The organism is Photorhabdus noenieputensis (assembly GCF_018448935.1).
In the GTDB taxonomy this organism is placed as follows: Bacteria; Pseudomonadota; Gammaproteobacteria; order Enterobacterales; family Enterobacteriaceae; genus Photorhabdus; species Photorhabdus noenieputensis.
Genome location: NZ_RCWC01000002.1, coordinates 167,411 through 225,081 on the forward strand (window position 1 = coordinate 167,411; position 57,671 = coordinate 225,081).

The following is a 57,671-nucleotide window of genomic DNA, read 5'->3' on the forward strand; positions in this document are numbered from 1 at the left end:
TTCGCTGTTGTACCGCCGCTATAACCTGCGGAGGTGGTGTAAATGTCGGGTTGTTGCCAGAATAGGCGTTCTACGCCCCAGAAGCACCCCATACCAAAATAGGCAACTTCCATATTTTCTGGGACAGGTTCTATCGCATGATCGGTAATAGCATGGTTAGGTGAAACTTTAAGTGGCTCAGTTCTGCCTGGTAATGCGCTTTGAGGATCAATAGATAGGTTTTGATTAGCTGAAGTTGGCACAATTTACTCCCGTAATTATTAAGTTTTCAGACATTAATAGATTGTATATATTATAAACTTTACTCAAGTTAAATTGATTATAGTCAAATTATTCCGATCAGGTTAGGAGTTCGCGTGTCGAGATACCCCGTTTTATGCTTTCTTTGTATGTCTATCGCTTCTCCCATTGCTTATAGCGCTAATCTTCGTCTGAAAATAGAGGGACTAACAGGCAGTTTAGAGAAAAATGCCCGAATTCATCTCTCCACTATCAGTACTGATGAAGTTGCACCGGATGGCCGTTTCCGATCTCGTGTAGATAAAGCGATTCGTGAAGGCTTGCGCCCGCTTGGTTATTATGAACCCATTATCGAATTTACCTATCAGGAAAATAAACCGCCAGCTCGCTCGGTATTAACGGCAAAAGTTACCGCAGGTGAACCTGTTCGAATCGCCGGTGTTAATGTTGTTTTGGAAGGTGGGGCGAAGACAGATGGAGATTATGCCAAACTGGTAACAAGCAAAAGCCCAAAGAAAGGAACGGTTCTTAATCATGATGAATATGAAAGTCTTAAAGGTTCTCTGACCGGGCTTGCTATTAGGAAAGGTTATTTTGACGCTGTTATGAAAAAGAGCCAATTGGGTGTTTCTAAAACGCGACATGAGGCATTCTGGGATTTTATTTTTAATAGCGGTGAGCGTTATCACTTTGGCCAGATGCGTTATCGTGGTTCACAGATCCGCGAAGATTATTTGGATCATTTGGTTCCGTTCAAAGAAGGGGATTTTTATACCTCTGAACAATTGGCCGAATTGAATCGGCGGTTAGCAGAAACTGGCTGGTTTAACTCAGCGGTAGTTACGCCGGATTTTAATACCGCTAGAAAAAATGGTGACGGGATGCTTCCTCTTGAAGCGGTATTAACTCCACGTTCCAAAAACTATGTTGAACTGGGGGGGGGTTATGGATCTGATATAGGACCACGGGTAAAGGCGAAATGGACAAAACCCTGGCTTAATTCCCGTGGACACAGCCTGAGCACTAGCATCAACCTTTCTGCACCTGAACAGGTTGTTGATGCCACCTATAAAATGCCGCTGAAAGTAAACCCGTTAGAGCAATATTACGCATTGCAGACAGGTTATAAGCGTAAGGATATCAACGATACCGTATCAGATACTGCGACAGTAAATCTTTCCCGTAATTGGGATCTTTCAACGGGTTGGCAGTATGGGATCAATATGCGTTGGAGCCTCAGCCACTTTACTCAGGCTAATGTCACCAATACGGCAATGTTATTGTATCCAGGAGCGAATGTTAGCCGTATTCGCCAGCGTGGGGGGGCGATGCCTTATTGGGGCGATAGCCAGCGCTATTCTATTGATGTCTCCGATACCCTTTGGGGTTCTGATGTTGATTTCTTGGTGTTACAGGCGCAAAACGTTTGGATCAGAACTTACTGGGATAATCACCGTTTTGTTGCTCGGGGTAATTTGGGTTGGATAGAAACTAATGCGTTCGAGAAAGTTCCACCTGACTTACGCTTTTTTGCTGGTGGTGATCACAGTGTCCGTGGTTACAGATATCAGAAAATTTCCCCTAAAGACGATAAAGGAAAATTGACCGGTGCATCCGCACTGGTTGTGGGTTCGCTTGAGTACCAATATAACGTAACGGGTAATTGGTGGAGTGCTGTTTTTGTTGATACCGGTGAGGCCATTAATGACATTAGAAAAAGCAATTTTAAAACCGGCTTAGGTGTCGGTGTGCGTTGGGCTTCTCCGGTCGGACCCATTAAATTTGACCTTGCCAGACCAATCGGGGATTCAGAATCCCGTAATATCCAGTTTTATATCGGGTTAGGATCTGAATTATGAGATGGATTAAAAAGGCCAGTATTGCTTTTTTGCTGATGGTGACTTTGTTGGTTATTGCTGTTGCCGGGTTGGTAGGAACGCAATCTGGCTTGCATTTTATGATTAACAGTGCTGCCCGTTGGGTGCCGGGGCTAGATATAGCCAGCGTCAGTGGCGGTTGGCGAGATTTGACTCTGAAAGGCGTTAAGTATCAAATGCCCGGTGTGAATGTCAGTGTCAATCAACTCTACCTTTCGCTGCGTCTTTCTTGCCTAAAAAATAGTCAGTTATGTGTTAATGCATTGACGACGGAGGGCGTAAAAGTTGCGATTAATACGAGTCAATTGCCCCCCGCGGGAGAACCGTCGCCAAAGTCAGAGCCTTTGACTGAGCTGAGGACGCCGTATCCAATCTCACTTGATTTGCTATCTGTTAAAAATGTCACTGTCACCGTAAATGATACGGTACTTGCCCTTGATGAATTTAGGACCGCAGCTTATTGGCAGCAAAAAGCATTAACGCTTAAGCCAACGGAAATTAATGGATTGTTGGTGGGACTGCCAAAAACTCCCCTTGAACGATTGAAAACAGCAGAAGCGGAGGAGAAAGCGAAACAAGGGAGTGAACCGGAAAAATCGTTGGCAGAAATTCTGAAAAAATTGTTCTCTCAACCGCTATTGGCAACGTTGCCAGAAGTGCCTATTCCACTGGATATGACTATTGCGGGGATTAGTGGTAAGCAATTACGGCTGACGGGTGATACCAATATCACAATTAATGAGTTTTTATTGCAACTCAGCAATCAGGGGCAGCAGATTCAGCTCAATAAATTGAATGTTAAAATGCCGGAAGGTTCTCTTGCCATTAATGGTTCCGCGACTCTGGCGCGGCAGTGGCCGATAAAACTGGTAATAAAAGGTGAATTAAGTCTACAAGAGATCCAAGGGCAAAAGGTTAATGTAAAACTTAATGGCGCTTTACTGGAGCAACTCAGCTTGGGGCTGAATTTGTCTGGTCCTGTCAGGGCTAAACTTGATGCTCAAGCGGAACTGGCGAAGGCTGGTTTGCCAGTGCGGATGACGTTTGAAAGCCAGCAACTAAGTTGGCCTTTAACGGGGACGCCTGAATATCAGCTTGATAGCGTAAGAATGCGTCTAAATGGTAAGGCCAGTGGTTATGATCTGTCATTACGCTCCGGTATTAAGGGGAATGAAATTCCACCGGCATTACTTGTGTTAGATGCTAAAGGCAATGAAGAACAGTTTAAGTTGACCCGCCTACGCCTATCTGCTTTGCAGGGAAAGGCTGAATTAGCAGGTGTGGCAGACTGGAGTAAGGCGGTAAGTTGGAATGCGGTACTGACACTTTCCGGGATCAATACCGCTAAACAGTGGCCGGAATGGCCCGCCAAAATAGATGGAAAAATAGTTACCCGTGGTAGTTTACACGGCGGTAGTTGGCAGCTCCAGATCCCGGAAATTATGCTGGATGGCAACGTAAAACAGAACTTAGTAAAAGCCAAAGGTAAGATTTCTGGTAACGCGGCTGGTCAGTGGAGTATTCCTCAATTTGAGTTGGCTTTAGGGCGCAATAAAATGAATCTCCAGGGACAGTTGTCCAAACAGTGGAAATTGGATGGCGATATCAGTGCACCGAAGCTGGATGGCATATTACCGGGGCTTGGCGGTGTTGTGAATGGGACGCTGAAACTGCGCGGTAATATACAAGCGCCTCAGCTTTTGGCTGATCTCAATGCCAATGGATTGAAGTGGCAGGATTTGCGTATTGATCGTGTGAGTGTCAAGGGAAGTGTACGTTCTGCTGAACAGATCCACGGGGATCTTGCTGTTAAAGTCAGTCAGTTAAAACAGGCTGATTTGATTGTCCGTAATTTGACTCTGGATGCAAAGGGCGATGAGAAACAGCACAACTTGCAACTAAAGATCGACGGTGAGCCGATTGCTGGTCAACTTTCACTTAATGGCAGTTTTGATCGTAAGCAACAGCGATGGCAAGGTAGCATCGACAATACCCGTTTTGACACCCCGGTTGGCGAATGGCGTTTAACTAAAGCAATAACTCTCGATTATCTTAATCAACAACAGAAAGTCACTGTGGGCACGCATTGTTGGCTGAATACACATGCGCGGCTCTGCATACCTAAATCCATTGAAGCAGGTGCCAGCGGTAGCGCATCCCTCATTCTTGAACGCTTTGATCTTGCTATGATTCAGCCATTACTGGGACCTGAAACACATTTGAAAGGTGTATTCAGTGGCGATGCTGACGTTAAATGGAGCGCGGACGGCGGATTACCCCAGGCCAACGTTAATCTGCATGGTGATGGGGTGCAGGTTAAGCAGATGGTTGATGGCACTGCATTACCGGTAGATTTCCAGACGCTGACACTCAATGCAGGCTTGAAGAATGGCACAGCAAAGTTGAATTGGTTGTTTAAAATTATGGGAAATGGTCAGTTTAACGGTGACGTTCAGATTGCTGATCTTGCAGGGAGTCGTAAGCTGTCGGGCAATGTCGATGTTCAGGATATTTCATTGGCGTTAATCAAGCCGATTCTGGGGAAAGGCGATAAGGCTGAAGGTCATTTGAAGGCTGACTTGCGTCTGGGAGGTAATGTCAAAAATCCATTGTTGTTTGGTCGGTTGAACTTGGGTGCATTGCAAGTTTCAGGTCATTGGATCCCATTTGATATTACTCAAGGACAAATTGGTGTGAATTTTGATGGAGTACGTTCTGTTCTTGAGGGGATTATCAAAACACCGAAAGGACAACTTAACTTGAATGGCGACGCAGACTGGCGCAATGTGGATGCATGGCATGCAAGAGTGGCGGCTAATGGTGACAAGTTAAGAGTGGTTTTTCCACCAATGGTGAAAATTGATGTTAGCCCCGCTCTGGTGTTTGAGGCTTCTCCTCAGTTGCTGAAATTGGATGGTAGCGTTGGTATTCCTTGGGCGCGTATTACGGTGAAGGAGCTACCAGAATCAACAGTAGAGGCTTCACCGGATGAAGTTATATTGAATGAGAATTTTCAGCCATTACAAGAGAAAAAAGCGTCGATCCCGATTCAAAGTAACTTGACGGTTCATATAGGAGACGATGTTCGTCTCAGTGCTTTCGGCCTTAAAGCGCAACTCAAAGGCGATTTGAAGGTTATTCAAGATAAACAAGGTCTGGGTTTGAATGGCCAAGTTGATATTCTTGATGGTCGTTTCCATACTTATGGGCAGGATCTGATTGTTCGTAAAGGGCTGATTATGTTCTCTGGTCCACCTGATCAGCCATTACTTAACATTGAGGCTATCCGTAATCCAGATTCTACCGATGGGCGGGTTATTGCCGGGGTAAGAGTGACCGGTTTGGCGGATCAGCCAAAAGTAGAAATTTTCTCAGAGCCTGCTAGATCACAATTGGAAGCACTTTCTTATCTGTTGCGTGGTGAAGGGTTAGAGAATAGTGACTCGGACAACTCACAGATGACGGCAATATTAATAGGCTTAGGGGTTGCTCAGAGTGGACAGTTGGTAGGTAAGATCGGTGAAATATTTGGTGTTTCCGACTTAGCACTGGATACTCAGGGGGTTGGTGATAAATCACAGGTAGTTGTTAGCGGAAAGATTACAAAAGATCTGCAAGTTAAGTATGGTGTTGGTATATTTGATTCACTGGCAACATTAACCTTACGCTATAGGTTAATGCCTAGATTGTATCTGGAAGCGGTGTCTGGTATTGATCAGACATTGGATTTGCTCTATCAGTTTGAGTTTTAAAAATGCGAATTATTGTTTATGGCAGCTTACGGCGCAAACAGGGCAATCATCACTGGATGACCGATGCTCAATGGTTAGGTGATCATCGGTTGGAAGGCTATGAGCTCTATGACCTTGGGCATTATCCTGCGGTTGTCCGTGGTGACGGAAGTATTGAATGTGAGGTATATCGAATCAATTCTACTATCCTGACAGAATTAGACGATTTGAAAGATAATTCGCGGGAGTATGTAAGGGAATTGATTCAGACACCGTATGGCAATGCATGGATATATCTTTATCAGTTTCCAATAACCGGTTTACGGCGGATAAAAAGCGGTGACTGGTTGAAGCGCCACGTGGAAGAGTAAATAAAAATCCTTTTTTGTCATAAAAAGGGAGTATGGTATTAAAAAACCTCTGCCGGTGATGTTCCCCAGAGGTTTTTTAATTATTCAAACAGAGGAAAGCTATTTCTTAGCGGCACGTTCGAAAGAGGAGATAATTTCTGCTTTAGCAGCTTCGACATTATCCCAACCATCAACTTTAACCCACTTACCTTTTTCCAGATCTTTATAGTGCTCAAAGAAGTGAGTGATCTGAGCACGCAGTAGTTCTGGTAAATCGTTCACATCTTTAATGTGATCATACTCTTTGGTTAGTTTGCTATGTGGAACTGCAACCAGTTTTGCGTCTTCACCTGATTCATCAGTCATTTTCAGAACGCCAACCGGACGGCAACGGATCACAGAGCCTGGTTGTAGTGGGTATGGCGTGGGAACCAGAACATCAACCGGGTCACCATCCAGAGATAAAGTGTTGTTGATGTAACCATAGTTGCATGGATAGAACATCGTGGTAGACATAAAACGGTCTACAAACAGCGCACCGGATTCTTTATCAATTTCATATTTAATCGGATCTGCATTTGCAGGAATCTCAATAATGACATAGATATCTTCAGGCAGTTCTTTTCCTGCCGGTACTAAGTTCAGGCTCATGAAAGTTTCCTTTATTTCAAACCAGAATAGAGTGGGGGGTATTATAGCCAAAACATTTTTTAAAGTACTCTCCATTTTTCTGACAAGTAGTTTGTTGGTAAATGCTGTCTCTGAGTTTGGTGATAGCCCCGTGGCGCAGTCACTATAAAACCTAAATAAATTTTCAAAATAATAGATCACTGGAAGGGAACTCAGTCCGATTTTTGGAGCTTGTGCACGATTTTGTGTAATCGCCATTTTATTGAAGGTGATCTGTTAGGTGGTAATAAAGTAACTAGTTAAAATTAAAAAAGCGACGAAAAATCCCGCCGCTTATCCGTCATTAACCGATGAAATTACTCATCTGGGAACTCAGCCATAAAACTCTCGGCTTTCTCCACCATCGACTTACTGCCCACAAAGAAAGGGATGCGCTGATGCAGTTTGGATGGGATGATATCCAGAATGCGATTAGCGCCATCACTGGCTTTACCTCCGGCTTGTTCAGCCAGGAATGCCATTGGGTTACATTCATACAGCAGGCGTAATTTTCCTGATGGATGGCTGGCGGTGCTTGGGTAGATGTAGATGCCGCCTTTCAGTAAATTGCGGTGGAAATCAGCAACCAGCGAACCAATATAACGGGTGGTATAAGGGCGCTGAGTTGCTTCATCTTGTTCCTGGCAATATTTGATGTATTTCTTTACCCCCATAGGGAATTTGATGTAATTCCCTTCGTTGATGGAATACATATTGCCATTGGGTGGGAACTGAACTTTCTCATGGGAAAGACAAAATACTCCCAAGGAAGGATCGTAAGTAAAGGCGTGTACCCCACAGCCAGTGGTGTAGACCAGCATAGTTGAAGAACCGTAAACAACATATCCGGCGGCGACTTGACGATGACCTGGTTGCAGGAAATCTTTTTCAGTCACCGGCTGGCCGATGGGGGTAATACGGCGGTAGATAGAGAAGATAGTACCGACGGAAACGTTTACATCAATATTTGAAGAACCATCTAATGGGTCCATCAAAACAACATATTTTGCGTTTTCAGCGCGGTCCCCTTCAAAAATAACGATATCATCTTCTTCCTCTGAAGCGATCCCCGCAACTTCACCGCGTGCTTTCAGTGCTGCTTTGAGTTTTTCATTAGCATACAGGTCCAGTTTCATCTGCACCTCGCCTTGGATATTGGACACACCGCTGGTGCCTAAAATATCCACTAAGCCGGCTTTGTTGATATCACGGTGTATAATTTTTGCTCCGAGCTTAATAGCAGAAAGCAATGCAGTAAGTTCACCTGTAGCATGAGAAAAATCGTGCTGCTTTTCGACGATGAATTCGCCTAATGTTTTCATGACGAAAGTCCTGAATGTGATTTGATAGTGGTTTTAGAGTGTCCATTGCACTCTTACGCGGGCAGTTTAGCCAAAGAAAGGGATGATTCATAGGCTATTCCATTTCTTATCTTGCTTTTGATGGTTAGAATAGTGGCTAACTTCATGCTATGGAATAGGAAATCAATGCGTATTCATATTCTTGGTATCTGCGGCACTTTTATGGGTGGACTGGCCATTTTGGCACGTTCTCTTGGCCATGAAGTGACTGGTTCTGATGCCAATGTTTATCCACCAATGAGTACCTTACTGGAAAGACATGGGATTAATCTGATTCAGGGATATGACCCGGCACAGTTGGATTCTGCGCCAGATATGGTCATCATCGGTAATATTATGAGCCGTGGGAATCCTTGTGTAGAAGCTGTGCTGGAGCGTGGGCTCCCTTATACTTCAGGCCCACAATGGCTGCATGATTATGTTTTGCCTGAACGTTGGGTGCTGGCGGTTGCAGGGACGCATGGCAAGACAACAACTGCGGGTATGTTAGCCTGGATTTTGGAAGCTTGTGGTTATAAACCAGGTTTCTTAATTGGTGGTGTTCCGGGGAATTTTGAGACATCAGCTCAGATCGGGGAAAGCCCGTTTTTCGTGATAGAAGCTGATGAATATGACAGTGCTTTTTTTGATAAACGATCTAAGTTTGTGCATTACAGCCCACGTACGTTGATCATGAACAATCTGGAATTTGATCATGGTGATATTTTTGGTGATATGGCGGCTATTCAGAGACAGTTCCATCATCTTGTTAGGATCGTTCCGGGTAGTGGTAAGATCCTTGTCCCAGATAACGATATTAATCTGAAACAGGTTTTGTCTATGGGCTGCTGGAGTGAATTGGAGCTAGTGGGTGAAACCGGTAACTGGCAGGCAAAAAAGATCAGCACAGACAGTCGTAATTATCAGGTGTTTTATGATGGTAAAGTTGTTGGAGAAGTGAACTGGTCGCTGGTGGGTGAGCATAATATGCGCAACGGACTGATTGCAGTTGCCGCTGCACATCATGTTGGTGTCCAGCCAGCAGATGCTTGTTGTGCTCTAAGTGAATTTATTAACGCACGTCGTCGCCTTGAGCTGCGCGGTGAGGAGAACGACATTACTGTTTATGATGATTTTGCACATCACCCGACAGCAATACTGGCAACTTTAGAAGCTCTGCGTAGTAAGGTTGGTGGAACTGCGCGTATTATTACTGTGTTGGAACCGCGTTCAAATACCATGAAAATGGGTATCAGCAAGAATGAGATCGCGCCAGCACTAGGACGTGCTGACGAAGTGTTCTTATTTCAGCCAGCTAATATTAAATGGCATGTATCAGAAATCGCAGATCGCTGTGTTCAGCCTGCTTACTGGAGTGCTGATATTGATTCACTGGTAAATATGATTGTCGATAAAGCACAACAGGGTGATCATATTCTGGTGATGAGTAATGGTGGATTTGGTGGCATTCATGAAAAATTGCTATTTGCACTGAATAAAAAAGCTTATCGATCCTGAAAATAACTGTGGGAAAATGAATCGCGCCATTGTTGGCGCGTTCATTTAAAGCTCTTGTTCGAATAACCCAAGAATTGCTTCACGTAGCTGCTCTGCCGTAAAACCTCTGGCTGGCGTGGTAAAGATGGTGTCATCGCCAGCGATACTGCCAAGTATACCTTCTGCTTTACCAAGAGAATCTAGCAGACGTGCAATAAGCTGTGCAGCACCGGGACTTGTGCGAATGACAACAATTGAATGGTTGTGATCAACGTCCAGTACCAAGTTTTTTAGTGGGCTAGTGGCTGTTGGGACGCCAAGTTCAGCAGGCAGACAGTAGACCATTTCCATTTTGGCATTGCGGGTGCGAACAGCACCAAATTTAGTGAGCATTCTGGAAACTTTGGATTGGTTAATGTTCTCAAAACCTTCTTCCAGTAAAGCGGTGACAATTTCACCTTGAGAGCTAAATTTTTCTTCTTTCAATAATGCCTTGAAAGCTTTTACTAAATCTTCCTGTTTAGAGGGAGTACGCATATTTCACCATATTCAATCAGCTATGAAGCTTGCTATTATGCATATAAATGAATTTTTATGCAATAATAATGATTTTGTAGCCAATTTAAACTGTGAAAAATTGGTCTTATGTTATATAGAAATTCATAAAACATGAATATGAAAATTTGCTTTTTTTAGTTGGTTATCAGGTAAATATATTGTTAATCAAATGATGTTGTTTGACGTTGTTGTTGGGTGTAAGGTATTTAGCCGATTATTTCGTAAAATCATAGGGAAATTCTCAAAATAGTGTCCGTTATCTCATTAACAGATAAGCATTTTGCCTAGAATACGGCGACTTTTGCGTCCCACGATTAGAGCGTAAGTCCACAATTTGGCTGTTAACAGATTGTTTTCAAAAACGTAGTAATCTATGGTTCTTAACCAGATGAATTCACAGCATTTTAAAGTATAAACGATTTAAGGAGTATCAGGATGAAAGTTGCAGTTCTCGGTGCAGCCGGTGGTATTGGTCAGGCTCTTGCTCTTCTACTAAAAACCCAGCTTCCTTCGGGTTCAGAACTCTCTTTATATGATATCGCTCCAGTGACACCTGGGGTGGCTGTTGACCTGAGCCACATTCCAACGGAAGTGAAAATTCAAGGCTTTGCTGGTGAAGATGCAACCCCCGCGTTAGAAGGAGCAGATGTTGTATTGATTTCTGCGGGTGTTGCCCGTAAACCCGGTATGGATCGTTCAGATCTGTTTAATGTTAACGCGGGTATCGTTCGTAACCTGGTAGAACAAGTGGCTAAAACTTGTCCAAAATCGCTGATTGGGATTATTACTAACCCAGTCAACACAACTGTAGCTATTGCAGCCGAAGTGCTGAAAAAAGCAGGTGTATATGACAAAAACCGCCTGTTTGGGGTCACAACCCTAGATGTTATTCGTTCTAATACTTTTGTTGCTGAATTGAAAGATAAAAAACCACAGGAAATCGAAGTACCCGTTATCGGTGGCCACTCTGGTGTGACAATCTTACCTCTGTTGTCGCAGATCCCAGGTTTGAGCTTTACTGATGAAGAGTTGGTTGCTTTAACTAAGCGTATTCAGAATGCCGGTACTGAAGTGGTTGAAGCTAAAGCGGGTGGAGGATCTGCAACTCTGTCTATGGGGCAAGCTGCGGCTCGTCTTGGGCTCTCTTTGGTCCGCGGCTTACAAGGCGAAAGTGATGTTGTGGAATGTGCTTATGTTGAAGGTGATGGCAAATATGCTCGTTTCTTTGCTCAGCCGGTTCGTTTGGGTAAAAATGGCGTAGAAGAGCGTTTGGACATTGGTCAATTGAGTGATTTTGAGCAGAAAGCGCTGGAAGGCATGCTAGATGTATTGAGAAATGATATAGAATTAGGCGAAAAATTTATTAATAACTAATTTATATATTTTATAAGTAAAAAATATATATCTATGAAATAATAAAACCGCTGGTATAGCGAATTACCGGCGGTTTTTATTCAACGAATATAATTCGTTAGCTAATTATTTGTTTGTTCTCGTATTTTCCTTTCTAATAATTCTCCAGTATTTGGATCAAAATAACGACTTGGCCAAATTTCTGAAGGGTGTATTTCCAGATAATTCGCAATTATCCACTCCCCTTTCGGCCACGGCCGAGACAGCGCATTAGCTAGAGTCGATGAGCTAAGCCCCGCTTTGCGTGATACTTCAGCTAAGGTTGTTCCCCGCTTGCGTAAAGCTGCAATTATATCGGCAGGATGCCAATCAGATTTCCTTGAAATCATTTTTAATCCTTTTTTTATTAAATTTGATGCCATTAGTGGTATAAATAACAGGTACGCATGAGATTAATAACGAACTTAAACCTGTTATTGAGAAATAAAATAGCATTATTTTTCTAAAAATATTTCCAAATTTTTTCTTAAAAACTTCTTTTTTGAACTTGGTTACAAAAATAGAGAAACGTGATGAAAAAAGAGTGGTATTCGGCCAAGGAGTTAATCGGCGTGGGTGAGTTACCTGGATCACCACAAGGAGTTAACGCCAGAGCAAAGCGCGAGGAGTGGTTACGTCAGAAAAGAGAAGGTGTGCAAGGTAAAGCAGTCGAGTATCACTACTCCTGTTTCCCGGAAACGACCATTGCGGCACTGGAGCTTCATGAATCATCTTCTGAGTATCAGGTGCAGAAGCAAGATCCTTTATCTATTTGGGTTGGAGCTTTCCATCAGTTATCAGAATCTGAGAAACAGGCTGTGATAGCCATGATCTTACGGGATGGTATCAGAAGTTTTTTAGAAAAAATTTCTGTTATTTAACCTATTTTTGGAAATTAAAAATGCCAACTAACTTGGATTCTTCTTCATTATCCCGGTGCAAAGTGAGAAGAAAAGTATGAAAAAAGAATGGTACTCAGCTAAAGAGCTGGTTGGTATTGCCGGACTTCCTTCTTCGCCACAGGGAATAAATCTGATGGCAAGGCGGGAAGGATGGGAATATAGACGTAAACGGGGTGTTCAGGGCAAGGCTCTTGAATACCATATAAATAGTTTGCCTGAAGATGTACTTAATGTGCTATCCGTAGAGGAAAGCACTATTGATTATGCAAACAAACGGCAAGATCCATTCTTAATTTGGGTTGAGGCTTACTATCAATTAACTAAAGCTGAGCGGGAAAAAATTGTGAAATTTATTCTTCGAGAGGGGCTGGCAAAACTTATTGGTTATATTGATGTAGGTGTTGAAGACGCAGAGAAAAACCTGGAGTCAGATTAACCCCAGGTTTTGTTCTATCGATTAAGAAAGGCGTTGTACGGCAATATGGGCTAACCCCACGAGTGCTTGCTTGTATGGGGAGTTTTCCAGCGCCTGCAAAGCAGCTATTGCTTTATCTGCTTCTTCCTCTGCTCGTTTACGGGTATATTCCAGTGAGCCGCACTGTTTCATGGTTGCCAGTACGGTTTCGAGTAAATGGCGGCCATTACCTTTTTCAATTGCTTCACGAATAAGTGCTGATTGTTCTGGATTGCCATGATTCATAGCGTGCAGCAAAGGCAATGTCGGTTTACCTTCGTTAAGATCATCACCGGTGTTTTTGCCTAATGTATCGCTATCGGCATCATAATCCAGTAAGTCATCTATTAACTGGAATGCAGTGCCTAAATAACGTCCGTAATTTTGTAAAGCCGTTTCTTGCTCTGGGGTGGCGTTAGAAAGAATAGCGGAAGAGTGGGCGGCGACTTCAAACAATCGGGCTGTTTTACTGTAAATCACCCGCATATAATCATCTTCAGAAATATTTGGATCATTGCAGTTCATCAACTGTAAAACTTCGCCTTCAGCGATAACATTAGTTGCCTCTGACATCAACTTGAGAACTCGCATAGAGTTAAGAGTTGTCATCATTTGGAAAGAGCGTGTGTATATAAAGTCACCAACCAGTACGCTCGCAGCATTACCAAACATGGCATTGGCAGTCGCTTTGCCACGCCTCATATCTGATTCATCCACAACATCATCATGTAACAGAGTCGCTGTGTGGATAAATTCAATTAATGCGGCAACAGTAACATGTTTATCACCCTGATAACCTAATGCTCTGCTAGCCAGGATGGCAATGATTGGGCGGAGGCGTTTTCCACCACCGCTGATTATGTAGTAGCCCAACTGATTGATAAGAGTAACGTCAGAATTCAACTGACTAAGAATGGTTTCATTTACCGCTGCCATATCATCAGCGGTTAGCTTGATAATAGATTCTAAATTCATATTTTTTCGGCTATGGGTTTTAATGCAGAGCTGTGTTCATATTAACATTAAAATAATTATTGCTGTGTCTTGATTGTACTCGAAAAACAGCCTAAATAAATGACAATTCAGCAACTATGTTTTTTTATCATCTGCTCTAATTCTGCACTTGTCTTCTTAGGCTTTTTTGCGTAGAATTCGCGCCCTATTATGAATATTTATAGCGCGCTCTGGAATGATATTTAAGGGGGCGTGCGGAAAGCGGAGTTTATATGTACGCGGTTTTCCAAAGTGGTGGTAAACAACACCGAGTCAGCGAAGGTCAAACAATTCGCCTGGAAAAGCTGGACATCGCAACGGGTGAAACTGTTGAGTTTGACCAGGTTCTGATGGTCGCTAATGGTGATGACATCAAAATCGGCGCTCCTGTCGTTGAAGGCGTTAAAATCAAAGCTGAAGTGGTTGCCCACGGTCGTGGCGAGAAAATTAAAATCGTTAAGTTTCGTCGTCGTAAACACAGCCGTAAGCAGCAAGGCCACCGTCAGTGGTTCACCGATGTTAAAATCACTGGCATCGCTTAAGATTTAGGAGAGCAGATTAATGGCACACAAAAAGGCTGGCGGCTCAACTCGTAATGGCCGCGATTCTGAAAGTAAACGTCTGGGTGTAAAACGTTTTGGTGGCGAGTCTGTATTAGCAGGCAGCATCATCGTTCGTCAACGTGGCACTAAATTCCACGCTGGCAATAATGTTGGTTGTGGTCGCGATCACACCCTGTTCGCATTAGCTGACGGGAAAGTTAAATTCGAAGTTAAAGGCCCGAAAAACCGTAAATTTATCAGCATCGAAGCTGAATAAGTTTTTCGAGTTATAAACCCTATGAATTTCAAGATGCATCGCGACGGCAAGGGCGCGAATCCCCAGGAGCATAGATAACTATGTGGCTGGGGTGAGTGAGTGCAGCCAACAAAGAGGCAACTTGAAAGATAACGGGTATAAACCGAATCAGAAGCCCTGCATGCGTTGCGGGGCTTTTTATATTCTAAAGTACGCCATCTCTGGGTAACACGGCCGTCCAGCACTGTAATGGCTATCATACGGAGAAAAAATATGAAATTTGTAGATGAAGCCAGAATACTGGTTGTTGCGGGGGATGGTGGCAATGGTTGTGTCAGCTTCCGTCGTGAAAAATATATTCCGAAGGGTGGGCCAGACGGTGGAGATGGTGGAGATGGTGGAGATGTCTATCTGCTAGCAGATGAAAATCTCAATACACTGATTGACTATCGTTTTGAAAAATCCTTTCGGGCAGAACGTGGACAAAATGGTCAAAGCCGTGATTGTACAGGCAAGCGTGGTCAGGATACCACGATTAAAGTCCCTGTTGGGACGCGTGTCCGTGATGCAGTAACCGGTGAGGTTCTAGGCGATATGATTCGTCATGAACAGCGTTTAATGGTAGCGAAAGGTGGATTCCACGGGCTTGGTAATACTCGCTTTAAATCTTCTGTCAACCGGGCTCCTCGCCAAAGAACGATGGGGACCTCAGGTGAAACCCGTGAATTGATGCTGGAACTGATGTTGTTAGCGGATGTTGGTATGCTAGGGATGCCAAATGCGGGCAAGTCCACATTTATCCGTGCTGTTTCTGCCGCTAAACCAAAAGTTGCAGATTATCCATTTACCACTCTGGTACCAAGCTTGGGTGTAGTAAGGATGGATAATGAACAAAGTTTCGTTGTGGCTGATATTCCAGGGCTCATTGAAGGTGCTTCCGATGGCGCTGGTTTGGGTATTCGTTTCTTGAAACATCTGGAACGTTGCCGGGTATTGTTGCACTTAATCGATATTTGTCCTATTGATGAATCAGACCCTGTTGAAAATGCCCGGATTATTGTCAACGAGCTACAGCAATACAGTGAAAAATTGGCAGAAAAGCCCCGTTGGTTGGTATTCAATAAAGTTGATCTGTTAGATCCAGAAGAAGCTAAGCAACGAGCCCAAGCTATTGCTGATGAATTGGGTTGGGAAAGCGACTTTTATATGATCTCAGCGATAAATCGTTTGGGGGTTAAAGCGCTTTGCTGGGATATTATGGAGTTTATGAAAACTCAGCCCCGTAATATGAGCACAACAGAAGATGAAGCTCAGCCTGAGAAAATTGAATTTATGTGGGATGACTACCATAAGAAGCAATTGGAACAGGTTTCGGAAATAGACGATGACTGGGATGACGATTGGGACGAAGATGATGACGAAGGCGTAGAAGTTATTTATAAACGCTGATTCTTTTACTTTTATCTTTTCTCATCATAGTTAAGGGCACCATATTTTTGGTGCCAGTTTTATCAGTTGCTTTGGTATAAATCTTTGTACAACCTGCTTTCGAATCGAATCAAAGGAGCTCGACGGTTGCGATGCTCTTTTGGCGGTACAGCGTAAGCAGAAATAAATTGCACGAAAGCAACTTGTTGACCGCTAGCCGTGGTTATAAAGCCAGCCAGGTTATAAACTCCTTGCAGGGCACCGGTTTTAGCCGAAACTTTTCCGTTTACACCTGCTTCATCCAGCCCTCCCCGGTATCTTAATGTGCCGTCATGACCTGCCAATGGCAGCATGGAAATAAAATCTAATTCTTGATCATGTTGAGCAATAAACTGTAATACTTCCATCATGGTTGCTGGAGTAATCAGATTATGGCGGGATAATCCTGAGCCATCCACCATCACGGTATTTCCTAGATCGATACCTGCTTTTTGCTTTAATACTTGCCGTACTGCATCAGAGCCTGAACGCCAGGTACTAGGTATATCAAAGTGTTGTCGTCCTATTGTCCGAAATACGGTATCAGCGATCATATTGTCAGATTTTTTTAGCATGACTTTCAGCAGATCATGTAATGGTGCTGATTGATTTTGCGCCAGAACTTTTCCCGGGTCAGTTGGTAAGCTTTGGCGTTTGAGATGACCTGTGATTTTAATTCCTGCAACTTGTAATTCATTTTTGAGAATTGCCCCGGCATAGCTGGTGCCATTTTGAATTGCGAAAGCCAGTGGCAGCGGTTCACTGCGTTGGGTAAGGCATCCAGTAAGAGTAAAACGGTTAAGTTCTCCGGGAATGATGTCCAGTTCGCAGTACTGGCTTTCAGGAGAGCCTTTTGCCAATGTCTTAACTTCACTGAACATATTTACGGGATAAAAAGATGCTACGCGGATAAACGCAGTATCACCGGGGTGTTCAGCACTATATAGCGAAACTGAAAAACAGTTTCGATCTACAATTGCGGCAGCAGGGGGAGCGCTGAAACATTGGGTCATGTCATTCCATACCCAACCGGGGGCTTTATCGTGGCTGGCAAAAGCGGAAACATCTATCAGAAGATCGCCGTCAATTTTTTCCACGCCAGATTGTTTCAGGACTGTGACCATATTGCGAAGTTGTTGACGGGTCAGTGTTGGATCTCCGACAAAGCGAGCGATCAAATTCCCTTTCAGGACGCCGTTTGAAATTTTTCCGTGACTTTCCAGTGTGGTGATAAAGCGATAATCTTTACCCAGTTGTAACAATGCTGCAAGAGCAGTGACAACTTTCAGCGTACTTGCTGGTAGAGCCATTTGCTGCCCGTGATAATCAATTAACGGGGTATTGGTACCAACTTTTTGAGCGATTAACGCCAGATTAGTACCATCAGGCAGATATTGCGTATATTCCTCAACGGGTGTGGCGTTTGCGTTGGGTGTAATGAAATACAGAGCGGTAACGCAAACTAATCTGCTGGCAATTTTAAAGAAGGACATAAATTTCGCATATGGATGTAGACGTACCACAATACTAAGGCTCAAAGTGGGGAAAAGTAAACGATGACCCATCACCAAGTCTACGTTAGAATGATATATTAATATGTAAAATATGATTGCGAACTCTGGGTAGCCCTATGGTTTGCACCATTGTTTATTGTCTGGAAGCCCGCCCGACAAGGTGTGCTCATTGTGCTGTTATCTGAAAACATCAGGATGATGCTTGTTTTTTTGCTCAGGAAAGATTTAGAGGATTAATAAATGAAACAGATTCCAATGACGGTACGTGGCGCGGATAAGTTGCGCGAAGAGTTAGATTATCTAAAGAACGTACGCCGTCCAAAAATTATTTCAGACATTGCTGAAGCGCGTGAACATGGTGATCTGAAAGAAAATGCTGAGTATCATGCTGCTCGTGAACAACAAGGTTTCTGCGAAGGTCGTATTCAAGAAATAGAAGCTAAGCTTTCTAATGCGCAAGTGATTGATGTCACAAAAATGCCCAAAACTGGGCGTGTTATTTTTGGGACTACAGTTACGGTTTTGAATGTTAATACTGATGAAGAGCAGACTTACCGGATTGTGGGTGATGATGAAGCAGATATTAAAGAAAATTTAATCTCAGTGAATTCACCAATTGCCCGCGGTTTGATCGGTAAAGAAGTTGATGACGTTGTTATTATCAAAACACCAGGTGGTGAAGTTGAATATGAAATCCTGAAAGTTGAATATATTTAACTTCAGGATTGGCTTGTCGCTATTGACTTACGTTAGGTAAAGTTGCACAAGGATCGTGGATAAAGTAAAAAAGGCCGGAGATGGCCTTTTTTACCATAATATGCACACGGCATTTTATATAAATGTGGTTTGATTATTTAGGTAAAATAATTTTGCGTTCTTCCGATTGGCGGTAAAGAACTAGGATTTTACCGATAATTTGCACATTATATGCACCGGTCTCGCGGACAATTGCATCGGCGATCAAATTTTTAGTTTCACGATCTTCGCCTGCGATTTTGACTTTGATAAGCTCATGGTGTGATAGCGTTTGTTCAATTTCGGCCAACACACCCTCGGTCAGGCCGTTATTACCAATCATGACGACAGGTTTTAGCGGGTGAGCGAGACTTTTCAGGTGTTGTACTTGTTTTTTGTTAAGGGCCATTGTTTTTTTGCTTAGTTAGGATTGAAAACGGGACATTCTACCGCCATCTCATCTCTATCACCATAAATAGTGTGTTGTGGTTTTGGTGTTATGGAGCAATAGATATCTGGCTCTTTATTCGTAGTATAGTTGGAAAGGACAATGGCCAATAAAAAACGTTCGGCAAGCTCCAGTCGCTGGTTACAAGAACACTTTAGTGATAAATATGTTCTGCAAGCACAGAAAAAAGGGCTTCGTTCTCGCGCTTGGTTTAAACTTGATGAAATTCAACAAAGTGACAAAATTTTTAAGCCTGGCATGACCGTTGTCGATTTAGGCGCAGCTCCTGGTGGATGGTCTCAGTACGCAGTGAGTCAAATTGGTGATAATGGGCGAGTGATTGCCTGTGATCTTTTACCGATGGATCCCATTGTTGGTGTCGATTTCCTTCAGGGTGATTTTCGTGATGAACTTGTATTGAAAGCATTGCTTGAGCGAGTTGGTGATAACAAAGTCCAGGTCGTCATGTCGGATATGGCACCCAATATGAGCGGAACACCTGCGGTCGATATTCCTCGATCCATGTATCTGGTTGAATTGGCGTTGGATATGTGTCGTGATGTGCTGGCCCCCGGGGGGAGTTTTATTGTCAAAGTGTTTCAGGGAGAAGGCTTTGATGAATACCTGAGGGAAATTCGCTCCCTATTTACGAACGTGAAAATTCGTAAGCCAGACGCTTCGCGGGCACGATCGCGTGAAGTATACATTGTAGCGACAGGGCGGAAACTATAGTACCCTGAATGCTATTTGTTAACACAGTTGTAATATGAGGTTAATCCCTTGAGTGACATGGCGAAAAACCTGATTCTCTGGTTAGTTATCGCAGTTGTGCTGATGTCGTTATTCCAGAGTTTTGGTCCCAGCGATTCCAATAGTCGTAGGGTGGATTACTCTACCTTCATCAATGAATTAGCCCAGGATCAGGTGCGCGAAGTTCGTATCACAGGTCGTGAAATTAATGTTAGTAGGAAAGATAACAGCAGATACACCACTTACCTACCAGTACAGGATGAAAAACTGTTAGATACGTTATTGAATAAAAACGTAAAAGTGGTTGGTGAACCCCCAGAGGAACCAAGTCTGCTAACTTCTATTTTCATTTCCTGGTTCCCGATGTTATTGCTTATTGGGGTCTGGATTTTCTTTATGCGTCAGATGCAGGGCGGCGGCGGTAAAGGGGCAATGTCTTTTGGTAAAAGCAAGGCCCGTATGCTGACAGAAGATCAGATTAAAACCACTTTTGCTGATGTTGCTGGTTGTGACGAAGCGAAAGAAGAAGTTGGTGAACTGGTGGAATATCTGCGAGAACCAGGCCGCTTCCAGAAGTTGGGTGGAAAAATTCCGAAAGGTATTCTGATGGTCGGGCCTCCGGGTACGGGTAAGACTTTACTGGCAAAAGCAATTGCTGGTGAGGCAAAAGTGCCATTCTTTACTATCTCAGGTTCCGACTTTGTTGAAATGTTTGTTGGTGTTGGTGCGTCCCGTGTTCGTGATATGTTCGAGCAGGCGAAGAAAGCAGCACCTTGTATCATCTTTATTGATGAGATTGATGCGGTGGGCCGTCAGCGTGGCGCTGGTTTGGGTGGGGGTCACGATGAGCGTGAGCAGACTCTGAACCAGATGCTGGTTGAGATGGATGGTTTTGAAGGCAACGAAGGTATTATCGTTATTGCCGCGACTAACCGTCCCGACGTACTTGATCCTGCGTTGTTGCGCCCAGGTCGTTTTGACCGTCAGGTTGTGGTTGGTTTGCCAGATGTACGTGGCCGCGAGCAGATTCTGAAAGTTCATATGCGCCGGGTTCCTCTGGATACTGATGTTGATGCTTCTGTCATTGCTCGCGGTACTCCGGGATTCTCTGGCGCTGATTTGGCTAACCTAGTGAACGAAGCTGCTTTGTTTGCTGCCCGCGGTAACAGACGCGTCGTTTCTATGGTTGAATTCGAAAAAGCGAAAGACAAAATCATGATGGGCGCGGAACGTCGCTCTATGGTGATGACGGAAGAGCAAAAAGAATCAACTGCTTATCATGAAGCAGGCCATGCCATTATTGGTCGTCTGGTTCCTGAGCATGATCCTGTTCACAAAGTTACCATTATTCCGCGTGGCCGTGCTTTGGGGGTGACTTTTTTCCTACCGGAAGGAGATCAGATCAGCGCCAGTCGCCAGAAGTTGGAAAGCCAGATTTCAACCTTATATGGAGGTCGTCTGGCAGAAGAGATTATTTATGGTCCAGACAGCGTTTCTACTGGCGCATCTAACGATATCAAAGTGGCGACATCAATTGCCCGTAACATGGTAACGCAGTGGGGGTTCTCAGAAAAACTCGGCCCATTACTCTATGCAGAGGAAGAAGGAGAAGTATTCCTCGGCCGTTCAGTTGCTAAAGCTAAGCACATGTCTGATGAAACTGCTCGTCTTATCGATCAGGAAGTGAAGGCAATTATCGATCATAACTATCAACGTGCTCGTCAGATTCTGATGGATAACCTTGATATTTTGCATTCGATGAAAGATGCATTGATGAAGTACGAAACTATTGATGCTCCCCAGATTGATGACTTAATGAATCGAACAAATGTGCGTCCACCGGCTGGGTGGGAAAGCGATAATGGCAGCAATAATAGCAGTCGCCCAACAGGTAATACACCTCCTCCGCAGGCTGCAAAACCAGCCGATGATATCAATACATTGGCGCAAGGTGGTGAACAAGTAGGGCGGTCAGGAAATAAAGACCAGTAATTGTTTCGTAGTTTGATTGATATATTCATGAAACCCCAGGTTAGCCCTGGGGTTTTGACATTGAAGGTAGCCAACAATGAAACTCAGAGCCAGAGATAATGTTCTCAATCTTTCTCGCCCACAAATAATGGGTATTTTGAATGTGACTCCAGATTCATTTTCTGATGGTGGTGCTCATAATACTCTGGATATGGCCTTACGACATGCTGAAAAGATGATTAACGAGGGAGCGGCGATCATTGATATCGGAGGGGAATCTACCCGTCCCGGAGCTGATGAAGTCAGTGAGCAGGAAGAAGTGGATCGTGTTGTTCCGGTTGTTGAGGCTTTAGCTCAACGATTTAATATTTGGATTTCTGTTGATACCTCGAAAGCATTGGTGATGAGTGAGTCAGCGAAAGCTGGTGCCCATTTGATTAATGATATTCGTGCATTGCAAGAGCCTGGAGCTTTGGAAAGCGCGGCTAAATCTGGATTACCCGTTTGCTTGATGCATATGAAGGGCCAACCACGTACGATGCAGGATACGCCACATTATGAAAATTTGTTAAGTGAAGTGAAACAATTTTTTACTGAGCAAATTGAACGTTGTGTGATGGCAGGAATAGCAAAAGATAAACTTGTTCTTGATCCGGGCTTCGGTTTTGGCAAGAACTTGACGCATAATTATCAGTTACTGGCACATTTAAACCAATTTCATCAATTTGGTTTACCTGTGCTGGCAGGAATGTCACGTAAATCTATGATAGGTCAGTTACTTCATGTGCCACCACAAGAAAGGGTTGTCGGTAGTGTAGCTTGCGCTGTTATCGCTGCTATGCAAGGAGCGCAAATTATCCGGGTACATGATGTCAAAGAAACCGTGCAGGCGATGCAAATTGTCGAAGCAACACTTTCAGCAAAGGAAGAGAAGAAATTATGAGTAACCGTAAATATTTTGGTACTGATGGTATCCGTGGCAAAGTGGGCAATAGCCCAATTACGCCAGATTTTGTGTTAAAGCTTGGTTGGGCTGCGGGTAAGGTACTGGCTCGTCATGGTTCTCGTAAAATTATTATCGGTAAGGATACCCGTATTTCTGGCTATATGCTGGAATCTTCTTTAGAAGCAGGCTTAGCTGCGGCTGGTTTGTCGGCTTCGTTCACTGGTCCTATGCCAACACCTGCTGTTGCTTATTTGACTCGTACCTTCCGTGCTGAAGCTGGAATTGTTATCTCTGCTTCTCATAATCCTTATTATGATAATGGTATTAAATTCTTCTCTATTGACGGTACGAAACTGCCGGATGATGTGGAAGAGGCGATTGAAGCTGAAATGGAAAAGCCACTGACTTGCGTGGAATCCGCAGAGTTGGGACGGGCAAATCGTATTGTGGATGCTGCGGGTCGTTATATTGAATTCTGTAAAGGTACATTTCCAAGTGAGCAAAGTCTTAATGGATTGAAAATTGTACTTGATTGCGCTAATGGTGCGACTTACCACATTGCCCCAAATGTACTCAGAGAACTAGGGGCTGATGTTGTGACGATTGGCTGTGAGCCGAATGGTATCAATATTAATGAAAAATGTGGTGCTACCGATGTTCGTTTATTGCAGCAACGTGTTGTAGAAGAGAAGGCAGATGTTGGCCTGGCATTCGATGGCGATGGTGATCGCGTTATTATGGTTGATCATTTAGGACAGAAAGTTGATGGCGACCAAATCCTTTACATTATTGCCCGTGAAGCATTGAGACAAGGACAACTGCGTGGTGGAGTTGTTGGTACGCTGATGAGTAATATGGGATTGGAGCTGGCATTGAAACAGCTTGGTATCCCATTCTTGCGTGCTAAAGTGGGTGACCGTTATGTGCTGGAAAAATTGCAGGAAGAAGGCTGGCGTTTAGGTGCCGAAAATTCTGGTCATGTTATCTTGCTGGATAAAACCACTACGGGTGACGGTATTGTTGCTGGCCTTCAGGTTCTGAGCGCTATGGTACGTAACCATATGAGTTTGCACGATCTGTGTAGTGGTATGAAACTTTTGCCACAGGTACTGGTAAATGTTCGTTTCTCCGGTTCACACGATCCACTTAAATCGGAAAATGTAATTAATATTACTAAATCTGTTGAAGCTGAATTAAATGGTTGTGGACGGGTATTGTTACGTAAATCTGGTACTGAGCCATTGATTCGAGTCATGGTAGAGGGTGAAGATGATGTACAAGTCACGGCCTTGGCTCATCGTATTGCTGATGCAGTGAAACTCGCGGGTTAATTTGTTGTTTTTTTCCTCAAGTGATTCTGATTATTGAAATTAACCTTGCGTATCAGATGTGGTTTGGTTAGTATTCAGACCCACTCAGTCAGGTGATTAGCCTGTTTGAGTGGGTGATGCGGTATAAGGTAACCACATAGATTGTGGTAAACCCCACGAGGACATAGGTACGACATATGTATGAAGCTCTTTTAGTTGTTTTCTTGCTGGTTGCTATCGGGCTAGTTGCCTTGGTTATGCTACAGCAAGGTAAAGGTGCTGATATGGGTGCTTCCTTTGGTGCGGGTGCCTCTGCAACGCTATTTGGTTCATCGGGTTCTGGTAACTTTATGACCCGTATGACTGCGATTTTCGGTACTCTGTTTTTCGTTATTAGCTTGGTGCTTGGTAATCTGACCAGTAACCAAACTGGTACAAGCAGCAAGTGGGAAAACATTGGCGAGCCTGCTAAAGTTGAGAAATCAATGGAGATTCCGGCGGTGCCAGCAGCACCAAATAGTGATATCCCGCAGTAATCATCATAGAAAGAATTGAGATGGGGCTGTTTAATCAGCGATAGCCTCATGTAGTGCCGAGGTGGTGAAATTGGTAGACACGCTACCTTGAGGTGGTAGTGCCCACACTAGGGCTTACGGGTTCAAGTCCCGTCCTCGGTACCATTATTCGGATAGCTTGTGTTTTTGCAGTTATCAGCGTAATATTTGCCACGTTTTCGAACGCGGGATGGAGCAGCATGGTAGCTCGTCGGGCTCATAACCCGAAGGTCGTCGGTTCAAATCCGGCTCCCGCAACCACTTCTTAAATTAAGATGCACCTTTTTGAACGAAATAATTCAGCAATATTTGAAATATTGATTCTGATTTAAAGGGGCATGAAGTGAGTGGTTGAAGCCACTGGCAGCAAATAGGGTCCAGTTGCATAAAGCCCCGAATTTCGGGGTTTTTTGTTATTTGACAACAGAACTACTGGGCTAATTAGCCCTTTTTTTATGTCTTGGGGGTGGGCTTGTCCACATTAGAGCAAAAATTAACAGCGATGATTTCAGCACCAGTTGAAGCTTTAGGCTTTGAGTTAGTCGGCTTGGAGTTTATTCGTGCCCGTGTTTCTACACTGCGGATTTATATTGATAGTGAGAATGGTATCACTGTTGATGATTGTGCTGATGTTAGCCACCAGGTCAGTGCGGTGTTGGATGTCGAAGATCCTATTTCAGTGCTTTATAACCTGGAAATTTCTTCACCTGGCTTAGAGCGTCCATTGTTCACGGCTGAACATTACCAGCGTTTTATTGGTGAGGAAGTCAGTCTGGTTTTACGTATAGCAATGCAAAACCGTCGTAAATGGCTGGGCACTATCAAAACTGTCGACGGCGAAATGATCACGGTTACGGTGGATGGAAAAGATGAAGTGTTCGCACTGAGCAACATCCAGAAAGCGAACCTGGTACCCCACTTTTAAAGTTCGGATGAGGCAACTAGGATGAATAAAGAAATTCTGGCTGTTGTGGAAGCGGTTTCCAACGAAAAATCCCTTCCACGCGAAAAGATCTTCGAGGCGCTGGAAACAGCATTGGCCACAGCCACCAAGAAAAAATATGAACAAGATATTGATGTTCGTGTCAGTATTGACCGTAAATCTGGCGATTTTGACACCTTCCGTCGTTGGTTAGTTGTTGAAGAAGTGACTCAGCCGACTCGTGAAATTACGCTAGAAGCGGCTAGATTTGAAGAGCCTGAAATCGATTTGGGCAGCTATACCGAAGATCAAATTGAATCAGTGACTTTTGATCGTATTACAACACAAACCGCTAAACAGGTTATTGTACAAAAAGTACGTGAGGCTGAGCGCGCTATGGTTGTTGACCAGTTCCGCGAACAGCAAGGTGAGATCATCACCAGTGTGGTTAAGAAAGTCAATCGTGAGAATATCACTCTTGATTTAGGCAATAATGCTGAAGCAGTTATTCTTCGCGAAGACATGTTACCAAGGGAAAATTTCCGCCCAGGTGACCGTGTGCGTGGTGTACTGTATGATGTTCGCCCTGAAGCACGAGGTGCGCAACTGTTTGTCAGCCGTTCCCGCCCGGAAATGCTGGTTGAACTGTTCCGTATTGAGGTTCCGGAAATTGGTGAGGAGCTAATTGAAATTAAAGCTGCTGCCCGTGATCCGGGATCTCGCGCCAAGATTGCAGTAAAAACGAATGACAAGCGTATCGATCCGGTTGGTGCTTGCGTTGGCATGCGTGGTGCGCGAGTACAGGCCGTTTCCAGCGAACTGGGCGGCGAACGAATCGATATCGTACTGTGGGATGATAATCCTGCTCAGTTTGTCATTAATGCTATGGCTCCGGCTGATGTTGCATCTATCGTTGTCGACGAGGACAAGTGTACGATGGATGTTGCCGTTGAAAGCAACAACTTAGCGCAGGCTATCGGCCGTAATGGTCAAAACGTGCGCCTGGCTGCGCAGTTGTTGAAAAAGCACCGTGGTGATGACAAATGGGAATTAAATGTCATGACTGCTGAAGAGCTACAAGCAAAACATCAGGCAGAAGCTCATGCTTCTATTGATACATTCACTAAGCATCTCGATATTGATGAAGAATTCGCTACTGTTCTAGTCGAAGAAGGGTTTTCAACTCTGGAAGAATTGGCCTATGTACCAATTAAGGAACTTCTGGAAATTGAAGGCCTTGATGAGGAAACTATCGAAGTCCTGCGTGAACGTGCGAAAGCTGCTTTAACTACTCTGGAACTGGCTCAGAAAGAAAGCCTCAGTGATAAACAACCAACTGAAGAGTTGTTAAATCTGACTGGTATGAACCGTACTCTGGCATTTGACCTGGCTGCCCGTGGCATCTGTACGCTGGAAGATCTTGCCGAGCAGGGTATCGACGACCTATCTGATATTGAAGGTTTGAATGATGAGAAGACAGGCGAACTCATCATGGCTGCCAGAAATATCTGTTGGTTTGGCGATGATGCGTAATAAACCGTAGCAGGAAGGAACAGCATGACAGATGTAACCGTAAAATCACTGGCAGAAGAGATCCAGACTTCGGTTGATCGCTTGGTACAGCAATTTGCTGATGCAGGGATTAAAAAAACCGAAACTGATTTTGTCTCCCAGAAAGAAAAAGAAGCTTTACTGGCACATTTGAACCGCGAACAAGGTGGTTCGGCTGGTAAACCCGATAAATTAACATTGCAGCGTAAGACACGTAGTACGCTGAATGTTTCCGGCACCGATGGTAAAAGCAAACCGGTAGCCGTTGAGGTCCGCAAAAAGCGTACATATGTGAACCGCGATGCAATTGAACAGGCTAAAGCGGAAGAGCAAGCGAAGCGTGAAGCGGAAGAGCAAGCACGGCGCGAAGTAGAAGAAAAAGCGCAACGCGAAGCCGAAGCAGCAGCGAAGAAACTCGCTGAAGAGCAGGCTAAACGTGAGGCAGAAGAAAAAGCCAAACGTGAAGCAGCTGAAAAAGCTAAGCGCCAGGCAGCGGAAAATGAAAAAGTGACCAATCAACATACCGAACATAAGCAAAAACCAGCCCAGACTGACAAAACAGCCCAAAGTGAAAAAGCACGTCGTGAAGCAGAAGCTGCTGATCTTAAACGTAAAGCAGAAGAAGAGATGCGTCGTAAGGTAGAGGAAGAGGCTAGACGCGTTGCTGAGGAAGCTCGCCGTATGGCTGAGGAGAATCAGGACAAGTGGTCAAGTGATTCAGATTCCGTTGAGAATGACGATTATCATGTCACTACCTCCCGTCATGCCCGTGCTGCAGAAGACGAAAACGATGCTAAAGTTGAAGGTGATCGTCGTGCTCGTGGTCGTAGCGGTAAGGCTACTCGCCAGAAGAAAAATAATAAGCATTCTGAATCTAAAGCAGATCGTGAAGAAGCCCGCGCAGTTGGTCGTACAAAAGGTAAGCAACGTAAAACCAGCACATTGCAACAAAGTTTCAATAAGCCTGTAGCGGCTGTTAACCGTGATGTTGTGATCGGTGAAACTATTACTGTTGCTGAGTTGGCTAATAAAATGGCTGTCAAAGGTTCTCAGGTCATCAAAGCCATGATGAAAATGGGTGCAATGGCAACCATCAACCAAGTGATCGATCAGGAAACTGCACAGCTAGTTGCCGAAGAGATGGGTCACAAGGTTATCCTGCGTCGTGAGAATGAGCTGGAAGAAGCGCTGATGAGCGACCGTGATACCGGTGAAGCTGTAGCTGAACCTCGTGCCCCGGTTGTGACGATCATGGGTCACGTTGACCACGGTAAAACTTCTCTACTGGATTACATTCGTTCTACAAAAGTGGCTTCTGGTGAGGCGGGTGGTATTACCCAACATATTGGTGCTTACCATGTTGAAACTGAAAGTGGCATGATTACTTTCCTGGATACCCCAGGGCATGCTGCATTTACTTCAATGCGTGCACGCGGTGCAAAAGCTACCGACATCGTGGTCTTGGTTGTTGCTGCCGATGATGGTGTGATGCCTCAGACTATCGAAGCTATTCAGCATGCCAAAGCAGCGAATGTGCCTGTGGTTGTTGCGGTTAACAAGATTGACAAGCCAGAAGCTGATCCGGATCGCGTGAAGAATGAGCTTTCTCAGCACGGTGTTCAGCCTGAAGAGTGGGGTGGTGAAACTCAGTTTATCAATGTATCTGCTAAAGCTGGTATTGGTATTGATGAATTGCTGGACGCAATCTTACTTCAAGCTGAAGTTCTTGAACTAAAAGCAGTCCATTCTGGTATGGCAAGCGGCGTGGTTATCGAATCATTCTTGGATAAAGGCCGTGGTCCGGTTGCGACAGTACTGGTTCAAGAAGGTACTTTGAACAAAGGTGATATTGTACTTTGCGGCTTTGAATATGGACGAGTTCGTGCAATGCGTGACGAGCTAGGTCGTGAAGTGTTCTCTGCGGGTCCATCTATTCCAGTGGAAATCCTTGGTCTGTCCAACGTACCTGCGGCTGGTGATGAAGCGACTGTTGTACGTGATGAGAAAAAAGCTCGTGAGGTTGCTCTGTATCGTCAGGGTAAATTCCGTGAGGTCAAACTGGCTCGCCAGCAGAAATCTAAACTGGAAAACATGTTTGCTAACATGGAAGAAGGTGAAGTTTCTGAATTAAATATTGTTCTGAAATCTGACGTTCAGGGATCATGTGAAGCGATCCGCGAAGCATTGGAACAATTGTCTACCAATGAAGTGAAAGTGAAAATCATTGGTTCTGGCGTAGGTGGTATTACTGAGACTGATGCAACACTGGCTGCTGCCTCTAATGCAATTATTCTAGGCTTCAATGTTCGTGCCGATGCTTCCGCACGCCGGGTTGTTGAAAATGAAAACTTGGATCTGCGTTATTACTCTGTTATTTATAGCCTGATTGATGAAGTTAAGCAGGCAATGAGTGGTATGCTGGCACCTGAATATAAACAGCAGATCATGGGACTAGCAGAAGTTCGTGATGTGTTTAAGTCACCGAAATTTGGTGCGATCGCCGGTTGTATGGTGACTGAAGGTACTATTAAACGTAATAATCCAATTCGCGTATTGCGTGATAACGTAGTGATTTACGAAGGTGAATTGGAATCCCTTCGCCGTTTTAAAGATGACGTTAACGAAGTCCGTAATGGTATGGAATGTGGTATCGGTGTTAAGAACTACAACGATGTTCGTGTTGGTGACATGATCGAAGTATTTGAAGTTATTGAAGTTAAACGATCTATCGCTTAATTCCTACCACTGGTTAATTTCATTATTGGGGGGCTTTTGCCCCCCAAATGTCAGGAGATATAACAATGGCAAGAGAATTCAGTCGTACTCAGCGCGTTGCACAAGAAATGCAAAAAGAGATTGCCATCATTTTACAGCGAGAAGTGAAAGATCCCCGGATCGGTATGGCGACTGTTTCTGGCGTTGAAGTTTCCCGTGATTTGGCTTATGCCAAAGTATTTGTCACCTTTCTGAATGTGTTGACCGAAGAACATGATTCCGATGTGGTGAAGAATGGTATTAAGGCATTGAATGAAGCTTCTGGTTTTATTCGTTCTCTGCTGGGTAAAGCAATGCGTTTGCGTGTCGTACCAGAACTGACTTTCTCCTACGATAATTCCCTGGTAGAGGGGATGAGAATGTCCAATCTGGTTACTAATGTTGTGAAGAATGACGAACAGCGCCGGGCTTCTGCGGATCACAAAGAGGAGAAGTAATGGGGCGTCGTCGTCGCGGTCGTGATATACATGGTGTGTTGTTACTGGATAAGCCGCAGGATATTTCTTCTAATGATGCGTTACAAAAAGTAAAACGTATTTTCAACGCTAGCAAAGCGGGTCACACTGGCGCGTTGGATCCACTGGCAACGGGTATGCTACCGGTTTGCCTTGGTGAAGCCACGAAGTTTTCCCAGTTCTTACTTGATTCTGACAAGCGTTATCGAGTGATAGCTCGTCTTGGTCAACGAACTGACACATCTGATTCACATGGGCAAATCATCAGTGAAAGGGCAATTTCGCTAAATCAGCCTCAACTTGATGCCGCTTTGGATAAATTCCGTGGGGATACCATGCAAATTCCTTCCATGTATTCTGCACTGAAACATCAGGGGAAACCATTGTATGAGTATGCTCGTCAGGGTATTGAGGTAGAACGCGAAGCACGGCCAATTACAGTTTATGAATTACAGTTTATCCGTTGGGAAGATGATGAACTGGAATTGGAAATACACTGCTCGAAAGGGACTTATATTCGCACTATTATTGATGACTTAGGTGAATTATTAGGCTGTGGTGCCCACGTTATTTATTTAAGACGTTTACAGGTAGCGAATTATCCAAGTGATCGTATGGTAACACTTGAGCAATTATATGAATTGCAAAAGCAGGCTAAAGATCAGGAAATACCTGTGGGTGAATTAATTGATTCATTACTATTACCAATGGATAGTGCAATTACTCATTTCCCTGAGGTTAATTTGATTCCAGTAGTTGCGGCTTATTTTAAACAAGGACAAGCGGTGCGCAGTGCCAAATCCCCGGCTCTGGTTGAAAGTTTGGTACGTGTAACTGAGGGTGATGAACGGAAATTCATTGGTATTGCTGTTATCAATGACGATGGGCTTGTTGCTCCCCGCCGTTTAGTTGTTGAAAGCCGGGATTAGGGTATTTGGGGCTATCTTGCGCTTAACTTATTTGCAGCGTAGAATGGCGCAGTTATATGTTGGGTAGCTGAATTAGAGATCGGCACCTGTAATTTTAGTTTATATATTTTTGGAGTTGTAATATGTCTCTAAGTACTGAAGCAAAAGCGCAAATTATTGCTGAATTTGGTCGTGATGCGAATGACAGTGGTTCTAGTGAAGTACAGATTGCTTTGTTAACTGCACAGATTAACCACCTGCAAGGCCACTTTTCAGAGCACAAAAAAGATCACCACAGCCGTCGTGGTCTGCTGCGCATGGTTTCTCAGCGTCGTAAACTTCTGGACTATCTGAAGCGTAAAAATGTAACAAGTTACACTGCGCTGATTGGGCGTCTTGGCCTGCGTCGCTAATCAAGCAAGTTTCAGTGGAAAGGGGCCATATATGGCCCCTTTTCTTCTGAGAAGCCATCATATGGCAACAGTCCGAAAAATGTTGGTGATGGTTTTTGTTAAGGCTCTTCGGTTACAGAGGTTCGCGCGGCTAATGAGAGTGCTTAAGGGAGTAAGACCTGTCGTTAGTCGCGAGGATGTGGCATGAAGAGATTATTCATTGTTGTCTGCTGAATATAAAAGACAATGTTAACGAAAGGATATTATTTTGCTTAATCCGATTGTTCGTAAATTTCAATATGGTCAACATACCGTTACTATCGAAACAGGTATGATGGCTCGCCAGGCCACTGCTGCTGTCATGGTCAATATGGATGATACGGCTGTATTTGTCACCGTTGTTGGTCAGAAAAAAGTTAAAGAAGGTCAGGATTTCTTTCCACTGACTGTTAACTATCAGGAGCGTACTTATGCTGCTGGTCGTATTCCAGGCAGTTTCTTTCGTCGTGAGGGTCGCCCGGGTGAAGGCGAAACATTAGTCGCTCGTTTGATTGATCGTCCTTTGCGTCCTCTGTTCCCAGAAGGTTTCCTGAATGAGGTGCAGATTGTAGCGACCGTTGTTTCTGTTAACCCGCAAGTTAACCCAGATATTGTTGCAATGATCGGTGCTTCTGCTGTGTTGACATTATCTGGTATTCCGTTCAATGGTCCAATTGGTGCGGCTCGCGTTGGTTATATTAATGATCAGTATGTGCTTAACCCAACCAGTGATGAGCTGAAAAACAGCCGTTTGGATCTGGTGGTTTCAGGTACTGCTGGTGCTGTTTTGATGGTTGAGTCTGAAGCCGACATTCTAACTGAAGAGCAAATGTTAGGTGCGGTAGTATTCGGTCATGATCAACAACAGGTGGTTATCGATAACATCAATGCGTTGGCTGCGGAAGCAGGTAAAGAAAAATGGGATTGGGTACCGGAACCTGTTAATCAAGCGTTGCATAACCGTGTAGCTGAGTTGGCAGAAAACCGTCTGGGTGATGCTTACCGTATTACTGAAAAACAGGAGCGTTATGCTCAGGTTGATGCTATCAAAGAGGAAGTGACGGCAGCGCTGTTGGAACAGGATGACGCTTTAGAGGAAGGCGAAATCCATGAGATTCTGGGTAGCTTAGAGAAAAAAGTTGTTCGTAGTCGTGTTTTGCGTGGCGAACCACGTATTGATGGCCGCGAAAAAGATATGGTTCGTGCATTGGACGTACGTACTGGAATTTTGCCTCGTACTCACGGTTCTGCGCTGTTTACCCGTGGTGAAACTCAGGCTTTGGTTACTGCGACTTTAGGTACGGAACGTGATGCACAGATCATTGATGAATTGATGGGAGAGCGCACAGATCGTTTCTTGTTGCACTACAACTTCCCGCCATATTCTGTTGGTGAAACAGGTATGATTGGTTCGCCAAAGCGTCGTGAAATTGGTCATGGTCGTCTGGCTAAACGTGGTGTGCTGGCAGTCATGCCGAAAGCTAACGAATTCCCATATACCGTGCGCGTAGTTTCTGAAATCACAGAATCAAACGGCTCATCTTCAATGGCATCTGTTTGTGGTGCATCTCTAGCGTTGATGGACGCAGGTGTGCCGATTAAAGCGGCTGTTGCTGGTATTGCAATGGGGTTAGTGAAAGAAGGCGACAATTTTGTTGTTCTGTCTGACATCTTGGGTGATGAAGATCATTTGGGAGATATGGACTTTAAAGTGGCGGGTAGCTGTGAAGGTATCAGCGCACTGCAAATGGACATCAAAATTGAAGGCATTACCCGTGAAATCATGCAAATTGCTCTGAATCAGGCAAAAGGTGCGCGTTTGCATATCCTGAGTGTAATGGAACAGGCAATTAACAGCCCACGTAACGAAATTTCTGAATTTGCACCACGCATTCACACTATTAAGATCAACCCTGATAAGATCAAAGATGTTATCGGTAAAGGTGGTTCAGTTATCCGTGCACTGACAGAAGAAACTGGTACTACCATCGAGATCGAAGATGATGGCACAGTGAAAATTGCTGCAACTGATGGTGAAAAAGCAAAACATGCCATCAGTCGTATTGAAGAAATCACCGCTGAGATCGAAGTTGCTCGTGTTTACGCTGGTAAAGTAACCCGCATCGTTGATTTTGGTGCATTTGTTGCTATCGGTGGTGGTAAAGAAGGTCTGGTGCATATTTCTCAGATTGCTGATAAGCGTGTTGAGAAAGTGGCTGACTATTTGCAGGTTGGTCAGGAAGTCTCAGTTAAAGTTCTGGAAATTGATCGCCAGGGCCGTGTTCGCCTGAGTATTAAAGAAGCGACAGCCGGTGTAATTGTCGAGGATACACCAGTGGCACCACAATCAGCAGAATAAATTTGATGTATATACCCAATGGATTTCAAGATGCATCGCGACGGTAAGGGAGCGAATCTCCGGGAGTATAGATAACTATGTGACCGGGGTGAGTGAGCGCAGCCAACAAAGAGGCAACTTGAAAGATGACGGGTATAAACGGTGTCTTGTAAGAAAGCACCGTTTATAGATTCAGGGCAGGAGGCCCAATAAATGCAATATGGGTGATAGGGCATTCTTAATTTAATGTCTGACTTTCGGGAGTAGGAAATGAATCTTTTTCTGCGCTGGTGTTATGCTGTGGCAATACTTCTTTTGGCAGGATGCAGCAGCAAGGATTGGCGTAAAAACGAAGTTTTTGCTATTCCGTTACAACCTTCATTGCAACAAGAAGTCATTCTGGCTCGCATGGAACAGATCCTTGCGAGTCGGTCATTGACAGAAGATGAGTACGCACAGCTTTTATATGAGAGAGGTGTGCTGTATGATAGTCTCGGGCTGAGAGCTTTGGCACGGAATGATTTTTCTGTTGCCTTATCTATTCGGCCTAATATTCCAGAGATTTTTAATTATCTGGGAATTTACTTCACACAGGCTAGCAATTTTGATGCTGCCTATGAAGCGTTTGATTCTGTATTAGAGCTTGATCCAACTTACAATTACGCGCGTCTTAACCGTGGCATCGCGTTGTATTACGGTGGTCGGTATAAGTTAGCGCAGGATGATCTGCAGGCGTTTTATCAAGACGATCCAAATGATCCTTTCCGTTCGTTGTGGTTGTACCTGGTGGAAAAAGAATTTTATCCTAAAGGGGCGATGTTGAACTTGTCGCAACACTACGAAAAAGCGAACCGGGGGCAATGGGGCTGGAATATAGTTGAATTCTATTTAGGCAAAATTAGTGAATATACATTGATGAATCGCTTGAAAGAGAATGCAACGGATAACACTTCGCTCGCTGAGCATCTCAGTGAAACTGACTTCTATTTAGGTAAACATTACCTAAGTCTGGGGGACAAGGATAGCGCATCTGCGTTATTCAAGCTGACGGTAGCTAACAACGCACATAACTTTGTTGAGCACCGCTATGCATTGTTGGAATTGGCGCTGTTAGGCCAGGAACAAGATGACCTATCAGAATCGGACCAGCAATAGCTGACGAACATTTCGAGATCGATTAACAAAGTCCATCATCTTGACCGATGAGGGCTTATTTGTTCGTTTAATTAAATACTTTGAGCCAGTTCACATTTTAAATGAAAATGACCGAAATTTTTTTCGATGCGTTATGTAGACTGGCCGCCATAACTAATGAGGCACCATTACATGACCACTGAGACTGAAATCTCTTTTGCTGATTTGGGTTTATCAGCACCTATCCTTTCTGCATTGGAAGATCTTGGCTATGAAAAGCCATCTCCAATTCAGCAACAATGTATTCCCCATTTATTAAATGGTCGTGACGTACTCGGTATGGCGCAGACGGGGAGCGGTAAAACAGCGGCATTCAGTCTGCCTTTACTGCATAACATCAATGCTGAGTTGAAAGCTCCGCAGATCCTTGTGTTGGCACCGACCCGTGAACTGGCGGTACAGGTAGCTGAAGCGTGCGCAGATTTTTCTAAACATATGCGTAACGTGAATGTTGTTGCGCTGTATGGTGGGCAACGTTATGACGTTCAGTTACGCGCTTTGCGTCAAGGGCCACAAATTGTTGTGGGTACACCTGGGCGTCTTTTGGATCACTTGAAGCGTGGTACTTTGGATCTGTCTAATCTGAGCGGCTTAGTTTTGGATGAAGCAGACGAAATGTTGCGTATGGGCTTTATCGAAGATGTTGAAAACATCATGAGCCAGATCCCGGCAGAACATCAGACTGCGCTGTTCTCTGCAACTATGCCAGAAGCTATCCGTCGCATTACTCGTCGTTTTATGAACGATCCGCAGGAAGTACGTATCCAAGCGAGTGTAACGACTCGTCCTGACATCAGCCAGAGCTATTGGTCTGTTTACGGTATGCGTAAAAATGAAGCTTTGGTGCGCTTCCTTGAAGCAGAGGATTTTGATGCCGCGATTATTTTTGTGCGCACCAAAAACGCAACGTTGGAAGTAGCAGAAGCACTGGAACGTAATGGTTACAACAGTGCGGCGCTAAATGGTGATATGAACCAAGCACTGCGTGAGCAGACATTGGAACGTCTGAAAGATGGCCGTTTGGATATTTTGATTGCAACTGATGTTGCAGCGCGTGGCCTGGATGTTGAACGCATCAGTTTGGTCGTTAACTATGACATTCCAATGGATGCTGAATCTTATGTTCACCGTATTGGCCGTACTGGTCGTGCAGGGCGTGCAGGTCGTGCGTTGTTGTTTGTAGAAAACCGTGAACGCCGCTTGTTACGTAACGTTGAACGTACAATGAAGCTGACTATCCCGGAAGTTGAACTGCCAAATGCAGAGTTGTTGAGTCAGCGTCGTCTGGAAAAATTTGCCGCTAATGTACAGCAGCAGTTGGAAAGTAGCGATCTGGATCAGTACCGTACTCTGTTGTCTAAGTTGCAACCTGCGGAAGATTTGGATATAGAAACGCTGGCCGCAGCATTATTAAAAATGGCGCAAGGTGAGCGTCCATTGATTCTGCCGCCAGATCCGGTACGTCGTCCTCGTCGTGAATTCAATGAACGTGATGATCGTCGTCGTAATGGTTTTGATGATCGTGGCGAACGTGGCGATCGTCCTCGTCGTGAACGTCGTGATGTCGGTGAAATGGAGTTGTATCGTATTGAAGTGGGCCGTGATGATGGTGTTGAAGTTCGTCATATTGTTGGTGCGATTGCTAACGAAGGTGATATCAGCAGCCGTTATATTGGCAACATTAAATTGTTTGCGACACATTCCACGATTGAATTGCCAAAAGGCATGCCAGGTGATTTATTGTCCCACTTTACCCGTACCCGCATTCTGAATAAGCCAATGAATATGCAGTTAATGGGTGATGCACAGCCATTTGAGCGCCGTGAACGTCGTGGTGGTGGGCGTAACGGTAATGGTAACGGTAATGGTAGTGGTCCTCGCCGTGATCGTGAGAATTTCAATGGTGGTGGCCGTCGCTTCAATGGTGAACGTCGTGGTGGAGAAGGTCGTGGTGAAGGTCAGAGCCGTGGCAATTTCCGTGGTCGTGCCGATGATCATGGTTCATCTGCTCCACGCCGTCGTTACAACAATAGTAACGCACAGTAATCATCTGAACTGATATTTAAATAATAAAGCGGCTCTTTTTACAGGAGCCGTTTTTGTTATCAGTTAATTGATTTAATATTTTTATAATAAAAAAGCTGCTCTTTGTACAAAAGGCAGCTTTTGATATGCAAAAAGAGATCAGTTAGTTAGTATTTCAACTGAATTACCTGCACTGCGAGCACGCCACAGTTTCAGCCATTGCATAATGGAAGAGACCGTAATCACAACGCCAAGGATAACCATCACAATGGAGATTGTTCCGTTGAAGATGTTGAAACCTTTTGCTGCGGAGTTGAAGTAAACATTCTTCACCATCCAGTAAGCAGCATAGTTCACAGTAACATACAGGTAAGCCAGAGGTATTAGGCAGGTCAGCATATACCAGCGTTTTTCAGACAGACGTAGGATAATTGTTGCACCAATCATCAGGCCGATGGAGGCCATTAATTGATTGGATACACCGAATAGCGCCCAAACTGAATTGATATCGCCGGAATTCAGTAGGTAGCCCCACAGTAAACAGGCAACGATACTGCAACCAATGGAACCTGGTAACCAGTTAATGCGTTTCAGAGGTGCCCAGATATCGCCCAGGAAATCTTGCAGCAGGTAACGGGCGACACGTGTACCGGAATCAACCGCTGTCAGGATAAATACAGCTTCGAACATGACGACGAACTGGAAAAAGTAGGATGCTAACTGGCTGAACCAAGGGATGCGGGTGAAGATATCTGCCATACCAACTGCCAATGTGACTGCACCACCGGTACGGCCATACAGATCCAGACCAATTTCCTGACTCAGTTGTGGTAGATGGATAACATCCATACCCAGTGTAGCAAAGACCTCTGGGGAGGAGTTAATTGCGAAATAGTCAGCAGGATATAGAGAAGTGGCAGCGATCAACGCCATGACGCCAACGACACACTCTGCCAGCATGGCACCGAAACCAACTGGCAGAATATCACTCCACTTATCGATCTGTTTTGGTGTGGTGCCAGAGCCGATAAATGCATGAAAACCAGAAATAGCGCCACACGCAATGGTGATGGAGATAAACGGCCACACCGGACCAGCCAGTACAGGGCCATTGCCATGAATAAATTCAGTGACTGCCGGGAATTGGATCTCTGGGTTAATAAAGATGACACCCACAACTAACGCGCCGAATACACCGATTTTCATAAAACTGGAAAGATAACCACGGGGAGTCAGTAGCATCCATACTGGCAGAGCGGTTGCAAAAAATGCATAGATTGGCAGTGCCAAGCTAACAGTTGATGTACGCAGACTCAGCCATTCACCGAAGGCGGATGCTTGAATGTAAGGGCCAGCAATCACACAAGCCATAATGGTAATAATACCTACCCAAGTTGCTCCTCGCATATTACCTGTGAAGCGTTCCCATAGACCGACACCGATTGCGACCGGAATGGTCATAAATACTGCAAATGTCCCCCAAGGGTTACGTTCTAGCGCGTGAACGACCACCATTGATAGACCTGCCATAGTAATAGTAATGATGAACAGCATGGCAAGGCCGGTGCACCAACCAGCAATTGGGCCCAGTTCTGTTTTGGCAACTTCTGACAGGGATTTACCGCTATGTTTCATTGAGGCGAATAAAACAACCGTATCATGCACGGCACCGCCGATAACACAACCGATTAATAGCCATAGCATACTTGGCAGATAACCGTATTGAGCTGCTAACACAGGGCCAACCAGCGGTCCTGCGGCTGCGATTGCTGCGAAGTGGCTACCAAAATTGACCCATTTTTTCGTGGGTACATAATCCTTACCGTCTTCCAGTAAATGGGAAGGTGTAACTTCGCTGTCATCTGCTTTCAGTACCTTTTTAACGAAGAATACGCCGTATAAGCGGTAGCAGATAACTAGAATACACAACGTTGCAATGACAAATGTGAGAGCGTGTTGCATTTCTCTTCTCCTGAGAGTTATAAATTTTTACTCGTATCTTGTCATAGGTAAAGGAAGCTATAAGGGAGCGTCTGAGTGAGTGGTTGTATGGCGGGTTAAGTGGTCAGATTCAGCAGGTGAGCGGTGAGTAAGAACTGACTAACCTGCTAAAATGTGATGAATGTCATGATTACTTCAATCCTAGCGCCTCTTTCAATGGCTTCAAATAACGGCGGCTGACGGGAATAGTTTTACCATTGCGTAGAATCAGTTCGGCTTGTCCGTGATCACTAAATAGGATTTCGCGCAGATGGGTCATATTGACCAGATATTGACGATGATTTCTCATCAAGGGTGTGCGGGTTTCTAATGTACGAAGTGTTAGTTCAGTAAATCCTTCCTGTCCGTTGGTACACATAACATACACTCCGCTTGGACGGGAGGTGACATAAAGGATTTCATCCAGTTGCACAAGCCAGATTCGGCTGTGGCCGGTGCATGGGATATATTTCAGCGGCTCTTCCACTTTAAGGATGGAAATATCCTGTTTCTGATGTCCTTGCCGTAATCGTTGTAAAGTTTTAGTTAGACGATTTTTTTCCAGAGGTTTTAATAAATAGTCAAATGCGTGTTCTTCAAACGCTTGTATTGCATATTCATCAAATGCGGTCAGAAAAACAATATAGGGGCGATGCTCTGGATCGAGCATACCAACCATTTCTAACCCGGTGATACGTGGCATTTGGATATCCAAAAATACAACATCGGGTTTTAGATGATATATGGCACCAATGGCTTCAACGGCATTGGCGCATTCGCCAATAATTTGGATATCATGCTCTTCTTCTAGCAAACAACGTAGGTTTTCGCGTGCAAGCGGTTCGTCATCAACAATTAATATATTCATATTCACACAGTTTTATTAGCCTCTTTAATGAGTGGCAAGTGTAAAATTACGCGGGTAAATTTTTCTGGTTGGCAATCTATTTGCACACCATAATTTTCACCATAGCGAAGTCGTAGCCGTTTATCTACCAGACTTATTCCTAGTCCATCCCCCATAGAGACTGATTTATAAAGACCGGCATTATCTTCTACTGCCAGTATCAACAATTGATTCTGCTGATGAGCACGAATAGTAACCCTGCCAGTTTCTAATAACTGTGATGTGCCGTGTTTGATTGCATTTTCTACTATTGGCTGGAGAGAAAAAGCGGGTAATTTGGCGTGAAGCAAAGATTCCGGCAGTTCAATATTTATTTGCAGATGCTCACGGAAACGTGCTTTCTCAATTTGTAAGTAAGCATTCACATGCTCTATTTCATCAGACAGCGTGACAATCTCTTCTGACCGTTTCAAGTTTTTACGGAAAAAGGTTGAGAGATATTGTACTAATTGCCCTGCTTGATAACTGTCCCGTCGGATCACTGCTTGCAGGGTATTTAAAGCATTAAATAAAAAGTGAGGATTCACTTGCGCATGAAGCAGCTTAATTTCTGATTGTAGCAGTGATTGTTTGTTACGTTCATATTGTCCTGCGAGGATTTGGGCGGATAGCAAACTGGCAATACCTTCCCCCAGGGGGCGGTTAATTGAACTGAACAGACGATTTTTGGCTTCATAAAGTTTGATTGCGCCGATAACTTGCTGATTTTCTCCCTGTAGCGGAATGACCAGGGTGGAACCGAGTTTGCAGGTTGGATTGATTGAACAACGGTAAGGTATTTCATTGCCATCGGCGTAAACCACTTCATTATTTTCAATTGCTCGACGGGATTGTTCTGAAGAAATAGGCGTTCCAGGGAGGTGATGATCGGAACCGATGCCAATAAACGCCAGGAGTTTTTCTCTATCTGTAATAGCCACTGCGCCTATTCCCAGTTGCTGATAAATAACTTTTGCTACCTTCATACTGTTATTTTCATTAAATCCTTTTCGCAGAATACCTTCCGTATAGACAGCGATTTTCAGGGCTTGAGCAGAAAATGCACTAGTATATTTTTCAAATATTGCGCGTCGGTCAAGTAGAATACGTATAAACATTGCTGCGCCGATACTATTGGTGACAATCATGGGGATGGCGATGTTTTTGACCAACACTAATGCTTCACTGTATGGACGAGCGAGCAGTAGCAAAATGCCCATCTGTATTACTTCAGCACAAAACGTGACGATAGCGGCTGTCCAGGGATTAATCAGTCGATTTATCTGACCACGTTTCGTCAGATAGCTGTGGATAATGCCGCCGATTAAACCTTCAATAATGGTCGATATCATGCAACTGAAAGCGGTCATCCCGCCAAGGGAATAGCGATGCAGCCCGCCAGTTAATCCCACCAGCGCGCCGACACCGGGCCCACCCAGAAGTCCGCCAAGGACTGCGCCAATAGCACGAGTATTGGCAATGGAATCACCTACATGCAGACCAAAATAGGTTCCCATGATACAGAAAATGGAAAAAGTGACATAACACAGCAGTTTATGAGGTAAACGTACAGTAACTTGTAACAGCGGAATAAATAGTGGTGTTTTACTTAGTAGCCAGGCGATAACCAAATAAACGCACATCTGTTGTAGTAATAACAACACGAGATTAAATTCGTACATAGACTTTCCGGGAGGATTTGTGGATGTTATTAGTTTACAGAAACAGCTAATAATATTATTAAAAGTTTAGTTTAAGTAGGTTAATATTTGACAATAATCATAAACCACTACACTATTATAAAGCGTTTTCCTTTCTGTCAGTGATTATACGCACAAACATATAAGAAATTTTCCGTAGAACAATGAGAAGCTATAGCGTTAGTTTCGAGTCGGGTAATTTTGGATGTGTAAGACATCATGAAAAAAAGAACACTTTTTACGATTTTACTGGTGATTTTGCTCACAGCAATGGCTGTGTTGTTTCATTCTCATAACCAATATTTATTGTTGCAAGGTGAAGTTGATGCACCGGAAGTGATTGTGGCATCTAAAGCTAAGGGGCGAGTGATCGAACGTCACGTTGAACGAGGAGATGATGTTAAGGCAGGCCAGTTGCTGATTACACTCGAAAGCCCTGAATTACTGGCCAAGGTTGCTTCACTGGAAGCTGCTCGTGATCAAGCCAAAGCGCAGTTGGAACAATCTCTTCATGGAACCCGTGAAGAAAGTATTCGGAATTTGGAAGCAAATTTGGCACAAGCTCAGGCCGAATATGATAATGCGGTACGTGAATATGATCGTATTCAGAATGTCGCATCTAAAGGTTATGTTTCACGGAACGATCTGGATAATGCTCACAGAAGTAGAGATGTTGCCTATCAGAAAATGCAGAGCGCAAAAGCGGCACTGGATGAAGGCAGGCATGGTGACAGGATTGAACTGCGCCAGAAATATGCAGCGGCTTTACGTCAGGCTGAACAGCAACTGATTGAGTTACAAACCCAGAGTAATGATTTGCAGGTCAAAGCACCTGTCGCGGGGGAAGTAGGGCCGATTCCGGCAGAAGTTGGTGAATTATTTAGTGCTAATAGTCCTTTAGTGACATTAATCCGTGTACCAGAAGCTTATTTTATTTATAACCTGCGGGAAGACATTCTGGCAAAGGTGCGCAAAGGGGATAAAGTTAAACTTCGTATTCCTGCGCTAGGTGATAAAGAGGTTGAAGCCGAAGTTCGTTATATCTCTCCGATGGGTGATTACGCGACTAAACGTGCCACTCGTGCCACCGGTGATTTCGATTTAAGAACCTTTGAAGTGCGCTTGTATTCCTTACAGCCTATTGAAGGTTTACGTCCTGGTATGAGTGCCTTGTGGCGTTGGGATAAGTAGGTGACTGATGCGAAGCAAGGTTGCATGGCGTGGTTTCGAACGCGCTTTTAGCCAAGAAATTCGGGCTGTGATTCGTAGCCCAGTTTTTCACTGGTTAAGCTGGTTATTTCCGTTGATGCTATTCGTGCTGATCAGCGCTAATTTCTCAGAAGGGACATTGCTCAATCTGCCAGTATCGGTGGTTGATAATGATCAGAGTCCGCTGTCACGTCATCTAATACGTAACTTGAATGCGGCTTCTCATGCGCAGATTAAATCTTATGATGGGGGATTACAGGAATCTCTTGAACGGCTTGGTAGTGCCAAGGATTACTCTTTACTTTATATTCCACACGATTTTGAAGCTAATGCGCTCAGAGGAAACCAGCCAACTGTGCGTATGTATTACAACGCGTTGTTTTATGGTGCCGGAAGTTACTCTATTCAAGATCTCAGTGGGTTAATGGCAGAGATTAATGCGAAGTATCGTTCCATATTGGCGACAGAAATGGGCCATCAGTTACCGCCATTAGCCAATGTTACGCTCGTTTATGACAGCCTTTTTAATGCCAGCGGTAGTTACATCTATTATCAGCAGTTTGCGGCCACAATCCATTTGTTACAGCTTTTTGTTGTAACCTGCACGATTTATAGCATGGCACGCAGCAAAACACTGATGACAATGAAACCATTTACTTTCGCGCTGTTGGGAAAATTGGCACCTTATACCCTGTTTTTTACTCTGTTGTTGATTGTTGAATTGGCTGCTCTGATTGGTGTATTTGATGCAAAAGTGAATGGTAACCCGATATATATGGTAATAGTGGGTTTCTGCTATGTCATTGCTGCTCAAAGTATTGGCTTGTTGCTGTTTACTTTCACTAATAGCATATTGACGGCTTACAGTTTAATTGGAGTGCTAGTCAGTATTGCGACGACTTTTTCAGGTATGTCGGTACCGGAATTATCAATGATATGGCCGGCGCGGATAATTGCCAATATTGAGCCTTTGACGCATGCGCTAAATGCGATGTTTGATATTTTTCTGCGTGAAGTTTCTTTACTGGGTATTTTATCTGTTTGTGCTTTATTGCTTATTTATCCGGTCGTTTGCTTTCTGCTAGTACGAAACCGGTTATTTAAACGGCTTGGCTTGCCACAGGGTGATGAATAATGCAGATGTATTGGCAAACTTTTCGCCGGGTATTAATGGGCATGTTGGAAAAGCCTATGTGGATGTTGATGCTGGTTTCCTTGTGTATGATGAGTTTGGTATATGTCCGGCCAACAGTATGGGATCTTCCGGTTGCCGTGATCGACCAGGATCACAGCTCTGCTAGTCGGGCTTTGATACGCCAGCTTAATTCTACGGCTAAAATGGCTGTCCACAGCTATGATAATTTAGCTGATGCTCGTCACGATCTACTGTTGCGTGAAATTTTTGCGATCATTATCATCCCGGCGGATCTGGAGAAAAATATCCTTAATGGAAAAAATATCACTTTTCCGATTTATGGCGATGCAACCAGTCGGCTTGCCAATGGACAAATTCAGCAAGAGTTGACCTCTGCTCACCGGCAATTGCTAAACGAATATAACAGCAAATTATTATTAAAATATGGTTTTAGTCCTGAACAGACAGAATTATTACTGATGCCGATTCGTAGTGAAACTGTTGGGCTATTTAACCCTGGTGTTAGTTTTGCCGCAATTGTTTTTCCCGGTTTATTGGTGATGTTATTACAACACTCGCTATTGATATCTTGTGTGCGGGTTAGTATTACGATACGTGGGACACCGAAAGGTAAACCCCCATTGCCTGTCTATTTGGGAGCGTTGTCGGCGTTATTACCGATTTGGCTTTTTCTCTCCATTATCTTTTTTGTACTTTGGCCGTGGGTGTTGGGATACCGGCAGGAGGCGTCTATTCCGTTGCTATTAATGCTGACGTTCTTGTTTATGTTGGCTGTACTTGGATTAGGTAAATTAGTAACAGAATGTATGCGCAGTGTAGAAATGATCTATTTAACGATCGCCTTGCTTACCACGCCTGTGTTCTATATTTCCGGCACAATCTGGCCGGTACAAGCAATGCCTGATTGGGTGAGAGCAATTTCTTCTGCTTTACCGTCTACTTGGGCAACAAAAGCGATTGCCGGTGTTAACCAGATGGGATTGCCAGTACAGAATGTATTGGGAGATATCGCTATGATGTTGGTTCTTGGTGTGATTTATACTCTGCTAGGAATTTTGATAGGTATGGTGCGTAACGGTGAATTAAGGAAAATAACCTATTATTTGCGTAAGGTGTTTAAGTGATGATTTATATTTCCTAATTCGTGATTTATTCTAGTGCGATAGAAAAATGACCAGATAGAGTGGTGCATATATGTTCTATTTTTATACTCATTATAATTTTTTATCTATGTAATTCAGTTGGGTAGATAAAGTCATGGTAATCGCATTAATAACTAGTACTTACCATTAAATATCTCTCTATGTATTGTTTTTTCAGAATCATATAACAGAACCAATAATAGTTTTGGTGTGTTGTCAGGAGCGGTCAATTTCACCGATATGAGATGGAAAATACTTATGGAAATACTATCCGTGATATACCAAAGTCATTGTTGGTAAAACGGATTGCTTCGGTATTCTTAGCTGATTTCTGTACGAAAATCTGATCTTTTGCCCTATAAATTAATTTATCGTTTGCATGAATTTCACGTATAGGTTAAATTTTAACTCAATTGAGGGAGATCGAAAGATGTTTGAACTTTTGTATCATCCTGAAGCTGCTGAGGAAGTAGAGAACTTACCTGGCGTACTTCGGGGTAAGATGGCAAGATTACTGGATCAGTTAGAGCAACGTGGTAATGGACTACGTTATCCATTGACAAGACTCGTTCGGGATAGTTTATTTGAGTTACGGGCTTCAGGTTCAGACATTGCAAGAACATTATTTGTTTTTCAGAAAGGGAAGCAGGTTTACATTTTACGATGCTTTGTGAAGAAAACAGATAAAACACCACCATCTGAAATAGAGTTAGCACTGAAACGATTGGAGGATATGACATATGGCTAAAGTAACTCCTATCTCACATTCAGAAGTGAGAAAGCGACTTCTTAATACACCGGAAGCTATACAAGCCTATGTTGAGGCTACAGAAGAATATGAGCTGCTGGAACAACTCACTGAGTGGCGGGAAAAAGCGGGTCTAAAGAAAATAGATATAGCTAAACGGATGGGAATTAATCCGTCTGCGGTTACCCGTATTGAGAAGAATGTAACGAAAGCTAGTTGGCACACACTTAAACGTTATGCTGCTGCATGTGGTGTTGAGTTATCTTTAACTGCGAAGTAATACTACAGAATGTGTGTTCTATTGGTGGTGATACTTAAGATCTACTTGTTCTAAGAGGCTTCCGTTAAAGGAAGCCATTTTCCTGCAATATTTCTGTCTGATTTCCTCGCTTAAAATCTCGTTTTTTTCAGCGAAAGTAAAAACAGTATATTCTTAACGACAAAGGCGCTGATTAAAAAACAGAGGAAAACGAAAAATGCATCGATATAAGTAAGATTAAGATAAATGAAATAGGCTATTGTGATGCCAATAGCAGAATCAAGTTGATCGAATAAAATAAACAATCGCTTATTTTGTTCCGGGTGTTGCCCCGGTGGGGCACCGAGTCTCCTTTTTAGCCAGGAGTTTGGCAGTTCGAAAAGAACATAGCCGAAACCCGCCAGAAAACCAGCAAATAAACAGGAGGAAATAGTTTGGGGAATAACAGTGTCCTGTATTCCGAAGCCGGGAACTAACCACAATAGTGAAAATAGTGCGGTAATAATGGGTACAACAATAAAACCACGCCAAGTCTTGTTGCGACCAAAATAACGTTGATGTACTGGAATAGCCCAGCGGGAAAAATAGTTTTTCGTCACAATCACCATATGTAAACAACCACCAAGGATGATGGGGATTATTAAAATCCATCCATGATAAAAACTATTGAGCATAAAGACTCCAGAAATGAAGACCTGTAAATAAAACAAACCCTGCAAGTGTTGTACTGATGATAGTATTGAGACTCTTGAACTTATAAAACGGGCGATCCCATAACATAGCGATACTGAATGTAAGGAGCGCTAATGTCAGTAGGAGATGACTTAACCACTGCTCGACTACCAAGCTTACTAAAGCGTAGCCACTGATAATAAATAAGCTCCAGAATACGGGCATGCCGAGATAGGAGAGTTGGTTTTCATTTTGAATATTCCCGACTTCATTAAATACAGATAATCGCAGGCAACCGCTAATGATCATTAAGATAATAAACAGGGAATACCAAGATTGATAACCGGAAAGATAGAGGATAATGGCTGGAGAGATCAAGTAAATAAGTTGATCCATAAATCCATCAAGATAACGACCAAATGGGCGCGTAATATTTAAGTTTCTGGCTAGCATGCCATCGAGCGCGTCGCCAAGCATGGCAAGATACAAAAAAGCAATGGCTAAGTAATACCAGTGTTGTAACGCGGCTGCCACGGCAAGAGCGCTAAATACCGCCCCACCAATAGTAATATAGTCCGCTCTGTTTAACTGGATAATAAAATGATTATTGTTCATAGCTTTTCCTTATTTTTCCTTGTATGGAACGGAGGACAATTGGCCTTTCCTAAGCATATTGATCAGCGCAATGCGATTTATTTTGCTGTTGTGGCGAATGTCGACCGGAATAGAATTAACATAATAAATACGGGTAACTAGCGTGAGCGCCAACTGGTCTAAAATAGCGGGTAAATCTGTCGGTAGAGTAGCGCTTTCCAGTATCAGAGCGGCTCCGCCTAAAGGATGTAGCACCAACGCACTTTGAGTGACCTCTGGTAGTTCATTGATCCTTTTTTCCAGTACATAGGGATGAATGATACGACCATCCTCTAGCACCACTTTGTCTTTTACCCGTCCAAGTAACCAGAGCTGTCCTGTGGTGTCTAGGTAGCCAACGTCACCGGTACAGTGCCAAATGCCTCCCTGTTTACGTGGGAGTTTGTTTTCTTTCGTTGCTTGAGGGTTATCAATATAATCTTTGAGCACATGAGGCCCGGCAACCAAGATTTCACCGACATTACCGGCGAGCAGTGGAGTAATTTGTTGGGGGCTGGTAGTTATTTCCCGGATACATATTTCTGCTTGTGTCACCGGTTTTCCGACCAGATAACCATCATGCGTTGCCCAGTGGTTTAATTGAGTCGTCATTTCGACGGTACTGATCGGTTCAACCTCAGTGGAACCATAGACCACTAAATGTCGAGCATGTGGGAAGACGGTCAGGCAGTTCTCAAGCAAAGCCTTGTTAGCAGGTGCACCACCTACGATGACTGTTCGCACGTTGGGGAATGACAACCCTTTGCTCTTAGCATAACCGGTGACTTTGCTCATATAGGCGGGAGCGCCGCTGAGGCATGTAACACCTTCGTCTTGCATTTGCTTGACGATCTTCTGTGGATCGACGGTTGCGGGATGGGCAAAGTCAAAATCAGGCAGAATACTGCTGTTGCCGCAGCACAATGAGTGCAGCACCATAACGGGGAAACTGTGTAGGTCAATTTCCCTCTTTCCCTCAGAAAAAAGCGCTGTTATGGCATAAAGTTGTGCTAGCAGGCTGTCATGAGTGCGGTTTGCGCCTTTGGGTATGCCGGTGGAACCTGAGGTAAAGGTAATTAACCCGGTTGTATCCGGCGGTAAGTCTCGGCAGATAAAGCTATTCAGAGGTAAATGTTGACTGGATGTTTCCAGCACTTTCATGCCCCAGATACGTTGGCCGATGACAAAACGTCGCAGTCGCCACAGCTCAGGGATCAAAAACCAGAATTTTCCTAACGTAGGTTGAGTGATCACCGCCGATAATTTATTGCGGCGCAGTATCTCCCTCAGTTGCTTTTTGGCAAGCCCGCGCTCAAGCATAACTGGAACGAGCCCTAGCCCCAAAATAGCGATAAGCAATGGATAAAGTACTAAGCCTGGTTGAACAATCACCAATAAGCGATCGCCAGCGACGAATCCGGCTTGGGTTAATAGACGCTGGAAATGGGAGGCATGAGAAAAAAACTCCTGAAAGCTTAAGCCACTACTGTGCTCCAATGAATGTGGCACTTGCAGGGCTAAATGCTCAGGGTGTTTTTGGGCTGCATTGACAATTGGCTGACAAATATTTGTCATGCGATCCTCCTGTAATAAAGCGCATATTGATGCTTAGTGGCGGCCGGTGTATTGAAAAGCCGTCCTGCGGTCTTGAGCGATGTATTATCTTCACGCATCAGAGCGCCTCCCAGACGAGGGTGAATACGCCTGGCGCTCTGTTCAAATGAACAATACAGCGTGTTGTACAACCGACTGCCCCGGTATTGCGGTGCGACTGCCACGGTTTTCAACAACCCGATAGCGGGCTGACCTTTTTGTAGAACTGATAGGCTCAGAAGTAACCCGGCAATTTCGCCATTGGTGGTTTTAGCCAGAAATGACGCAGGATAACGGCAAAAAGGTTTAATAAACTCTTCACCACAGTGCTGTTGAAAGGCTGACCAAGATGGCGTGGTATAAGCGAAATTTTCGCCAAATACTGAGTCGATAAAAGAATAAAGTTTAACCTGTTCTTGCATCCATAATTCCGGTGTTAACGGCAATAATGTTGCTTGAATATCAGGAAGTTTTTGTGCGCGTTGATGAGCTTGTTGAAAGTTGCCTGCTATTGCCTGAGTATCGTCGAATAGCGAGGTATAGCGATAACGGATATCAAACCCTAACTCTTTTAACAAAAGAGGATAGTAAGGAGGGTTATAAGGCTCATGCTCAAAGGGAGGGACCTCAAAATGATCAAGTCGAACGCGGTAATCTCCGAAAGTTGAGAAATTAATGGGGCCGTAGAGATTACGTGCACCATTTTCCTTGGCCCATTGTTCCAGGGCGCTAAACAGCATAGTGTTGCTTGCTATGTCATTATCGGTTTCCCAAAAGCCGAAAAATGCGGCAGATCGGCCATCAACCCTATGAGGTACTAAAAAGCCGACAAGACGGGTTTTCCCAGGAATGCAGCCAACCCAAGCTTTACTGTGATTAAACCAGGAATTCTTTGGGCTGAACTGTTGTTGCACTTTTTCCCGGTCTTCGCCAGGCCAGAGCGGCCAATCGCGATAAATCATTGGCGGAAGGTCAAGAAAACCTTCAGGCAGTGGATTGGCCGGAGACCATTCTCCCATGAAGATATTAGACATGTTCACTCCTTGATGCTTGTTCTTCTGTTGTGGTGTCGTGCAAGCGGACAACACTTCCAGTTGCACCATCCATGCGTACTCGATCGCCATCTTGCAAAATTTGTGTGACGGCAGGAATACCAACAATTGCGGGGATACCCAGTTCACGGGCAACAACGGCGGAATGTGAGAGAGTAGAACCGCGTTCGATTAATAACCCACCGGCTGTAGGGAATAATGGTGCCCAACCGGGATCGGTACGCACAGTACATAGGATCTGACCTGCCAGCGACATTTCATCTTGTGGGTTTTTAATTAATCGGATAGTTGTTTCAACCTGCCCTGGATAACAACCTATGCCTTGTAGCACGTTGCTATCAGTTGGGGCCTGTTTTTCCCGATAGGGATAACTGTAATCTTGCTGTTGATACAGTGAGCCTCTAATGAAAAGGTGATGAGCGGGTTCATCCTCGTTTTCGTAGCTGGCATATTCTTGCTTGCGTATGGCAACTAAAGGCTTAAGTTGGGTTTGTATTGCTGTTCCTTCGTAGCCGCTGTAGATCTCCTCTAACGTGAGGTAAAAAATATCGCGGGGTTCAGCGAGAATGCCTTCTAGTGCATAGGCTTGACCAAGTTGTATGAAAATATCCCGGTATAGCCCAAACATACGAGTCCGGGTGAAGCGCATATTTTCCCGGTGACGTATCGCCTGACGCAATTTCTGCAAATTCTTTTTGAAGGCGTTCATACGGCTGGAGCCAAGTCGCTCGTGTATTTGCTGAAATGCCGTATTTTCGGCCTGAGTGCGCAATTTTCTTTCCCGGCTAGATAACGTCTCTGGAGTAAGAGTATCGATAGCAAGGTAATTTTTTAGTATCAGAAATAGAAAACTGGGATCTTGTTTTAACGTGATGGTTTCCAGCTTCAATTCACCCATCGTGCGATCGCCATATTTTTTAATATAATCGGTGCACTGCTGGTGGAATGATTCATCGAGTTGGCGTACTTGGGTCAACAGGGTACGAGCATCACCGTGGGTTAACAGGTTGCACAACTCAGGGTGCTGGCGCGCGTATTGGCACATCTTTAACAACACTTTGGTTGGTTGGGTACTTTCGATATCTTCATCCCCAGAGAGAAGATCACCTAATAATGCAGATGAATTCTCAATACCGGCAGCAATTAGCTCTCGATTTACCCGGCCATTAAACATCATCACGTAGAAGTCATTCAGGATCGGCGTTGTCCAGCGTCGTAGCAGATGTTCATCCAGATATTTTAATTTCTCGATTAATTGGCCGTTGTTACAAGTATGCGGTTCTGTTTGTTTTATGGCGGCGGCATGCCATTTGAACTGCTCTAAAAATAGTTCTACCCGTTGATCCATAGTTCTGAAAGCGTATAACAGGCGCAGAAGTGCCCACCCCATTTTTGGCAGTTTCTTTATTTTATCGCCGAGCGACAGTGTTTTATCCTCAACAAAGTCAACTGGGTCTTCTAGCCCCATCATTCTTTCCATATCTTTTTTATTGGTTTGGAAAGAGGGGAGTAATAATAGCCCTTTATACCAATTGTTGATGTTGTAATAGATCCTGCCTTTAATTAAACCGAGCATGTTTTCCAACATGGCACGATGCTGGTTAACCTGTTTATCCGAGCAACCTAAGGCACGTATTGTCTGTTCATAAACGGTGGCATAACCGGCGCGAGCAAAAGAAAAAGTCAGCGGTGTTGTTATTCCACAATAAGATTCCTGAATATTGGAATTATCGAAGATAATATAACGTTCGTTTTTATCATCCAGACGTGGCAATCGGGTTATTGGCCGGGTCTGTAGAATAAAGATTTTATGGTTTTGAATCGTCCATTCGATATCTTGTGGGCATCCCCGTTCTGCCGCGATTTTTTTGCCGATATTTCGTAATGCATAGATTTCATTATCGAGTAAGGTCGGCTTCCACTGTTTTTCTTCCTCGACGGGTATTGTTACTGTACCGCTGCCATTGGTGGTATCGAAAACACTTGCTGTCTCTTTTTGTGTGATATGGCGTTCAATCTCAGGTGTAGTGAGATGAACTGAGAATTCGTCGGTATCGCATTCGCCGGAAACCACACCTTCTCCGGTGCCCCAAGCGGATGAGATGAGGCAATGTTGCCTGCTACCCGTAACTGGGTGGGCAGTAAACATGACACCAGAAACCTCACCGGCAACCATGTTTTGAATGATGACAGCACTACTTATATTGCCCATCGGTAGCTGTTGGTGTAGGCGATATTGTAATGCCCGTGTGTTAAAAGCTGAGGCCATCACAGCACGTAAACTATTGGCCAGAGCTGATTTACCCCGTTGAAATAGGTAGCTGTCCATCTGCCCGGCGAAAGAGGCATTAGCGGCATCCTCGCCAATGGCTGATGAGCGAACAGCGAAAAATGTATCTGGGTGATTCTCCGATAAGAGAGCCAATTCTTCTTCTAATTCAGCAGGCAATGGAATCGACTGTATCCACTGACGTAATGGCGCAGCAATAGCGTCGAGTTTTTCCTGATTGATATTATTTGGTACGGTAGCCAACTGCTCTATGATGTTGCTTGCAAATGTGTCTTTGATGAGTAGGCTATTGAGTACCTCGCTGCTGATGATCCAATAATTAGGCACAGGAAAACCGTTTTGCGTAAGCCATAATAAATTGGCCGCTTTGCCACCTAAGGAATGTTCCGCCAATTCAATAGCGTTATCTTGAGTGTAGAGATATTTCATATTATTCCACCAATGCAGCAATAGGATACTTTGCTTACATCATGGTCTTATTTGCACGTAATATTGTTGGCGTGAATATATCAATAAGATATGAATGTATTACAAGCTATTGCTGCACCCTTATTCTAGAGGAAGAGTAAATTAAATAGTTTATTCGGTTGATTATTTATTCCGTGTTAATGAAATAAGCCAGCGGAGCGTTTTCATTGTGCGCTCCATAAATGGATAGCCAACAACATTGTGGGCCATCATATAAAGCGGAATTCTTCTCATCCATAAATCACGCAGCGCTAATTCATAGCCACGACGCCAATTTATTGGATCAAGAGATAGCCCCGATTTTTGCTCAAGTTCAACTCGGTGTAGTTCAATATAATAGGCCACCTTATCCGCATCGCTTTGTTGGTCTAAGCTAAAGGCCAGAAGTTCTGCCAGATCGCGTTGTGGTAGATGCAAAGTAGACAACTCCCAATCCCAAGCGCATAAACGTAGCTCTGTTTCCTGTTGCCGGAAAGCAATATTGCGTGGGTTGAAATCACCGTGGATCAATGTTCTTGGCATCTGTTCGATTTCTTTCCACCAGGTGGCGGCATTGTCTACCCAGTACTGGAAATCTTTCTCTTCTTCGGCGGTGAACAACTCAGGGAATGTTTGGTGGACAAAATTGCCCAGTTTTTGCCACAAGGGCTTCATTTGGGAAACTGTATCGGCATTCGCAATTTGCATTTGTGGGAACTTCCACGTGAGCTCTTCTTCTCGTCCCAACCAGATAGAATGAATATCGGCGACTCCTCGGATGGCGGCTTCAAGGTGATACTGCTTCCAAGGTGTTTCCAGGTTAATGTTGTTCATTAACACCATATCGTGGAGCAATTCTTCAATCAGGGCATAAGTTCCGGTTGCTTCGTTTTCAATTACACCATAGATAATTGGAATATAGAGCATCAGCCGTGGATCTTGCTGGTTCATAATAGCCAGCTCACGGCTATGGCTTTGGTTGAATTCAAGCTGATGTTCAAAATCCTGGAAAACGGCAAACAACTCAGGAGAACAGTGTTTGGCAATATCCAGTATCATATTAACGACTTCACTCCCCAGAGGTTTCAGTTTCAGCATCACGGGTAAATTGTTCTGTGCGGATGTCGTCATGGAAAAAGGAAATAAGCCAATTAAACGTTCCGCATAATTTGAGCTCAGATGGGTCAGCATACTGTGCTCATCACTGCCAGAAAATTTAGGTTTGATCGTGGTCAAATGGGCCCCTTGTAATACAGGGTTAAAATCTGCTTGCTGGAAGAAGGAGAGATCAAGTTCCTGTGGGGTATGCGCAGTAATATTGTTAGTGGTGACAGGGCGATAGCGGCCAAGTTTTTCATGCGATTGGGCGAACTCATCCGCAGCAATGGCTGACAGCGTTGAAATATCAAGGGCCAGACAATAGCTGGCGATGATCTCAGCCAGGCGAGCGGTGCCGTTTTCATCGGTGCAGCCCAACATGTTCAGACATTCACGTTGGTGCGGTAGATTGGTTCCGCCACCAATGGTACCGACAATTAGAGAGGGTAGTGTAATACTGCAATAGACACGATTATCGGCAGTTAATGTCATGTGCAAGTGGGCGACTGACGATTCATGTACGCAGGCAATATCCTGCCCTAGAGCGGTAAACATCCCGGCAATTACGTTTGCGGCATTAATATTTATGCCGATCATCCCTGAGGCGATAGCGCCTTCGCTGACATGATGATAAGCCGTGACAAGTTGTTGTGGCGTGACTCGCAAGATTTGCTGGCAGGATTCAGCATCTAAATAAACTTCAGCCACTACACGAGTTCCACGCCCTTCGATGAAAGGTTGATAAGACACCTTTTTATCACTAGACGTATTACCATCGATCATAAAGTGACATAGTGGTATAAACGCCATTTTGGCTAACTGTTGTTGGATCCACTGACATGCATACCAAGTGCAGATGGTGGTCATGTTTTGACCTGCGGCGGCGGCTGTATTGTAGATAAATTGCAGATGGACGCTGCGACCGATGATATGTGGTTTTATTTCCAACAATTGAGCATGTTTGGAATGGCGTCCTATTTCATACCGTAATTCGCTGATATGTTCTTTGATCCAATCACTGAACATAATGCTATGTGAGACGCTATGAAATTCAAAACGCGGGGCTCGTATCATGCGTTGACCGAGTACGCGCGCGGTCGTCCCCCCTGATTGCGTAATGGCGGAAGAACCACGGGATACCGAAGCAATTAAAGCGCCTTCTGTGGTAGCAAGTGGAGCATAATATATCCCTTGAGCATATTGCCCCTTTATCAAGAGAGGGCCGGCGATCCCCACAGGGATTTCTATTGAACCAATAAATCCCTCAATGGTTTTTGTCAGTTTGGTCGCATCCAGATGGGTATGTGCCACGTGTTCCAATGTATGCCCGGTATGTTTTGCCAAATAATCCAGGCGTTTTTGTCGGGCCTCCTCGGTGTAGGTGTAGAGGTGGCGGCGGGGCAATAGTTTTACTTGGGTTGTTTCTGTACGGACGGCAGATGCCCCTTGGTGTTTTTTGATGCTGAATATGTCACGTGACAATTCTAGAATAGAACCTCGCGCACAGTTTTCTATGTGATCAGTGGTATTATCTGATGCATCACTTACATATGATTGGATATTCTTTTGCAACATAACTATATTTCCTTTAATACCTAAGCAAATCCAAGCTTTATTAAGATGCTGGCAGCGCAAACCGAGTAACCTAGCACCATAAATATTCCCACGACAGCTTCATCACGTTTGCGATTTTGGATAGTGGGACTACGGAGGAATTTACTTAATTGCCATAGACATAATGCATAACAAACGACCAAGATAATTAACGCCCATAACGCTATACCATCAGTGGTGATACGGATTAGCCAAATCTGTAATATCAACATTACGGTGAGTAATGACGCGATAATAGCGACAGCCCCTTTTCTGCCGAAAATAGATGAATAGGTCGGTATTTCAGTACGTTCTTCATCTGGGCCTTTACACTTGCGTGTAATTTCAAAACTGAATCCAGAGAAAAAACACAACCCCATCAAAACCCATATTGGGAAATTGAGTGTGAGGTTAGGAGTGGCGATATTGGCCAACCACCAGATAATGAGTGGCATGACCAGCATATGGGAAATGGCATACCAAGTAAGGTGTTGGTTTAACCATTCACCGATAAAGAACTCTTTCCCCATAAGACAGGTCCAGATAAAGACCAACAGCCAGGCAAAAGTAACTGAGCCAATTCCCCGATCTAAAAATAGACTTCCACCTAGTTGTAATGCGATACAACAGATACCAAGCACCCGTAGATTTTTCAGCGTAATAATGCCGCGTTGTAAAATCCGCTGTGGATGATGTTCACAATCCAGTTGATAATCCTTGTGCTCATCGAATATCCGTAATAGCAAGAAATAGGAGAAGGACATCAGGCACCCGAGCAGGATTTCCCATGACAAAACAGGCTTTTCTCCAATTGAATAAAAAGCTACGGAATAGCTGATGATATAAAAGAGAAAGAAAAGCGGCGCATTTTGTAGTGGGAAACGCTCATCCATCCATAGCTTGATCCTCTTACCAATGGATTTTGAATAAATATCTTGGCTTTCCATACATCATTCCTATTTATTGTATAAAGACTAAACTATATACACTTGTGAAAGTTCAGCTAAAGGATAATCAATCCAGAAGAGAATCTTAATTAAAGTCTATATGTGCTTTTTAACATTATCTCTCTAAATAACTTAAAAAATACATATAGACTAGAGTCATACCTTAAGCCAAAAGTTTGCCATCGGCTATAATCAGTATGTGTAAATTTTAATTTTAGTATGCAACTTATGTTTACATTTTTTTCTATAACTGTATGTTTATATGATATTTTTATTTTGCTATCAGATTGAGGAATAACGGGTTTCGATATCATATTTCAGACAAATATAAATGAGTATCTGCTTCGTTATCTGTATAACTTGTCACGTAAATAAATTTTTCGTAAGACAAAGTTACTCCATATAAGATACCGGAATAAAACAATAAATGATTAGATATTGTAATTAAAGGAATGATGAGATGTTTTGATTTAGCGCAGTTTATAGTCAGATATTACCACAATAATTAAAAGGTAATATTTACAGTTAGGTCTGTATTGGATTCTTGATGTAGGATCGGGGAATGCCGATATATTTTGGCTAAATAGCTACGTTACTTTATCAAGTAAGGAGTCTGAGCTGTGTTAGGAAAAATCCACAATCTTACTCTGTGCTGGTTTACTACTGTCCGTGCTAGTCATTTAGTTGTCAACCAGTATAAGCAGGAAGAGGTTAGTTTCAGCGACGAAGCCAATGATCTGATTCTGATAGTTATCCGTACAGAATTAGGGTTGTGTGTTAAAAATTTGGTAGATGCGATAGCGTTGAAATTCATGCTTACTGTTCTTTGTGCAGATTTGTTGCAATTGGTTGAGTGTATAAGAGTGAGTTTGCCGGAGGGCGCGGATCAATCCGATCTTGCGCGATTGTCATGTTGATCAGGGTAGAAATTCCGGTAGATGCAGCGGGAATAGATCGGTTATTACGGCAATCTTTTGATACCTCGGCGGAAGCGGAATTGGTCCAACAATTGCGGGAAGATGGGTTATTGACGTTAGGCGTGGTCGCCACAGATGACGAAGGCCAGGTAATCGGTTACGTGGCTTTTAGTCCGGTGGATATTAATGGTGAAGATCACCAATGGGTTGGTCTGGCACCGTTAGCGGTTGCTGAAGAATATCGTCGGCAGGGG

The 57,671-nt window shown here is 44.0% G+C and carries 51 protein-coding genes and 2 tRNA genes (2 of these 53 running past the window's edge); 35 read left to right on the top strand and 18 right to left on the bottom strand.

From position 1 onward, the window contains the following. On the bottom strand, positions 1-242 hold the 5' portion of the coding sequence (gene msrA / locus EAE91_RS02855) for a peptide-methionine (S)-S-oxide reductase MsrA (RefSeq protein ID WP_214087168.1). Its footprint begins 394 nt before the window's first position; the window shows 242 of its 636 coding nt (coding positions 1-242); it begins with the start codon at positions 240-242; its stop codon lies beyond the left edge, outside the window. Between the two features lie 114 nt (positions 243-356). Here msrA and tamA point away from each other — a divergent pair, with 114 nt between their 5' ends. The 3 genes from tamA to EAE91_RS02870 are packed head-to-tail and all read left to right on the top strand — an operon-like array spanning position 357 to position 6,219. Further along, the gene (gene tamA / locus EAE91_RS02860; protein WP_312149646.1) at positions 357-2,099 is read left to right on the top strand and encodes an autotransporter assembly complex protein TamA; all 1,743 of its coding nucleotides are present in this window, start codon (positions 357-359) and stop codon (positions 2,097-2,099) included. Beyond that, positions 2,096-5,869: an autotransporter assembly complex protein TamB gene (gene tamB, locus EAE91_RS02865; protein ID WP_214087169.1), complete on the top strand. Its 3,774-nt coding sequence runs from the start codon at positions 2,096-2,098 to the stop codon at positions 5,867-5,869. The genes tamA and tamB overlap by 4 nt, the downstream gene beginning before the upstream one ends. 2 nt (positions 5,870-5,871) lie before the next feature. Continuing rightward, on the top strand, positions 5,872-6,219 hold the full coding sequence (locus EAE91_RS02870) for a gamma-glutamylcyclotransferase family protein (protein WP_214087170.1): 348 nt from the start codon (positions 5,872-5,874) through the stop codon (positions 6,217-6,219). Between the two features lie 99 nt (positions 6,220-6,318). On the opposite strand, the gene ppa is transcribed toward EAE91_RS02870, so the two are convergent. Together ppa and fbp are read right to left on the bottom strand one after the other, a co-directional pair. Further along, positions 6,319-6,849: an inorganic diphosphatase gene (gene ppa, locus EAE91_RS02875; protein ID WP_011148627.1), complete on the bottom strand. Its 531-nt coding sequence runs from the start codon at positions 6,847-6,849 to the stop codon at positions 6,319-6,321. Between the two features lie 335 nt (positions 6,850-7,184). Beyond that, complete coding sequence (gene fbp, locus EAE91_RS02880; protein WP_214087171.1) at positions 7,185-8,189, bottom strand: class 1 fructose-bisphosphatase; 1,005 nt, start codon at positions 8,187-8,189, stop codon at positions 7,185-7,187. 165 nt (positions 8,190-8,354) lie between these two features. On the opposite strand from fbp, the gene mpl reads away from it, so the two are divergent. Next, positions 8,355-9,725, top strand: coding sequence for a UDP-N-acetylmuramate:L-alanyl-gamma-D-glutamyl-meso-diaminopimelate ligase (gene mpl, locus EAE91_RS02885; RefSeq protein WP_214087172.1), 1,371 nt, complete (start codon positions 8,355-8,357; stop codon positions 9,723-9,725). Positions 9,726-9,770: 45 nt separating this feature from the next. On the opposite strand, the gene argR is transcribed toward mpl, so the two are convergent. Then, on the bottom strand, positions 9,771-10,241 hold the full coding sequence (gene argR / locus EAE91_RS02890) for a transcriptional regulator ArgR (protein ID WP_036776550.1): 471 nt from the start codon (positions 10,239-10,241) through the stop codon (positions 9,771-9,773). 456 nt (positions 10,242-10,697) lie between these two features. Between argR and mdh the strand changes: the two genes are divergently transcribed. Further along, positions 10,698-11,636 (top strand): malate dehydrogenase, encoded by a 939-nt coding sequence (gene mdh, locus EAE91_RS02895; RefSeq protein ID WP_214087173.1) that lies wholly within the window; start codon positions 10,698-10,700, stop codon positions 11,634-11,636. A gap of 101 nt (positions 11,637-11,737) precedes the next feature. Here mdh and EAE91_RS02900 read toward each other — a convergent pair whose 3' ends face one another. Next, entirely contained in the window at positions 11,738-12,004 is a 267-nt protein-coding gene (locus tag EAE91_RS02900; protein ID WP_036770439.1) for a helix-turn-helix domain-containing protein, read from the bottom strand. Positions 12,005-12,187: 183 nt separating this feature from the next. On the opposite strand from EAE91_RS02900, the gene EAE91_RS02905 reads away from it, so the two are divergent. Both EAE91_RS02905 and EAE91_RS02910 read left to right on the top strand, forming a co-directional pair. Next, complete coding sequence (locus EAE91_RS02905) at positions 12,188-12,535, top strand: DNA-binding protein (protein ID WP_214087174.1); 348 nt, start codon at positions 12,188-12,190, stop codon at positions 12,533-12,535. A gap of 76 nt (positions 12,536-12,611) precedes the next feature. After that, positions 12,612-12,992 (top strand): DNA-binding protein, encoded by a 381-nt coding sequence (locus EAE91_RS02910; RefSeq protein ID WP_214087175.1) that lies wholly within the window; start codon positions 12,612-12,614, stop codon positions 12,990-12,992. Between the two features lie 21 nt (positions 12,993-13,013). Here EAE91_RS02910 and ispB read toward each other — a convergent pair whose 3' ends face one another. Further along, complete coding sequence (gene ispB, locus EAE91_RS02915) at positions 13,014-13,985, bottom strand: octaprenyl diphosphate synthase (protein ID WP_214087176.1); 972 nt, start codon at positions 13,983-13,985, stop codon at positions 13,014-13,016. Positions 13,986-14,236: 251 nt separating this feature from the next. Here ispB and rplU point away from each other — a divergent pair, with 251 nt between their 5' ends. From rplU to cgtA, 3 genes are all read left to right on the top strand, one after another. Beyond that, the gene (gene rplU / locus EAE91_RS02920; RefSeq protein ID WP_011148618.1) at positions 14,237-14,545 is read left to right on the top strand and encodes a 50S ribosomal protein L21; all 309 of its coding nucleotides are present in this window, start codon (positions 14,237-14,239) and stop codon (positions 14,543-14,545) included. Positions 14,546-14,564: 19 nt separating this feature from the next. Continuing rightward, positions 14,565-14,822 (top strand): 50S ribosomal protein L27, encoded by a 258-nt coding sequence (rpmA, locus tag EAE91_RS02925; protein WP_011148617.1) that lies wholly within the window; start codon positions 14,565-14,567, stop codon positions 14,820-14,822. Positions 14,823-15,074: 252 nt separating this feature from the next. After that, a complete protein-coding gene (cgtA, locus tag EAE91_RS02930; RefSeq protein ID WP_214087177.1) occupies positions 15,075-16,250 on the top strand; it encodes an Obg family GTPase CgtA in 1,176 nt (391 codons plus the stop codon). A gap of 62 nt (positions 16,251-16,312) precedes the next feature. Here the strand turns inward: cgtA and dacB are convergent, their stop codons facing one another. Further along, entirely contained in the window at positions 16,313-17,761 is a 1,449-nt protein-coding gene (gene dacB / locus EAE91_RS02935) for a serine-type D-Ala-D-Ala carboxypeptidase (protein ID WP_214087178.1), read from the bottom strand. Between the two features lie 261 nt (positions 17,762-18,022). On the opposite strand from dacB, the gene greA reads away from it, so the two are divergent. Then, entirely contained in the window at positions 18,023-18,499 is a 477-nt protein-coding gene (greA, locus tag EAE91_RS02940; protein ID WP_036776530.1) for a transcription elongation factor GreA, read from the top strand. Positions 18,500-18,632: 133 nt separating this feature from the next. Here the strand turns inward: greA and yhbY are convergent, their stop codons facing one another. After that, positions 18,633-18,926 (bottom strand): ribosome assembly RNA-binding protein YhbY, encoded by a 294-nt coding sequence (yhbY, locus tag EAE91_RS02945; protein WP_214087179.1) that lies wholly within the window; start codon positions 18,924-18,926, stop codon positions 18,633-18,635. A 141-nt stretch (positions 18,927-19,067) separates the two neighbouring features. Here yhbY and rlmE point away from each other — a divergent pair, with 141 nt between their 5' ends. The 17 genes from rlmE to EAE91_RS03030 all read left to right on the top strand — a co-directional run bounded on the left by rlmE (position 19,068) and on the right by EAE91_RS03030 (position 37,116). Continuing rightward, positions 19,068-19,697, top strand: a complete 630-nt coding sequence (gene rlmE, locus EAE91_RS02950) for a 23S rRNA (uridine(2552)-2'-O)-methyltransferase RlmE (RefSeq protein WP_214087180.1) — start codon at positions 19,068-19,070, stop codon at positions 19,695-19,697. A gap of 48 nt (positions 19,698-19,745) precedes the next feature. Next, complete coding sequence (gene ftsH / locus EAE91_RS02955) at positions 19,746-21,707, top strand: ATP-dependent zinc metalloprotease FtsH (protein WP_214087181.1); 1,962 nt, start codon at positions 19,746-19,748, stop codon at positions 21,705-21,707. Positions 21,708-21,783: 76 nt separating this feature from the next. Further along, entirely contained in the window at positions 21,784-22,629 is an 846-nt protein-coding gene (gene folP, locus EAE91_RS02960) for a dihydropteroate synthase (RefSeq protein WP_214087182.1), read from the top strand. After that, the gene (glmM, locus tag EAE91_RS02965) at positions 22,626-23,963 is read left to right on the top strand and encodes a phosphoglucosamine mutase (protein WP_214087183.1); all 1,338 of its coding nucleotides are present in this window, start codon (positions 22,626-22,628) and stop codon (positions 23,961-23,963) included. The genes folP and glmM overlap by 4 nt, the downstream gene beginning before the upstream one ends. 176 nt (positions 23,964-24,139) lie before the next feature. Continuing rightward, on the top strand, positions 24,140-24,478 hold the full coding sequence (gene secG, locus EAE91_RS02970) for a preprotein translocase subunit SecG (protein ID WP_214087184.1): 339 nt from the start codon (positions 24,140-24,142) through the stop codon (positions 24,476-24,478). Positions 24,479-24,533: 55 nt separating this feature from the next. Next, positions 24,534-24,622: transfer RNA gene (locus EAE91_RS02975), tRNA-Leu, on the top strand. Positions 24,623-24,680: 58 nt separating this feature from the next. Continuing rightward, a tRNA-Met gene (locus EAE91_RS02980) sits at positions 24,681-24,757 on the top strand. A gap of 211 nt (positions 24,758-24,968) precedes the next feature. Next, a complete protein-coding gene (gene rimP, locus EAE91_RS02985; RefSeq protein ID WP_146110678.1) occupies positions 24,969-25,421 on the top strand; it encodes a ribosome maturation factor RimP in 453 nt (150 codons plus the stop codon). Between the two features lie 21 nt (positions 25,422-25,442). Continuing rightward, the gene (gene nusA, locus EAE91_RS02990) at positions 25,443-26,951 is read left to right on the top strand and encodes a transcription termination factor NusA (RefSeq protein WP_011148606.1); all 1,509 of its coding nucleotides are present in this window, start codon (positions 25,443-25,445) and stop codon (positions 26,949-26,951) included. A gap of 24 nt (positions 26,952-26,975) precedes the next feature. Continuing rightward, positions 26,976-29,705 carry a translation initiation factor IF-2 gene (infB, locus tag EAE91_RS02995; protein ID WP_214087185.1) on the top strand — a complete coding sequence of 910 codons (2,730 nt, stop codon included), beginning with the start codon at positions 26,976-26,978 and terminating at the stop codon, positions 29,703-29,705. Between the two features lie 65 nt (positions 29,706-29,770). Further along, positions 29,771-30,181 (top strand): 30S ribosome-binding factor RbfA, encoded by a 411-nt coding sequence (gene rbfA, locus EAE91_RS03000; protein ID WP_049585104.1) that lies wholly within the window; start codon positions 29,771-29,773, stop codon positions 30,179-30,181. Next, entirely contained in the window at positions 30,181-31,128 is a 948-nt protein-coding gene (gene truB / locus EAE91_RS03005) for a tRNA pseudouridine(55) synthase TruB (RefSeq protein WP_214087186.1), read from the top strand. The genes rbfA and truB overlap by 1 nt, the downstream gene beginning before the upstream one ends. 122 nt (positions 31,129-31,250) lie before the next feature. Continuing rightward, positions 31,251-31,520: a 30S ribosomal protein S15 gene (rpsO, locus tag EAE91_RS03010; protein ID WP_015836102.1), complete on the top strand. Its 270-nt coding sequence runs from the start codon at positions 31,251-31,253 to the stop codon at positions 31,518-31,520. Positions 31,521-31,767: 247 nt separating this feature from the next. Next, positions 31,768-33,897 carry a polyribonucleotide nucleotidyltransferase gene (gene pnp / locus EAE91_RS03015; protein WP_214087187.1) on the top strand — a complete coding sequence of 710 codons (2,130 nt, stop codon included), beginning with the start codon at positions 31,768-31,770 and terminating at the stop codon, positions 33,895-33,897. Between the two features lie 249 nt (positions 33,898-34,146). Then, on the top strand, positions 34,147-35,031 hold the full coding sequence (nlpI, locus tag EAE91_RS03020; RefSeq protein WP_011148600.1) for a lipoprotein NlpI: 885 nt from the start codon (positions 34,147-34,149) through the stop codon (positions 35,029-35,031). A 107-nt stretch (positions 35,032-35,138) separates the two neighbouring features. Then, a complete protein-coding gene (gene yrbN / locus EAE91_RS24885; RefSeq protein ID WP_350385507.1) occupies positions 35,139-35,213 on the top strand; it encodes a protein YrbN in 75 nt (24 codons plus the stop codon). Then, on the top strand, positions 35,203-37,116 hold the full coding sequence (locus EAE91_RS03030; protein WP_214087188.1) for a DEAD/DEAH family ATP-dependent RNA helicase: 1,914 nt from the start codon (positions 35,203-35,205) through the stop codon (positions 37,114-37,116). Before yrbN ends, EAE91_RS03030 begins: the two co-directional genes overlap by 11 nt. 138 nt (positions 37,117-37,254) lie before the next feature. Here EAE91_RS03030 and EAE91_RS03035 read toward each other — a convergent pair whose 3' ends face one another. The 3 genes from EAE91_RS03035 to EAE91_RS03045 all read right to left on the bottom strand — a co-directional run bounded on the left by EAE91_RS03035 (position 37,255) and on the right by EAE91_RS03045 (position 41,643). Beyond that, positions 37,255-39,057 (bottom strand): carbon starvation CstA family protein, encoded by a 1,803-nt coding sequence (locus EAE91_RS03035; RefSeq protein WP_214087189.1) that lies wholly within the window; start codon positions 39,055-39,057, stop codon positions 37,255-37,257. Positions 39,058-39,226: 169 nt separating this feature from the next. Then, on the bottom strand, positions 39,227-39,943 hold the full coding sequence (btsR, locus tag EAE91_RS03040) for a two-component system response regulator BtsR (RefSeq protein WP_214087190.1): 717 nt from the start codon (positions 39,941-39,943) through the stop codon (positions 39,227-39,229). A gap of 2 nt (positions 39,944-39,945) precedes the next feature. Further along, on the bottom strand, positions 39,946-41,643 hold the full coding sequence (locus EAE91_RS03045) for a sensor histidine kinase (RefSeq protein WP_214087191.1): 1,698 nt from the start codon (positions 41,641-41,643) through the stop codon (positions 39,946-39,948). A gap of 237 nt (positions 41,644-41,880) precedes the next feature. On the opposite strand from EAE91_RS03045, the gene EAE91_RS03050 reads away from it, so the two are divergent. The 5 genes from EAE91_RS03050 (at position 41,881) to EAE91_RS03070 (ending at position 46,196) form a co-directional block, all read left to right on the top strand. Continuing rightward, a complete protein-coding gene (locus tag EAE91_RS03050) occupies positions 41,881-42,852 on the top strand; it encodes an HlyD family secretion protein (protein ID WP_214087192.1) in 972 nt (323 codons plus the stop codon). A 7-nt stretch (positions 42,853-42,859) separates the two neighbouring features. Further along, the gene (locus EAE91_RS03055) at positions 42,860-44,005 is read left to right on the top strand and encodes an ABC transporter permease (RefSeq protein WP_214087193.1); all 1,146 of its coding nucleotides are present in this window, start codon (positions 42,860-42,862) and stop codon (positions 44,003-44,005) included. Further along, the gene (locus EAE91_RS03060; RefSeq protein ID WP_214087194.1) at positions 44,005-45,150 is read left to right on the top strand and encodes an ABC transporter permease; all 1,146 of its coding nucleotides are present in this window, start codon (positions 44,005-44,007) and stop codon (positions 45,148-45,150) included. The genes EAE91_RS03055 and EAE91_RS03060 overlap by 1 nt, the downstream gene beginning before the upstream one ends. A 448-nt stretch (positions 45,151-45,598) precedes the next feature. Continuing rightward, complete coding sequence (locus EAE91_RS03065) at positions 45,599-45,916, top strand: type II toxin-antitoxin system RelE/ParE family toxin (protein ID WP_113024729.1); 318 nt, start codon at positions 45,599-45,601, stop codon at positions 45,914-45,916. After that, the gene (locus EAE91_RS03070) at positions 45,909-46,196 is read left to right on the top strand and encodes a helix-turn-helix domain-containing protein (protein ID WP_011148593.1); all 288 of its coding nucleotides are present in this window, start codon (positions 45,909-45,911) and stop codon (positions 46,194-46,196) included. Before EAE91_RS03065 ends, EAE91_RS03070 begins: the two co-directional genes overlap by 8 nt. A gap of 110 nt (positions 46,197-46,306) precedes the next feature. Here the strand turns inward: EAE91_RS03070 and EAE91_RS03075 are convergent, their stop codons facing one another. The 7 genes from EAE91_RS03075 to EAE91_RS03105 all read right to left on the bottom strand — a co-directional run bounded on the left by EAE91_RS03075 (position 46,307) and on the right by EAE91_RS03105 (position 56,500). After that, positions 46,307-46,849 carry a CDP-archaeol synthase gene (locus EAE91_RS03075; RefSeq protein WP_214087195.1) on the bottom strand — a complete coding sequence of 181 codons (543 nt, stop codon included), beginning with the start codon at positions 46,847-46,849 and terminating at the stop codon, positions 46,307-46,309. After that, positions 46,839-47,462 (bottom strand): CDP-alcohol phosphatidyltransferase family protein, encoded by a 624-nt coding sequence (locus EAE91_RS03080; RefSeq protein ID WP_214087196.1) that lies wholly within the window; start codon positions 47,460-47,462, stop codon positions 46,839-46,841. Before EAE91_RS03080 ends, EAE91_RS03075 begins: the two co-directional genes overlap by 11 nt. 9 nt (positions 47,463-47,471) lie before the next feature. After that, entirely contained in the window at positions 47,472-49,055 is a 1,584-nt protein-coding gene (locus EAE91_RS03085; protein ID WP_214087197.1) for a fatty acid CoA ligase family protein, read from the bottom strand. Beyond that, complete coding sequence (locus tag EAE91_RS03090; protein WP_214087198.1) at positions 49,052-50,107, bottom strand: hypothetical protein; 1,056 nt, start codon at positions 50,105-50,107, stop codon at positions 49,052-49,054. The genes EAE91_RS03085 and EAE91_RS03090 overlap by 4 nt, the downstream gene beginning before the upstream one ends. Then, positions 50,100-52,844 (bottom strand): phosphoenolpyruvate synthase, encoded by a 2,745-nt coding sequence (locus tag EAE91_RS03095; RefSeq protein WP_244868633.1) that lies wholly within the window; start codon positions 52,842-52,844, stop codon positions 50,100-50,102. The genes EAE91_RS03090 and EAE91_RS03095 overlap by 8 nt, the downstream gene beginning before the upstream one ends. A gap of 162 nt (positions 52,845-53,006) precedes the next feature. Then, positions 53,007-55,535 carry a phosphotransferase gene (locus tag EAE91_RS03100; RefSeq protein WP_214087200.1) on the bottom strand — a complete coding sequence of 843 codons (2,529 nt, stop codon included), beginning with the start codon at positions 55,533-55,535 and terminating at the stop codon, positions 53,007-53,009. A 20-nt stretch (positions 55,536-55,555) separates the two neighbouring features. After that, positions 55,556-56,500 (bottom strand): prenyltransferase, encoded by a 945-nt coding sequence (locus EAE91_RS03105; protein WP_214087201.1) that lies wholly within the window; start codon positions 56,498-56,500, stop codon positions 55,556-55,558. A gap of 620 nt (positions 56,501-57,120) precedes the next feature. On the opposite strand from EAE91_RS03105, the gene EAE91_RS03110 reads away from it, so the two are divergent. Then, entirely contained in the window at positions 57,121-57,417 is a 297-nt protein-coding gene (locus EAE91_RS03110) for a hypothetical protein (protein WP_214087202.1), read from the top strand. Next, on the top strand, positions 57,411-57,671 hold the 5' portion of the coding sequence (locus tag EAE91_RS03115; protein ID WP_214087203.1) for a GNAT family N-acetyltransferase. Its footprint extends 243 nt past the window's final position; only the first 261 of its 504 coding nucleotides appear in the window; its start codon is at positions 57,411-57,413; its stop codon lies beyond the right edge, outside the window. The genes EAE91_RS03110 and EAE91_RS03115 overlap by 7 nt, the downstream gene beginning before the upstream one ends.

Excerpts from the sequence above, each read along its gene's own strand:
- tamB (WP_214087169.1), top strand. The coding sequence starts at position 2,096 with ATGAGATGGATTAAAAAGGCCAGTATTGCTTTTTTGCTGATGGTGACT.
- EAE91_RS02870 (WP_214087170.1), top strand. The coding sequence starts at position 5,872 with ATGCGAATTATTGTTTATGGCAGCTTACGGCGCAAACAGGGCAATCAT.
- ppa (WP_011148627.1), bottom strand. The coding sequence starts at position 6,849 with ATGAGCCTGAACTTAGTACCGGCAGGAAAAGAACTGCCTGAAGATATC.
- fbp (WP_214087171.1), bottom strand. The coding sequence starts at position 8,189 with ATGAAAACATTAGGCGAATTCATCGTCGAAAAGCAGCACGATTTTTCT.
- mpl (WP_214087172.1), top strand. The coding sequence starts at position 8,355 with ATGCGTATTCATATTCTTGGTATCTGCGGCACTTTTATGGGTGGACTG.
- argR (WP_036776550.1), bottom strand. The coding sequence starts at position 10,241 with ATGCGTACTCCCTCTAAACAGGAAGATTTAGTAAAAGCTTTCAAGGCA.
- mdh (WP_214087173.1), top strand. The coding sequence starts at position 10,698 with ATGAAAGTTGCAGTTCTCGGTGCAGCCGGTGGTATTGGTCAGGCTCTT.
- EAE91_RS02900 (WP_036770439.1), bottom strand. The coding sequence starts at position 12,004 with ATGATTTCAAGGAAATCTGATTGGCATCCTGCCGATATAATTGCAGCT.
- EAE91_RS02905 (WP_214087174.1), top strand. The coding sequence starts at position 12,188 with ATGAAAAAAGAGTGGTATTCGGCCAAGGAGTTAATCGGCGTGGGTGAG.
- EAE91_RS02910 (WP_214087175.1), top strand. The coding sequence starts at position 12,612 with ATGAAAAAAGAATGGTACTCAGCTAAAGAGCTGGTTGGTATTGCCGGA.
- ispB (WP_214087176.1), bottom strand. The coding sequence starts at position 13,985 with ATGAATTTAGAATCTATTATCAAGCTAACCGCTGATGATATGGCAGCG.
- rplU (WP_011148618.1), top strand. The coding sequence starts at position 14,237 with ATGTACGCGGTTTTCCAAAGTGGTGGTAAACAACACCGAGTCAGCGAA.
- rpmA (WP_011148617.1), top strand. The coding sequence starts at position 14,565 with ATGGCACACAAAAAGGCTGGCGGCTCAACTCGTAATGGCCGCGATTCT.
- cgtA (WP_214087177.1), top strand. The coding sequence starts at position 15,075 with ATGAAATTTGTAGATGAAGCCAGAATACTGGTTGTTGCGGGGGATGGT.
- dacB (WP_214087178.1), bottom strand. The coding sequence starts at position 17,761 with ATGTCCTTCTTTAAAATTGCCAGCAGATTAGTTTGCGTTACCGCTCTG.
- greA (WP_036776530.1), top strand. The coding sequence starts at position 18,023 with ATGAAACAGATTCCAATGACGGTACGTGGCGCGGATAAGTTGCGCGAA.
- yhbY (WP_214087179.1), bottom strand. The coding sequence starts at position 18,926 with ATGGCCCTTAACAAAAAACAAGTACAACACCTGAAAAGTCTCGCTCAC.
- rlmE (WP_214087180.1), top strand. The coding sequence starts at position 19,068 with ATGGCCAATAAAAAACGTTCGGCAAGCTCCAGTCGCTGGTTACAAGAA.
- folP (WP_214087182.1), top strand. The coding sequence starts at position 21,784 with ATGAAACTCAGAGCCAGAGATAATGTTCTCAATCTTTCTCGCCCACAA.
- glmM (WP_214087183.1), top strand. The coding sequence starts at position 22,626 with ATGAGTAACCGTAAATATTTTGGTACTGATGGTATCCGTGGCAAAGTG.
- secG (WP_214087184.1), top strand. The coding sequence starts at position 24,140 with ATGTATGAAGCTCTTTTAGTTGTTTTCTTGCTGGTTGCTATCGGGCTA.
- nusA (WP_011148606.1), top strand. The coding sequence starts at position 25,443 with ATGAATAAAGAAATTCTGGCTGTTGTGGAAGCGGTTTCCAACGAAAAA.
- infB (WP_214087185.1), top strand. The coding sequence starts at position 26,976 with ATGACAGATGTAACCGTAAAATCACTGGCAGAAGAGATCCAGACTTCG.
- rbfA (WP_049585104.1), top strand. The coding sequence starts at position 29,771 with ATGGCAAGAGAATTCAGTCGTACTCAGCGCGTTGCACAAGAAATGCAA.
- truB (WP_214087186.1), top strand. The coding sequence starts at position 30,181 with ATGGGGCGTCGTCGTCGCGGTCGTGATATACATGGTGTGTTGTTACTG.
- rpsO (WP_015836102.1), top strand. The coding sequence starts at position 31,251 with ATGTCTCTAAGTACTGAAGCAAAAGCGCAAATTATTGCTGAATTTGGT.
- nlpI (WP_011148600.1), top strand. The coding sequence starts at position 34,147 with ATGAATCTTTTTCTGCGCTGGTGTTATGCTGTGGCAATACTTCTTTTG.
- EAE91_RS03030 (WP_214087188.1), top strand. The coding sequence starts at position 35,203 with ATGACCACTGAGACTGAAATCTCTTTTGCTGATTTGGGTTTATCAGCA.
- EAE91_RS03035 (WP_214087189.1), bottom strand. The coding sequence starts at position 39,057 with ATGCAACACGCTCTCACATTTGTCATTGCAACGTTGTGTATTCTAGTT.
- btsR (WP_214087190.1), bottom strand. The coding sequence starts at position 39,943 with ATGAATATATTAATTGTTGATGACGAACCGCTTGCACGCGAAAACCTA.
- EAE91_RS03045 (WP_214087191.1), bottom strand. The coding sequence starts at position 41,643 with ATGTACGAATTTAATCTCGTGTTGTTATTACTACAACAGATGTGCGTT.
- EAE91_RS03050 (WP_214087192.1), top strand. The coding sequence starts at position 41,881 with ATGAAAAAAAGAACACTTTTTACGATTTTACTGGTGATTTTGCTCACA.
- EAE91_RS03055 (WP_214087193.1), top strand. The coding sequence starts at position 42,860 with ATGCGAAGCAAGGTTGCATGGCGTGGTTTCGAACGCGCTTTTAGCCAA.
- EAE91_RS03060 (WP_214087194.1), top strand. The coding sequence starts at position 44,005 with ATGCAGATGTATTGGCAAACTTTTCGCCGGGTATTAATGGGCATGTTG.
- EAE91_RS03065 (WP_113024729.1), top strand. The coding sequence starts at position 45,599 with ATGTTTGAACTTTTGTATCATCCTGAAGCTGCTGAGGAAGTAGAGAAC.
- EAE91_RS03070 (WP_011148593.1), top strand. The coding sequence starts at position 45,909 with ATGGCTAAAGTAACTCCTATCTCACATTCAGAAGTGAGAAAGCGACTT.
- EAE91_RS03075 (WP_214087195.1), bottom strand. The coding sequence starts at position 46,849 with ATGCTCAATAGTTTTTATCATGGATGGATTTTAATAATCCCCATCATC.
- EAE91_RS03080 (WP_214087196.1), bottom strand. The coding sequence starts at position 47,462 with ATGAACAATAATCATTTTATTATCCAGTTAAACAGAGCGGACTATATT.
- EAE91_RS03085 (WP_214087197.1), bottom strand. The coding sequence starts at position 49,055 with ATGACAAATATTTGTCAGCCAATTGTCAATGCAGCCCAAAAACACCCT.
- EAE91_RS03090 (WP_214087198.1), bottom strand. The coding sequence starts at position 50,107 with ATGTCTAATATCTTCATGGGAGAATGGTCTCCGGCCAATCCACTGCCT.
- EAE91_RS03095 (WP_244868633.1), bottom strand. The coding sequence starts at position 52,844 with ATGAAATATCTCTACACTCAAGATAACGCTATTGAATTGGCGGAACAT.
- EAE91_RS03100 (WP_214087200.1), bottom strand. The coding sequence starts at position 55,535 with ATGTTGCAAAAGAATATCCAATCATATGTAAGTGATGCATCAGATAAT.
- EAE91_RS03105 (WP_214087201.1), bottom strand. The coding sequence starts at position 56,500 with ATGGAAAGCCAAGATATTTATTCAAAATCCATTGGTAAGAGGATCAAG.